The 57671-nt window shown below is 62.5% G+C and carries 50 protein-coding genes (1 of these 50 running past the window's edge); 29 read left to right on the forward strand and 21 right to left on the reverse strand.

What is annotated here, in order from left to right; all coding sequences use genetic code 11:
- Positions 1-722: 722 nt before the first annotated feature.
- The 6 genes from ASD02_RS21290 (at position 723) to ASD02_RS21315 (ending at position 8794) form a co-directional block, all read left to right on the forward strand.
- Complete coding sequence (locus ASD02_RS21290) at positions 723-1949, forward strand: ABC transporter substrate-binding protein (protein ID WP_025425374.1); 1227 nt, start codon at positions 723-725, stop codon at positions 1947-1949.
- A 78-nt stretch (positions 1950-2027) separates the two neighbouring features.
- A complete protein-coding gene (locus tag ASD02_RS21295) occupies positions 2028-3659 on the forward strand; it encodes an ABC transporter permease (RefSeq protein WP_051509141.1) in 1632 nt (543 codons plus the stop codon).
- The gene (locus ASD02_RS21300; protein WP_025425372.1) at positions 3660-4325 is read left to right on the forward strand and encodes an ATP-binding cassette domain-containing protein; all 666 of its coding nucleotides are present in this window, start codon (positions 3660-3662) and stop codon (positions 4323-4325) included.
- Positions 4322-6781 (forward strand): ATP-dependent helicase HrpB, encoded by a 2460-nt coding sequence (gene hrpB, locus ASD02_RS21305; protein WP_057206502.1) that lies wholly within the window; start codon positions 4322-4324, stop codon positions 6779-6781. The genes ASD02_RS21300 and hrpB overlap by 4 nt, the downstream gene beginning before the upstream one ends.
- Before the next feature lie 40 nt (positions 6782-6821).
- The gene (locus tag ASD02_RS21310) at positions 6822-8126 is read left to right on the forward strand and encodes an ActS/PrrB/RegB family redox-sensitive histidine kinase (RefSeq protein WP_025425370.1); all 1305 of its coding nucleotides are present in this window, start codon (positions 6822-6824) and stop codon (positions 8124-8126) included.
- A gap of 83 nt (positions 8127-8209) precedes the next feature.
- Positions 8210-8794, forward strand: coding sequence for an ActR/PrrA/RegA family redox response regulator transcription factor (locus ASD02_RS21315; RefSeq protein WP_025425369.1), 585 nt, complete (start codon positions 8210-8212; stop codon positions 8792-8794).
- Here ASD02_RS21315 and ASD02_RS21320 read toward each other — a convergent pair whose 3' ends face one another.
- A complete protein-coding gene (locus ASD02_RS21320) occupies positions 8795-9334 on the reverse strand; it encodes an MmcB family DNA repair protein (protein WP_025425368.1) in 540 nt (179 codons plus the stop codon). It abuts the gene before it with no gap.
- A 183-nt stretch (positions 9335-9517) separates the two neighbouring features.
- On the opposite strand from ASD02_RS21320, the gene ASD02_RS21325 reads away from it, so the two are divergent.
- Both ASD02_RS21325 and ASD02_RS21330 read left to right on the forward strand, forming a co-directional pair.
- The gene (locus ASD02_RS21325) at positions 9518-10207 is read left to right on the forward strand and encodes a L,D-transpeptidase (protein ID WP_025425367.1); all 690 of its coding nucleotides are present in this window, start codon (positions 9518-9520) and stop codon (positions 10205-10207) included.
- A 269-nt stretch (positions 10208-10476) separates the two neighbouring features.
- Entirely contained in the window at positions 10477-12414 is a 1938-nt protein-coding gene (locus ASD02_RS21330; protein WP_057206497.1) for a methyl-accepting chemotaxis protein, read from the forward strand.
- Positions 12415-12548: 134 nt separating this feature from the next.
- Here ASD02_RS21330 and ASD02_RS21335 read toward each other — a convergent pair whose 3' ends face one another.
- Both ASD02_RS21335 and ASD02_RS21340 read right to left on the reverse strand, forming a co-directional pair.
- Positions 12549-14720, reverse strand: a complete 2172-nt coding sequence (locus tag ASD02_RS21335) for a malate synthase G (RefSeq protein ID WP_025425366.1) — start codon at positions 14718-14720, stop codon at positions 12549-12551.
- A gap of 115 nt (positions 14721-14835) precedes the next feature.
- On the reverse strand, positions 14836-16839 hold the full coding sequence (locus tag ASD02_RS21340; RefSeq protein WP_025425365.1) for a hydantoinase/oxoprolinase family protein: 2004 nt from the start codon (positions 16837-16839) through the stop codon (positions 14836-14838).
- 144 nt (positions 16840-16983) lie between these two features.
- Between ASD02_RS21340 and ASD02_RS21345 the strand changes: the two genes are divergently transcribed.
- Entirely contained in the window at positions 16984-17604 is a 621-nt protein-coding gene (locus ASD02_RS21345) for a hypothetical protein (RefSeq protein WP_025425364.1), read from the forward strand.
- On the opposite strand, the gene ASD02_RS21350 is transcribed toward ASD02_RS21345, so the two are convergent.
- The 5 genes from ASD02_RS21350 to hslV all read right to left on the reverse strand — a co-directional run bounded on the left by ASD02_RS21350 (position 17558) and on the right by hslV (position 22558).
- Positions 17558-18952 carry a cytochrome P450 gene (locus ASD02_RS21350; protein WP_025425363.1) on the reverse strand — a complete coding sequence of 465 codons (1395 nt, stop codon included), beginning with the start codon at positions 18950-18952 and terminating at the stop codon, positions 17558-17560. The genes ASD02_RS21345 and ASD02_RS21350 overlap by 47 nt on opposite strands.
- 74 nt (positions 18953-19026) lie before the next feature.
- Positions 19027-19971, reverse strand: coding sequence for a DUF1402 family protein (locus ASD02_RS21355; RefSeq protein WP_025425362.1), 945 nt, complete (start codon positions 19969-19971; stop codon positions 19027-19029).
- Positions 19972-20188: 217 nt separating this feature from the next.
- Positions 20189-21493 carry an ATP-dependent protease ATPase subunit HslU gene (gene hslU, locus ASD02_RS21360; RefSeq protein WP_025425361.1) on the reverse strand — a complete coding sequence of 435 codons (1305 nt, stop codon included), beginning with the start codon at positions 21491-21493 and terminating at the stop codon, positions 20189-20191.
- Positions 21490-22011 carry a GNAT family N-acetyltransferase gene (locus tag ASD02_RS21365; RefSeq protein ID WP_025425360.1) on the reverse strand — a complete coding sequence of 174 codons (522 nt, stop codon included), beginning with the start codon at positions 22009-22011 and terminating at the stop codon, positions 21490-21492. Before ASD02_RS21365 ends, hslU begins: the two co-directional genes overlap by 4 nt.
- Positions 22001-22558 carry an ATP-dependent protease subunit HslV gene (gene hslV / locus ASD02_RS21370; RefSeq protein ID WP_025425359.1) on the reverse strand — a complete coding sequence of 186 codons (558 nt, stop codon included), beginning with the start codon at positions 22556-22558 and terminating at the stop codon, positions 22001-22003. The genes ASD02_RS21365 and hslV overlap by 11 nt, the downstream gene beginning before the upstream one ends.
- A 223-nt stretch (positions 22559-22781) precedes the next feature.
- Here hslV and hisB point away from each other — a divergent pair, with 223 nt between their 5' ends.
- The 7 genes from hisB to coaA are packed head-to-tail and all read left to right on the forward strand — an operon-like array spanning position 22782 to position 27418.
- Positions 22782-23390, forward strand: a complete 609-nt coding sequence (gene hisB / locus ASD02_RS21375; protein WP_025425358.1) for an imidazoleglycerol-phosphate dehydratase HisB — start codon at positions 22782-22784, stop codon at positions 23388-23390.
- Between the two features lie 24 nt (positions 23391-23414).
- Positions 23415-23885 (forward strand): DUF2628 domain-containing protein, encoded by a 471-nt coding sequence (locus ASD02_RS21380; RefSeq protein WP_025425357.1) that lies wholly within the window; start codon positions 23415-23417, stop codon positions 23883-23885.
- Positions 23885-24535, forward strand: coding sequence for an imidazole glycerol phosphate synthase subunit HisH (gene hisH / locus ASD02_RS21385; RefSeq protein ID WP_025425356.1), 651 nt, complete (start codon positions 23885-23887; stop codon positions 24533-24535). The genes ASD02_RS21380 and hisH overlap by 1 nt, the downstream gene beginning before the upstream one ends.
- A gap of 31 nt (positions 24536-24566) precedes the next feature.
- Positions 24567-25304, forward strand: a complete 738-nt coding sequence (gene hisA, locus ASD02_RS21390; protein ID WP_025425355.1) for a 1-(5-phosphoribosyl)-5-[(5-phosphoribosylamino)methylideneamino]imidazole-4-carboxamide isomerase — start codon at positions 24567-24569, stop codon at positions 25302-25304.
- A gap of 4 nt (positions 25305-25308) precedes the next feature.
- On the forward strand, positions 25309-26085 hold the full coding sequence (gene hisF / locus ASD02_RS21395; protein ID WP_025425354.1) for an imidazole glycerol phosphate synthase subunit HisF: 777 nt from the start codon (positions 25309-25311) through the stop codon (positions 26083-26085).
- A 17-nt stretch (positions 26086-26102) separates the two neighbouring features.
- A complete protein-coding gene (locus ASD02_RS21400; RefSeq protein WP_025425353.1) occupies positions 26103-26426 on the forward strand; it encodes a phosphoribosyl-ATP diphosphatase in 324 nt (107 codons plus the stop codon).
- Positions 26423-27418, forward strand: coding sequence for a type I pantothenate kinase (gene coaA / locus ASD02_RS21405; RefSeq protein ID WP_025425352.1), 996 nt, complete (start codon positions 26423-26425; stop codon positions 27416-27418). The genes ASD02_RS21400 and coaA overlap by 4 nt, the downstream gene beginning before the upstream one ends.
- Positions 27419-27517: 99 nt before the next feature.
- Here coaA and ASD02_RS21410 read toward each other — a convergent pair whose 3' ends face one another.
- The 5 genes from ASD02_RS21410 to ASD02_RS21430 form a co-directional block, all read right to left on the reverse strand.
- On the reverse strand, positions 27518-28129 hold the full coding sequence (locus ASD02_RS21410; RefSeq protein ID WP_057220850.1) for an alpha-ketoglutarate-dependent dioxygenase AlkB: 612 nt from the start codon (positions 28127-28129) through the stop codon (positions 27518-27520).
- Between the two features lie 10 nt (positions 28130-28139).
- The gene (locus ASD02_RS21415; protein WP_025425350.1) at positions 28140-28589 is read right to left on the reverse strand and encodes a hypothetical protein; all 450 of its coding nucleotides are present in this window, start codon (positions 28587-28589) and stop codon (positions 28140-28142) included.
- Positions 28586-29059: a peptidoglycan-binding protein LysM gene (gene lysM, locus ASD02_RS21420; protein WP_025425349.1), complete on the reverse strand. Its 474-nt coding sequence runs from the start codon at positions 29057-29059 to the stop codon at positions 28586-28588. The genes ASD02_RS21415 and lysM overlap by 4 nt, the downstream gene beginning before the upstream one ends.
- Positions 29060-29152: 93 nt before the next feature.
- Complete coding sequence (gene arfB / locus ASD02_RS21425; RefSeq protein WP_025425348.1) at positions 29153-29587, reverse strand: alternative ribosome rescue aminoacyl-tRNA hydrolase ArfB; 435 nt, start codon at positions 29585-29587, stop codon at positions 29153-29155.
- 217 nt (positions 29588-29804) lie between these two features.
- On the reverse strand, positions 29805-31415 hold the full coding sequence (locus tag ASD02_RS21430; protein WP_025425347.1) for a phosphoenolpyruvate carboxykinase: 1611 nt from the start codon (positions 31413-31415) through the stop codon (positions 29805-29807).
- A gap of 329 nt (positions 31416-31744) precedes the next feature.
- Between ASD02_RS21430 and chvI the strand changes: the two genes are divergently transcribed.
- From chvI to trxA, 12 genes are all read left to right on the forward strand, one after another.
- Positions 31745-32473: a two-component system response regulator ChvI gene (gene chvI / locus ASD02_RS21435; protein ID WP_025425346.1), complete on the forward strand. Its 729-nt coding sequence runs from the start codon at positions 31745-31747 to the stop codon at positions 32471-32473.
- Between the two features lie 228 nt (positions 32474-32701).
- Entirely contained in the window at positions 32702-34483 is a 1782-nt protein-coding gene (locus tag ASD02_RS21440) for a sensor histidine kinase (protein WP_025425345.1), read from the forward strand.
- Between the two features lie 29 nt (positions 34484-34512).
- Positions 34513-34935 carry a serine kinase gene (locus tag ASD02_RS21445; protein ID WP_051509138.1) on the forward strand — a complete coding sequence of 141 codons (423 nt, stop codon included), beginning with the start codon at positions 34513-34515 and terminating at the stop codon, positions 34933-34935.
- A gap of 156 nt (positions 34936-35091) precedes the next feature.
- A complete protein-coding gene (locus ASD02_RS21450; RefSeq protein ID WP_025425343.1) occupies positions 35092-35493 on the forward strand; it encodes a PTS sugar transporter subunit IIA in 402 nt (133 codons plus the stop codon).
- Entirely contained in the window at positions 35490-35783 is a 294-nt protein-coding gene (locus ASD02_RS21455; protein WP_025425342.1) for an HPr family phosphocarrier protein, read from the forward strand. Before ASD02_RS21450 ends, ASD02_RS21455 begins: the two co-directional genes overlap by 4 nt.
- Positions 35784-35951: 168 nt before the next feature.
- On the forward strand, positions 35952-37352 hold the full coding sequence (gene ahcY / locus ASD02_RS21460; RefSeq protein WP_025425341.1) for an adenosylhomocysteinase: 1401 nt from the start codon (positions 35952-35954) through the stop codon (positions 37350-37352).
- Between the two features lie 306 nt (positions 37353-37658).
- Complete coding sequence (locus tag ASD02_RS21465) at positions 37659-40139, forward strand: PAS domain-containing sensor histidine kinase (RefSeq protein WP_025425340.1); 2481 nt, start codon at positions 37659-37661, stop codon at positions 40137-40139.
- Positions 40139-41650: a tRNA (adenosine(37)-N6)-threonylcarbamoyltransferase complex ATPase subunit type 1 TsaE gene (tsaE, locus tag ASD02_RS21470; protein ID WP_025425339.1), complete on the forward strand. Its 1512-nt coding sequence runs from the start codon at positions 40139-40141 to the stop codon at positions 41648-41650. The genes ASD02_RS21465 and tsaE overlap by 1 nt, the downstream gene beginning before the upstream one ends.
- A 10-nt stretch (positions 41651-41660) precedes the next feature.
- Positions 41661-42392, forward strand: coding sequence for a nucleotidyltransferase family protein (locus ASD02_RS21475; RefSeq protein WP_025425338.1), 732 nt, complete (start codon positions 41661-41663; stop codon positions 42390-42392).
- Positions 42393-42394: 2 nt separating this feature from the next.
- Positions 42395-45574, forward strand: a complete 3180-nt coding sequence (gene addB, locus ASD02_RS21480; RefSeq protein WP_025425337.1) for a double-strand break repair protein AddB — start codon at positions 42395-42397, stop codon at positions 45572-45574.
- Positions 45564-49133, forward strand: a complete 3570-nt coding sequence (gene addA / locus ASD02_RS21485; protein ID WP_025425336.1) for a double-strand break repair helicase AddA — start codon at positions 45564-45566, stop codon at positions 49131-49133. The genes addB and addA overlap by 11 nt, the downstream gene beginning before the upstream one ends.
- A gap of 86 nt (positions 49134-49219) precedes the next feature.
- A complete protein-coding gene (gene trxA / locus ASD02_RS21490; RefSeq protein WP_025425335.1) occupies positions 49220-49543 on the forward strand; it encodes a thioredoxin in 324 nt (107 codons plus the stop codon).
- 236 nt (positions 49544-49779) lie between these two features.
- On the opposite strand, the gene ASD02_RS21495 is transcribed toward trxA, so the two are convergent.
- The 5 genes from ASD02_RS21495 to ASD02_RS21515 are packed head-to-tail and all read right to left on the reverse strand — an operon-like array spanning position 49780 to position 54855.
- Positions 49780-51123 carry a folylpolyglutamate synthase/dihydrofolate synthase family protein gene (locus tag ASD02_RS21495; protein WP_025425334.1) on the reverse strand — a complete coding sequence of 448 codons (1344 nt, stop codon included), beginning with the start codon at positions 51121-51123 and terminating at the stop codon, positions 49780-49782.
- Between the two features lie 27 nt (positions 51124-51150).
- A complete protein-coding gene (gene accD, locus ASD02_RS21500; protein WP_025425333.1) occupies positions 51151-52068 on the reverse strand; it encodes an acetyl-CoA carboxylase, carboxyltransferase subunit beta in 918 nt (305 codons plus the stop codon).
- A gap of 50 nt (positions 52069-52118) precedes the next feature.
- Positions 52119-52958: a tryptophan synthase subunit alpha gene (trpA, locus tag ASD02_RS21505; protein ID WP_025425332.1), complete on the reverse strand. Its 840-nt coding sequence runs from the start codon at positions 52956-52958 to the stop codon at positions 52119-52121.
- Positions 52959-52963: 5 nt separating this feature from the next.
- On the reverse strand, positions 52964-54184 hold the full coding sequence (gene trpB, locus ASD02_RS21510) for a tryptophan synthase subunit beta (RefSeq protein ID WP_025425331.1): 1221 nt from the start codon (positions 54182-54184) through the stop codon (positions 52964-52966).
- Complete coding sequence (locus ASD02_RS21515) at positions 54181-54855, reverse strand: phosphoribosylanthranilate isomerase (RefSeq protein WP_025425330.1); 675 nt, start codon at positions 54853-54855, stop codon at positions 54181-54183. The genes trpB and ASD02_RS21515 overlap by 4 nt, the downstream gene beginning before the upstream one ends.
- Positions 54856-54986: 131 nt before the next feature.
- Between ASD02_RS21515 and ASD02_RS21520 the strand changes: the two genes are divergently transcribed.
- Positions 54987-55187, forward strand: a complete 201-nt coding sequence (locus tag ASD02_RS21520) for a YqaE/Pmp3 family membrane protein (RefSeq protein ID WP_025425329.1) — start codon at positions 54987-54989, stop codon at positions 55185-55187.
- 12 nt (positions 55188-55199) lie between these two features.
- On the opposite strand, the gene ASD02_RS21525 is transcribed toward ASD02_RS21520, so the two are convergent.
- From ASD02_RS21525 to phaZ, 3 genes are all read right to left on the reverse strand, one after another.
- Positions 55200-55955 (reverse strand): SprT family zinc-dependent metalloprotease, encoded by a 756-nt coding sequence (locus ASD02_RS21525; RefSeq protein ID WP_025425328.1) that lies wholly within the window; start codon positions 55953-55955, stop codon positions 55200-55202.
- Between the two features lie 210 nt (positions 55956-56165).
- A complete protein-coding gene (locus tag ASD02_RS21530; RefSeq protein ID WP_025425327.1) occupies positions 56166-56594 on the reverse strand; it encodes a DUF2852 domain-containing protein in 429 nt (142 codons plus the stop codon).
- Between the two features lie 148 nt (positions 56595-56742).
- A protein-coding gene (gene phaZ, locus ASD02_RS21535; protein ID WP_025425326.1) for a polyhydroxyalkanoate depolymerase crosses the window boundary here: on the reverse strand, positions 56743-57671 show its 3' portion. Its footprint extends 346 nt past the window's final position; the window shows 929 of its 1275 coding nt (coding positions 347-1275); its start codon lies off the right edge, out of view — the gene reads right to left on this strand; it ends in the stop codon at positions 56743-56745.

The raw sequence follows: 57671 nt of genomic DNA on the forward strand, positions 1-57671 counted from the left end.
AGTCTCTTTCACAAAGAACCAGTTAAGGTTCCTCACGAGCTCCGCCGCCCACGTTTCTCTTTCTCTATATKCAACTGTCAAAGAACAGACGGWCWAACCGTCAAAACTTCCCGCCGAAACTCGCGTCCCGACCAATCAGCATCCGCCAATCAAGGAAACCTTAAAACGAAGGACATCGTCGCCAGCAGCGCYGCCGCCCTCGTTCAGTGATCGGGCTTATAGACCCCACTCACCGAACACGTCAACAGGCAATCGCAAAAAATCGACAAGATCGAACAACACTCTGAAAATACAAACGAATTGGAAGCGAGAGTTATCAACAGCCCNTATAGACCCCACTCACCGAACACGTCAACAGGCAATCGCAAAAAATCGACAAGATCGAACAACACTCTGAAAATACAAACGAATTGGAAGCGAGAGTTATCAACAGCCCAGCCGAAACCACCAAACCAGCAAAACCAGAACCAGAATCATTCGCCAATCGGTCGAAAAGCGTTGCCAAGAGCCAGGGAAACGCCGTCGCTCACGCTTACCTCTCCTTAGGAGCTTCGCAAAAAGGCCGCCCACCCGGCGGAAAACGCCCATCTTCACGGCAAACCGTGCTCATCGAGACTGCCGTCGTTTCACCGAAACGTGACGGTCGCCACCATCGGCGCGCATTGACGCCACAGGCGCTTGGCTTACCTTCGCGCCGAAACACGAATGCGGGGGAGTGCAGCATGATCGGATGGGTAAGACGATGGGCAGCGGCGGTCGTCGCCACACTTAGCCTTGCCTGCCCGGCGGCCGCTTTCGACATCGACAACTGGGCTTCGGTCGTTTCCGAGGCCAAGGGCGAGACGGTTTATTTCAACGCCTGGGGCGGTTCAGCCAATATCAATGCCTATATCGCCTGGGCGGGCGAACAGATGAAGGCGCGCTACGGCGTCAACGTCGTGCATGTAAAACTCGATGACACTGCCAAAGCGGTCGCAACCGTGCTTGCGGAGAGATCGGCGGGCAAGGATGCTGCCGGCACCGTCGATCTCATCTGGATCAATGGCGAGAACTTTGCCGCGATGAAGCGGCAGGGCCTGCTCTTCAGCCCCAGCTGGGCAACCCGGCTTCCGAACTGGGCCTATGTCGACCACGAGACGAAGCCGACAATCCTCACCGACTTCACCGTACCGACGGAAGGGCTCGAAAGCCCTTGGGGCGGCGCCAAACTGGTCTTTTTCTATGACAAGGCCCGCACGCCAACCGCGCAGCTGCCCACATCGGCAAAAGACCTGCTTGGCTGGGCAAAGGCCCATCCGGGACGCTTCTCCTATCCGCAGCCGCCGGATTTCGCCGGCTCCTCGTTCTTGAAGCAGGCGCTGATCGAGCTCATCGATAACAGGAGCAAGTTGCTGAAGCCCGTGGACGAGGCAACGTTTCAACAGGATGTGGCGCCGCTCTTTGCCTATCTCGACCAGCTGACGCCGTTGTTATGGCGCAAGGGAAAGGCCTATCCGCAGAACTACCCCGATATGAAGCAGAAGCTGGCCGACGGGGAACTCGACATCATCTTCGCCTTCAATCCCGCCGAAGCTTCGGCGGCTATCGCCAATGGCGAGCTGCCGGACACCGTCCGCTCCTTCGTCTTTTCCGGCGGAACGCTTGGCAACACCCATTTCGTTGCCATTCCCTATAACGCCAATGCTGGTGCGGGCGCGCTGCTGCTTGCGGATTTCCTGCTCTCTCCCGAGGCGCAGTTGCGCAAACAGGACGCCCAATACTGGGGTGACCCGACGGTGCTGGCGATGGTGAAACTACCGGATGCCGACCGTGCCGCCTTTGCAGCCCTCGATCTCGGGGTGGCGACATTGCCGCCCGATCAGCTCGGCCCGGCGCTTGCCGAACCGCATCCCGACTGGATGACGCGGATCGAAACCGAATGGATCCGCCGATATGGCGCCGCCAATTAACGGCGAGTGCCGGCGCCATCGACGGACATCCCTGTGAGGGACGCCCTGCAGCGGGGCATCGGCACAGGTGTGGCGGTCATGCTGTGCCTGCCGGTTTTGGCTGGTCTCGCCGGCACCCTGCTTCCGGCCTTCGGCTACCTGCCCGCACTCGGCGGTACGCAGCTCACGCTCGGGCATTTCGAGGCGCTGGTCGCCCAGCCGCATATCCTGCGCTCGGCTCTGATCAGTCTGGCGGCAGGGTTGATCAGCACGTTTGTCACCCTGATGGTGGTCTGCACCTTTGTCGCGGGTTTCGCCGGAACGCGACCCTTCGCCTTCATCCAGCATCTGCTTTCACCGCTGCTGGCCGTTCCGCACGCCGCATCGGCATTTGCGATCGCCTTCCTGATCGCGCCGTCCGGTTTTCTCATTCGGCTCGCCTCTCCCGAACTCACCGGCTTCGACCGACCGCCGGACTGGCTCGTGCCGAACGATCCGCTCGGGTTGTCGATGATATCCGGTCTTATTGCCAAGGAGATGCCCTTTCTGCTGCTGGTAATGCTGGCGGCACTGCCGCAGCTGCCCGTGGCGAATGCGCGACGTTTGATGTCAGCTCTCGGCTATGGCCGGGTATCGGGCTTTATCATCGCGCTCTGGCCGCTGCTTTATCGGCAGATCCGCCTGCCTGTCTTCGCGGTGCTGGTCTACTCGACCTCGGTGATCGACGTCGCGATGATCCTTGGGCCCCGATTGCCGCCGACATTGCCGGTACGTATCGCCCAATGGCTGGCCGACGACGACATCGGCGCCCGGTTCCTCGCTTCGGCCGGCGCCGTGCTGCAGCTAGCGCTCGGCCTGTTCGCGATCGTGGTCTGGATCGGCGTCGAACGGCTCGGTCGTCTTTGTCACCGGCGCCTGAGCGCTTCGGGAAAACGCCTGAGTGACGACCGACTTCTTCGCCGGACCGCAGCCGTGATCACGACCTTGTCCGCGGCGTTGATCTTTACCGGGCTCGGCCTGCTGGCGCTCTGGTCGATTGCAGGGCTGTGGCCATTCCCTGATAGTCTGCCGACAAGCCTCACCTTCAGAACATGGCAACGCGCCCTTGGAGGGTTCGCCGGACCTCTGGCCAACACTATCATCATCGCCCTGCTGTCATCGCTCCTCGCACTTGCGATCGCCATCGGCCTGCTATCGCGCAGTGCTCACGGCACCGCCGAGCGCTGGTTTCCCGTCTTCCTGCCATTGCTGGTCCCGGAGATCGCCTTCGTGTTTGGATTGCAGATCCTGGCAGCAATGGCGGGGTTTTCGCCGTCGATCGCCACCGTTGCCGCCGTGCATCTGGTCTTCGTTCTGCCCTATGTGCTTCTGTCACTAGCGCCGCCCTGGCGGGCGCTCGACCGGCGCTACGAACAGGTCGCATCGGGACTGGGTAAATCGCCACTCAAGATCCTCATGACCATTCGACTGCCCATGCTGCTTCGCGCCTGCCTGACGGCATTTGCCGTCGGCTTTGCGGTCTCCGTCAGCCTCTACCTGCCGACCGTGCTGATCGGCGCCGGACGGGTGACGACGATCACCACCGAGGCGGTGGCGCTTTCGTCGGGAGGAGATCGGCGCATCATCGGCGTTTATGCGCTGCTTCAGGCACTGTTGCCGTTTCTCGGTTTTCTCATTGCATCGCTCGTGCCGCAGTTGCTATTCCGCCACCGACGGGCAATGAGGATCTGAATGCGAACGCCAGGCAAGACGATGCCTCTGACTTTGTCCGATGTGACGATCCGGCTGGCCGACCGGCTGCTGCTTTCCGTTTCGGCGACGGTCATGCCCGGCGACGTCCTGACGATCATGGGTCCGTCGGGCTCCGGCAAGTCGACGCTGCTCGCCTATATCGGCGGATTTCTCGACCCTGCCTTTACCGCCAGCGGTGCAGTTCTGCTCGGGCAGGACGATCTGATCGCGCTGCGGCCGCAACAGCGCCACACCGGCATTCTCTTCCAGGATCCGCTGCTGTTCCCGCATCTTTCGGTCGGCGGCAACATCGTCTTTGCCATACCCGAGGCGTTCAAGGACCGAGACGTCAGGCGTCGGATGGCAGAAAACGCGCTCGATGAAGGCGGGCTTGGCGGGTTCTTCGACCGCGACCCGGAGACGCTTTCGGGCGGGCAGAAGGCGCGTGTCGCGCTCCAACGCGTGCTTCTCTCCGAGCCGCGCCTGCTGCTGCTCGACGAGCCTTTTTCCAAACTCGACATGGCCTTGCGCCAGCAAACGCGCGAGCTGGTCTTTGCCAAGGCGCGGTCCGCAGGCCTGCCGACAATCCTCGTGACCCATGACCGCGCGGACGCGGACGCCGCCGGCGGTGCGCTCATCCATATCGGAGCGGAGAGACAATCGTGACGCTTACCCTGCCCGCCTTGCCGGTTCGCGAGGTCCTGCCCGAGATCGCCGAAGCTCTCGACAAGGCCCGCTCCGTCGTGCTTTCGGCGCCACCCGGCGCCGGCAAGACGACGCTCGTGCCGCTGTTCCTGCTCGAGCAACCGTGGCTCGACGGCGGCAAGATCGTCCTGCTCGAACCCCGGCGGCTCGCCGCCCGGGCAGCGGCCGGGCGCATGGCGGAGCTACTCGGCGAGAAAGTGGGCGAAACCGTCGGCTATCGCATGCGACTCGACAACCGGATATCGGCCAAGACCCGGATCGAAGTAGTGACCGAAGGCGTTTTTGCCCGCATGATCCTCGACGATCCGGAGCTGGCGGGCGTCTCCGCGGTTCTCTTCGACGAATTTCACGAACGTTCACTCGATGCCGATTTCGGCCTGGCACTGGCGCTCGACGTCCAGTCTGCGCTGCGCGACGATCTCCGGATCATCGTCATGTCGGCAACACTCGACGTCGAGCGCGTTTCAAAACTGCTCGGTGACGCGACCGTCGTCGAAAGCCAGGGGCGTAGTTTCCCCATCGACATCCGCAACCAGGACCGCGGCGGCGAGAGCGTCGAGGACGCAGTCGTGCGCGCCATCGTCGAGGCGCATCGCAGCGAAGAAGGATCGATCCTCGCCTTTCTGCCGGGACAGGCCGAAATCACCCGGACGGCGGCACGGCTTGCCGACCGGTTTACAGCCGATACGACGGTCGTTCCGCTTTACGGAAACCTGACGCAGAAGGAGCAGGATGCGGCGATCCGGCCGGCGCCGAAAGGCACGCGCAAGATCGTTCTTGCCACCTCGATCGCCGAAACCTCGATCACCATCGACGGCGTGCGGATCGTCATCGACAGCGGCTTGCAGAGACTGCCGGTCTTCGAAGCGTCGACCGGCATCACCCGGCTTGAAACCGTGCGCGTCTCGCGTGCGTCGGCCGATCAGCGCGCCGGCCGAGCCGGGCGAACGGAGCCGGGCATTGCCATCCGCCTCTGGCATGCCGGCCAGACTGCAGCGCTTGCGGCCTTCACGCCGCCGCAGATCCTGGCCAGCGATCTTTCCGGACTGCTGCTCGACATGGCGCACTGGGGCGTCACCGATCCCGCAGCGCTTGCCTTCATCGACCCACCGCCGGAAACGACCCTGATGGAAGCGCGAAAGCTGCTGAGCGAGCTTGGCGCGCTCGATGGTTTCGGCGCGCTGACCCCAAGGGGACGCAAGATCCGTGATCTGGCCCTGCCGCCGCGCCTTGCGGCCATGGCGGTTTCGGCGGCCGAGGAGGGCCAGGGCGAGGCGGCCTGTCTGCTCGCGGTCATGCTGACGGAGCAAGGCCTTGGCGGCAACGCCATCGACCTGGAGGACCGGCTGCGCCGCTTTCGCCAGGAGCGCGGCGAGCGCGCCGAAGCCTCGCGCAATCTTGCCCGCCGCATGGCGGCGGAACTCAAAGGGGCGCGAAAGTCGAGCGAACCGGTCCAGCCCGGCGCCTTGCTGATGCACGCCTTCCCGGACCGCATCGCGCTTCAGCGCGGTGGCCGTGGGCGGTTCGTGATGGCAAACGGCCGTGGGGCCGAGATCGCCGAGACCGAGCGCCTCGCTGCGGCAAACATGCTTGTGATCGCCGACCTCACGGGCCGCGCCGGCGGCCAGCGCGTGCTGGCGGCGGCCGAGCTTTCGCGCGCCGACGTCGACGCGCATATGCCCGAAGCGATCGTGCGGGAAGAGCAAAGCGTCTTCGACCGGGCGAGCCGCCAGGTGCGCGCGCGCCGCGTCACCCGGCTGGGTGCGATCATCTTCGAGGAGGCGCCGCTTCCAAGACCGACTGGCGAAAGCGCAGCACGCGCGCTTGCCGATGGCGTTCGCCAGCTTGGACTGGCGGTCCTGCCGTTTTCCAAGGAGGCGATGCAACTGCGCGATCGCATCGGTTTCCTGCATCGCTCGCTCGGCGAACCCTGGCCGGACGTTTCCGACGCAGCCCTGCTTGCGACGCTCGAGGACTGGTTCGTTCCGTTTCAACACGGCGTCACCGCTATCGCCGACATCAAGGCCGGCGCGCTTTCCGAAGGATTGCTGTCGCTGGTCCCGCACGACCGGCAGCGGGAGCTGGCAAAACTGGCACCGACGCATTTCGAGGCGCCGACGGGACAACGGCATCCGATCCACTATGACGGCGACGAACCGCTTCTCTCCATCCGGGTGCAGGAACTCTTCGGGCTCAAAAAACACCCTGCTATCGGCGATGGCCGGCTGCCGCTGCTGCTCGAACTGATTTCGCCCGGCCGGCAGCCGATCCAGACCACGCGTGACCTGCCGGGTTTCTGGGCCGGGTCGTGGCGGGATGTCCGGGCCGACATGCGCGGGCGTTATCCCAAGCACCCCTGGCCGGAGAACCCGGCGGAGGCCGCGCCGACGACACGGGCAAAACCGCGTGGTACATGAGGCAATACCCTTGACGGGGGCCATAGGAACAAGAGCAGGCATGACGGCAGTGGCACTGGAACACAATGATCCGACTTCGAACAGAAGCCTGCGCCTGCAGACGCTCATCCGCCTGCGCTGGCTTGCGGTCGGCGGCCAATCGATCGCCGTCATCATCACAACGCTGTGGCTGCAGTTTCCGCTGCCCTTGCTCTTGTGCCTGGTGCTGATTGCCACATTGGCGCTGGTCAACACCTACCTCACCCTGCGCTTCCCCCCGACGCACCGGTTGCGACCGCCGGCCGCGTTTGCCTTGCTCGGGCTCGATCTCGCGCAGCTGACCGGCCTGCTCTTCATCACCGGCGGGCTTGCCAATCCGTTTGCGCCGCTGCTTTGCGTTCCGGTCATCATTTCCTCGGCCTCGCAGCCGAAGCCGCACAGCATCGTTCTTGCCGGCCTTGCGGTCATCGGTGTGACCGTCCTTGCCTTTTCGCCGTTCCCGCTGCCCTGGTATCCCGGCACGCTTCTCTTGATGCCGCGGGTGCTGACGGCCGGCATCTGGTTCGCGATCGTGTCGATGACGGCCTTTGCCGCGTTCTATACCTACCGCGTCTCGCTCGAAGCGAGCGAACTGTCGGAGGCGTTGACGGCGACCGAGCTCGTGCTCCAGCGTGAAAAACACCTTTCGCAGCTCGACGGCCTGGCGGCGGCCGCTGCCCACGAGCTCGGCACGCCGCTTGCCACGATCAGTGTCGTTGCCAAGGAAATGGAGCGTGAGCTCGGTGACGACCCACGCTTCGGCGAGGACGTGCATCTGCTGCGCAGCCAGAGCGAGCGATGCCGCGACATTCTCAAGCGGCTGACGACGCTGTCCTCCGAAAGCGAAGAGCATATGCGGCTCTTGCCGCTATCCTCGCTGGTCGAGGAAGTGATGGCGCCGCACCGCGAGTTCGGCATTCACATCAATCTTGTCGAAAAGGGTGACAAGGCATCGGAGCCGGTCGGCAACCGCAATGCGGGCATTCTCTACGGGCTCGGCAATCTACTGGAAAATGCGGTCGACTATGCCAAGCAGGAGGTGACCGTGACGGTCGAGCACACCGCCGACCACGTCAAGGTGACGATTGCCGATGACGGCGATGGATTTGCCCCCGATATTCTGATGCGCATCGGCGAACCCTATGTCACGCGCAGGCAGAAGGATGACAGCGCCGGCGGCCTGGGGCTCGGCCTGTTCATTGCCAAGACCCTGCTCGAGCGGTCCGGCGCGCGCCTACGCTTCGAGAACGGCGGCGCCGATCGCCCCGGCGCCAAGGTCAGCGTCGAATGGCCGCGTGCGCTGATGGACACGAAACTGGCGAAATGACGTTTGGCAGTTTATTGAACGGGATGACAGGAAACCTATAATCTCGGTGAAAACGTCCCGTTTTTCGCCCAAGGATTGCGAGAATGACCGAAAAATCGACAGCTTCGCCCAGCACGCACGCCCAGGACGCCGAACTGATCGGACCGGACAGAACGCTGCTGCTCGTCGACGATGACGCGCCGTTCCTTCGACGCCTCGCCCGCGCCATGGAAGCGCGCGGCTTTACCGTCGATATCGCCGAGTCCGTTGCCGAAGGCATCGCCAAGGCGAAGGGCAACCCGCCGAAATACGCCGTCATCGATCTGAGGCTCGGCGACGGCAGCGGCCTCGACGTAATCGAGGCGATCCGCAGCCGCCGTGACGACACCCGCATGATCATGCTTACCGGCTACGGCAATATTGCAACGGCCGTGAATGCGGTGAAGCTCGGCGCGGTCGACTACCTCGCCAAGCCTGCCGACGCCGACGACATCTTCGCAGCACTGGTGCAGCGCCAGGGCGAACGGGTCGAACCACCGGAAAACCCGATGTCGGCCGACCGGGTGCGGTGGGAGCATATCCAGCGCGTCTATGAGATGTGCGAGCGCAACGTGTCGGAGACGGCGCGTCGGCTCAACATGCATCGCCGAACGCTGCAGCGGATCCTGGCAAAACGCGCGCCGAAGTAGTCAACCCTCGGCTGACCCGTCGCGGGAGCCGGAAACGATATCGCGAATGGAGTTGCCGAGTTCGCCATTGCGCTCGGCAGCCCACTCCGCCAGCATCAGCCGTTGTGCGGCGGTGCGGGCAAAGAGCTGCAGCACGGACTTGCGGGTTGCCGGTGCAAGCCGGTGTTCCGGTGCCTCGCGAATGATGTGTCCGTCGTAGCCATCCGACAGCAGCAATCCACAATCATCCGGAAAGATATCGAGCGGGACGTCACCATGGGTGGCGAAGAACAGCCGGTCGCAGTGCTGCCGATAATCAGGCCATTTGCGATCGACGCGGAAATCCTCGATCGACGTCTTGATCTCGACGATCCAGATTTCGCCCTTCGCCGACAGCGAGATGAGATCGGCACGCCGGCCGCTGGCGAGCGTCAATTCCGGCAGCACCGCGTGGCGCAATTCCGTGAAAAGCCGCTGAACCCCGCGGCGCACCATGAGCGCGCGATTCGATTGTCGACCGTCCACGAGAGGGTTGTCGTCATGGATAGAGAGAATTGTCATTCGTCTAGACTCTCGTCTGCCACCGCTTTTGTTGCAAAAAAGCCAGCGTCACGGAATTTACACTTTCCCGCCGCCTTGTTGCCACGCAATCCCTTGCATAGCAGCAACTAATCGAAAATAACCGTTGTCACTGATGGTCGGGCCGACCCAGTTTTTCTTCGCTTCTTATTTTAAGAGACTCCTATGCGCTTCCGCAATGCCTTCCTCCTGTGCAGCCTGGCGGCGACACTCGCCGTAGCCGGCTGCTCGACAACTTCGACCAAGTCCGAGACGGCAAGCGGTGAGCCTGCTCCCGTTGCGGAACAGGTCGCTTCGGATCAGATCTTTTCGGGCAATTATGGCGCAGTTGAGGATCACGGTTACGCGCTCCCTGCAGTTCCGATCAACAAGGTCGATGGCCGCTTCCATCGCCAGATCGTCGATTATTCGACGAGCGAGCGTCCCGGCACCATCGTCGTCAACACCCCGAACCGGTTCCTCTACTACGTGCTGCCCGGCGGCAAGGCCGTTCGCTACGGAATCGGCGTCGGCAAGGCCGGCTTTGCATGGGAAGGCGAAGCCTATATCGCCTGGAAGCAGGAATGGCCGATGTGGCACCCGCCGAAGGAAATGGCGGAACGGAAGCCGGAAGTGGCCAAGTATGTCGAGGCAGGCATGGGCCCGGGCCTGAAGAACCCGCTCGGCGCTCGTGCACTCTATCTCTTCAACGACCAGGGCAAGGACACGCTGTTCCGCCTGCATGGCACGCCGGAATGGTCGTCGATCGGCACGGCCGCTTCGTCGGGCTGCATCCGTCTGATGAACCAGGACATCATCGATCTCTACTCCCGCGTTCGTCCGGGCAAGAACGCACGCGTGGTCGTTCAGCAGTAAAACGCGACCAGGATCATGCAATCAGAAAGCCGCCGGATTCCTCGGCGGCTTTTTTGTTGGCCGAACGTCCACGACGATATTTCCTCGACGTCACTACGCAGAGTTGCCCCGCTTCCGGTGCTTCAAACCAGGGTGGCTGGCTTCCGGTTCCGTTGCGATTATTTGTTCAAAAAACGCGCAAGAAGGCCTGAAATTCAGCGCCTTATTAAGTAAGGATTATCTAATTAATTAAAAAGTGTGGCCGAGAGATACCTAACCAAGGGACCGCCATGCTGATCAAGACCAAGCTCCTGAGTGCGATTGCACTGTTGTCACTCATCGCGATCGGCATTGCCGTCTACAGCCAGCATGCGCTTGCCGAAAACAGCGCGACGATGGATGCGGTCTATGCCGACCGTATCGTTCCCTTGAAAAATCTGAAGGCAACATCGGACGCTTTTGCCGTCTCGATCGTCGATGCGGCGCACAAGGTGCGCAACGGAAACGAGACGATGGAGGCCGGTCTTGCCTCGGTCAACGACGCCCGGCAGGTGATAACCGCCAATTGGGACGCCTATGTCGCGACCTCTATGACACCGGAGGAGCAGAAGCTTGTCGAGAACGCCAAGCAGCAGATGGTGGTCGCGATGGACTCGATCGCAACGCTGACGAAAATCCTGTCTGAGCGTGATTCTGCGGCGCTCGACAGCTTCGTTCGCACCTCGCTTTACGAAACCATCGATCCCTTGACCGAGACCATCTCGGAAATTTCCGACCTTCAGGTGCACTTGTCGGACAAGGTCTTTCAGGAACAGCATCGCGAATTCGAAACGGTGCGAGCTGTCAGCATCGGCATCATCCTGCTCGTTCTCGCGCTGGCTGCTGGAACCTACCTGGTGGTTTCACGTGGCGTCATCGGTCCGCTCGCCAGGCAGATCGGGGCGATGCGCAAGCTGATCGACGGCCATCTCGAAGACGACGGATCGAATGTGACCGGCAAGGACGAAATCGCCGAGATGGCCCGCGCCATCCAGTCGTTCCGGGAAGCGGCCCGATCCAACCTTCGTCTGCAGGCCGAGGCCGAGGAAAGCCGCCGCAATGGCGAAGCGGAACGCACGCGGATGCAGGACGAGGCCGAAGAGGCCGCGCAGCAGAAATTGATCCAGGCGACGTCAGGCCTTGCGACCGGCTTGCAGCGGCTGGCCGACGGCGATCTCGCCGTGCGGCTGGAGGAACCCTTCTCCGCAGAGTTCGAGCAGTTGCGTCACGACCTCAACAAGGCCGCCGCGCAGCTCAACGATGCCATGCTCGCCGTCGCTGACAGCGCCGGCAATATCGGCATGGGCACCCGCGAAATCAGCCAGAGCGCCGACGACCTGTCGAAACGCACGGAGCAACAGGCGGCATCCCTGGAGGAAACGGCAGCGGCCCTCGACCAGATCACCGCCAATGTCAGCAATTCCTCGCGCCGGACGGAGGAAGCCCGCGACGTGGCAGGCGAAGCAAAGACCAGCGCGACGCAGTCGGCCGTCGTCGTGGCCAATGCCGTCGAGGCGATGCGGCGGATCGAAGAATCATCCAGTCAGATTTCCAGCATCATCGGTGTGATCGATGAGATCGCCTTTCAGACCAACCTTTTGGCGCTGAACGCCGGCGTCGAGGCAGCGCGGGCGGGCGACGCCGGCAAGGGATTTGCGGTCGTGGCGCAGGAAGTGCGCGAACTGGCGCAGCGTTCGGCAAAGGCAGCCAAGGAAATCAAGGAACTGATTCGCAGCTCCAGCTCCGAAGTCGAGAGCGGGGTGCGGCTGGTGCGCGACACCGGCGAGGCGCTCAAGACCATCGAGGCGCACGTCATCACCATCAACGAGCATATGGCTGCCATCGCCACCTCGGCCCGGGAACAGTCGGTAGGGCTGGCCGAGGTCAATACCGCCGTCAACCAGATGGATCAGGTGACGCAGCGCAACGCCGCCATGGTCGAGGAGGCGAATGCCGCGTCGGCGACGCTTGCCCAGGAAGGCACGAACCTTCGCGCCCTGATCGGAAGGTTCCAACTTTCCGGGGAAACCCGTGCCGCGGCCAAGCCAGAGGCGCGGCGGACGCCGCCCCGCGCCGTCACGCCCCAACAGCACGCGAACATCGGAAACCGACCGCCTGCGGTACGATCGGCTGGGTATGCGGTGCAGGGCAACGCGGCCTTGTCCACCGAAGGCTGGGCCGAGTTCTGATCTACAGCGTTTCCGCCCCAAACGGAGGCACGGAAACGCCCTATGTCTTTGGTTTTTCGCGTTTCCGGACGGAAAACCGCTTCGCAGTTTTCCTGGAAAGTCTCCGGCGTTGATGAAGCCCGGCGCCGCCTTGATCAGGCGGCCAGCCGGGCCTTCAACTCGCGGCGACGGCGATGCAGGACCGGTTCGGTATAACCGTTCGGCTGCTCGCGGCCCTTGAGCACCAGCTCGAGCGCTGCCTGGAAGGCAATCGAGCCGTCAAAATTGCCGGCCATCGCTGCATACTGTGCATCATCGGCGTTCTGGCCGTCGACGACGGCGGCCATGCGCTCCATCGTCTCGACCACCTGCGCCTCGGTGACGACGCCGTGATGCAACCAGTTCGCCATGTGCTGCGCCGAGATGCGCAGAGTGGCACGATCCTCCATCAGGCCGACATTGTTGATGTCGGGCACCTTGGAGCAACCGACGCCCTGATCGACCCAGCGCACGACGTAGCCGAGAATGCCCTGCGCGTTGTTATCGAGCTCGCGCTGGATTTCCTCTGGCGTCCAGTTCGGACGGGTCGCGACCGGAACCGACAGTATATCGCTGAGCTTGGCCCGTGCCCGGCTCTTCAAGCCGGCCTGAACGTCGGCGACATTGACCCGGTGATAATGCGTAGCGTGCAGGGTCGCAGCCGTCGGCGACGGCACCCAGGCGGTATTGGCACCCGCCTTCGGGTGGGCGACCTTCTGCTCCAGCATCGCCGCCATCAGGTCCGGCATGGCCCACATGCCCTTGCCGATCTGCGCATGGCCGGAAAGCCCGCATTCGAGACCGATGTCGACGTTCCAGTTTTCGTAAGCGCCGATCCAGGCGGCCTGTTTCATGTCGCCCTTGCGGATCATCGGACCGGCTTCCATCGAAGTGTGGATCTCGTCGCCGGTGCGATCGAGGAAACCGGTGTTGATGAAGACGACGCGTTCGCGCGCGGCGCGGATGCACTCCTTGAGATTGACCGTCGTGCGGCGCTCCTCGTCCATGATGCCCATCTTCATGGTGTTGGCGGGCATGCCGAGTGCCGCCTCGACGCGCGAGAAGATCTCGCAGGCGAAAGCGACTTCTTCCGGCCCATGCATCTTCGGCTTGACGACATACATTGAGCCGTCGCGGGAGTTCATGCGGCGGCCGCCCTGGCCGATATCGTGCAGAGCGATCAGCGCGGTTGCCATCGCGTCCATGATGCCTTCCGGCACCTCGTTTCCGTCGCGATCAAGGATAGCCGGATTCGTCATCAGGTGACCGACGTTGCGCACCAGCATCAACGAGCGGCCTGGCAAGGTCAGCGTGCCCCCACTTGGCGCCGTGTAGACGCGATCGGCGTTGAGGCGGCGCATGAAGCTGCGGCCGCCCTTGGCGACTTCCTCCTCGAGATCGCCCTTCATCAGGCCGAGCCAGTTGCGGTATACGACGACCTTGTCTTCGGCATCGACCGCCGCAACCGAATCTTCGCAGTCCATGATGGTGGTGATCGCGGATTCGAGAATGACGTCGGAAATATGAGCCGGGTCATCCTTGCCGATCGGAGTCGTCGCATCGAGAACGACGACGGCATGCAGATTGTTGTGCCGGAGAACGATCTGCGACGGCGCTTCGTGCGAACCCGCAAAGCCGGCAAACTGCTCGGAGTTGCGAAGCGTCGTCTTCGCTCCGCCCGCAAGCGCAACCGAAAGGCTGCCGGAAGCAATCTTCAGCGACGCAACATCCGCCCAGCTGCCGCTTTCCAGCGGCGCGCTTGCATTGAGGAAGTCGCGCGCCCAGGCAATGACCTTGGTGCCGCGCTTGGGATTGTAGCCGCGTCCCTTTTCCGCACCGCCTTCGTCGGAAATGGCATCGGTGCCGTAGAGGGCGTCATAGAGCGAACCCCAGCGTGCGTTGGCGGCGTTGAGGGCATAGCGTGCATTCATGACGGGAACGACGAGCTGCGGACCGGCGATCGTAGCGATTTCAGGATCGACATTATCAGTCGAAACAGAAAACTCGGGGCCCTCAGGCAGGAGATAACCTATCTCCTTCAGAAAGCCCTGGTAGGCTTCGAGGTCGCTCGGCGCGCCATTTTCGCGATACCAGGCATCGATCCTGGCCTGCAGATCGTCGCGCTTGGCAAGCAAGGCGCGGTTCTTCGGCGCGAGGTCATGGACGATCTCCGACAGCGCGGAAAAAAACCGCTCGGCGTCGACGCCGGTGCCCGGCATCGCCTCGTCGACCAGAAAGCCATGCAGACCTGCATCGATCTTCAATCCGTATTTCTCAATGCGGTCCATCTTTTTACTCCTTGAAACAGGCCACTCGCGCGCGTGAAAGGCCGGCAGTTTCTCACCAATTCATTCCCTGTCAATTCAGCAAGGATGCGAAGAATTATTTCCAAAATCGAAAAGATCAGCCATGGGCAATGCGCGGCCTGCCGCTCGCCGACGCGATGAAACGTGCCTCGACCAGCTTGCGGCTTCCTTCGACCTCGGGAGCGTCGATTTCTTCTCGCAGCATCGAAGCCGGCTCGTCGGCACCGTTGGTGCGTGCCGCCTCAAGCGCCATCGTCTCGGCGCGACGGCGGGCCGCTGAAAAGGCCTGGTCCTGATCGAGAAAACGCTCGCTCACCCCTGCTCCGTTGACGATGAAAATGCCCTCTTCCGGCGTGGTGACGAACACGGTGACGGTTGCCCGCACCTGGCCGACAACCGCACCGATGGCATTTGCGACATCGGCCTCATCAGGGATGGATGGCTCGGTGCCAAGCATGTCGGCAATAGCGGGATAATAGACCGGGGCCGAAGCCCCCAAACCGACGAGCGGGCGATCGAGACCGATCGAAAACCGCACGATACCAGGCGCGCGGGTCAGAGCACGATCGACTGCCTGCGAGACCGCCGGGTCGATGGCCCCTGCCCCGTCTTCGCCGAGACAGGCCTGCAGGATGACTTCGCACGATTGGCGCGTGACGCGATCGACGATCATCTCGGCCATCGCCTCGGCAGATGCAGCAATCGGCTGGCCGGAGCCGTCGCGGATGCGCGCTGCCAGTTCGATGCCGAGACGGGCAGCCTCGACGCTCCATTGCGACTGCCTGCCGAGCACATGCATTGCATCGGAGGGCGTCAGGCCGCAGATATGCACCAGGCCGCGTGCCACCAGCCGGTCCAGCGTTGCCCGCTGCGGCGTCGAGGTCAGCAGGTTTTCAAGCGAGATCGGCACTGTGCCGATGCGCTCGTAGAGCGCCTGCTCCTGTGGCTGCAGACCGCTCGCCAGATGGTCGGGTAGACCGGTGCGAACAGCCAGGCGGCCGTTGTTGCGGCCGGCATGTTGCGCCCGCAGTTGTTTTTCCAAAACGGACAGCACCGCATCGCCATGCAGCGCCGCCGCGAGGCTGAGCGGCATCAACCGCCTCGGCCCAAGGTCGATCTTCGCCTTCAGCCCACGATCATTGATGCGGACCTCCGAATCGCCGCCAAGGCCATAGGTGCGCATCGCCACCGCCTCGACCATGGTGCGGAAACCGCCGACCACCGCACCTTCGCCATCGAGCCGCGGACGACCGCGGTCAAGTACCGCGACATCCGTCGTCGTGCCGCCGATATCCGAGACCACGGCATTGTCGAGGCCGGTCAGGTGCCGCGCACCGACAAGGCTGGCGGCAGGGCCGGAAAGGATCGTCTCGATCGGCCGAAGTCTTGCCTCCTCGGCCGAGATCAAGGCGCCATCGCCGCGCACAACCATCATGGGCACATCGATGCCGCGGGACTTCAAAAAGCCCTCGCACGAGCCGATCAGGCGATCGATCATCGAGACGAGCCGGGCGTTCAGCAGTGTCGTCAGCGCCCGGCGCGGGCCGCCGAGCTTGGACGAAAGCTCATGGCTGCAGGTAACCGGCAGATGCGAGACTTCGCGGATGCGGTCGCGCACCCGCTTCTCGTGATCCGGATTGCGGACGGCAAAATAGCCGGCGATCGCAAAGGAGGAAACCTGATTGGCCAAGGTCGGCAGGGCCTCATCGAGCGCGGTCATGTCGAGCGGCGTCTCGCCGCCGTGAACGTTGTGACCGCCCGGCAGGAAGATCACCGGATCGGAGCCGAGCGCATCCTGCAGCCCGTCACGCTTGAGATCGTCTGGCCCGAAGCCGATCATCACCAGGCCGGCACGGCCGCCCTGGCCCTCGACGAGCGCGTTGGTCGCAAGCGTGGTCGACAGGGATACGAGGCCGATGGCGGAAGCCGGGACGCCGGCCTTCTCCAAGACGGATTCCACCGCGCCGGAAATCCCGACGGCCAGATCGTGGCGGGTCGTCAGCGCCTTTGCCTTGGCGACGACACCCGCCGTTTCGCTGAAGAGAACGGCGTCGGTGTAGGTTCCGCCGGTATCGATGCCGAGAAGAAAATGGGACGTCAATTCAAGCCAGTCCAGTGTTTCGGCCCGGGGTAGCGCCGGGTTCAATGGGGATCGATCCGGTGATATGACATATTGGAAGAGAAGGCCATCGTGTCGCGGACATTCGCAGTCAGCAGAGCGACACGATACGAACGGGGGTGCGGCATGACGTTTTCCAGAGCTTCGGCAGTCGCCGGCATTCTTGCGGCAGGTCTGCTCTTCGCCCAGCCGGGCGGCGCGCAGGACGCCGTGGAGGAGGAATACAAGCCGCAACTGCCCGACGTCTCGATCTACAAGGCGATGCTCGACGCCAACAAGCAGACCGGGTGGATCCAGTTTCGCAACTACGACGACCGGCAGCTGATCTATTTTACCGCGCTGCAGACGATGCATTGCCGGCTATCGGAAATCCGCTACTCGATCAACTCGGACGCTCTCGACAAGCGCTTCCCCTTGGCAAAATGCAATCCGCAGATCCCCTTCAACCTGCCCGCCGACGAAACGGCCGAGTATGTCTACATCTCGCTGCCCGCAAACGAGGCCAAGACATTGACGATCCAGGCGGTGTGGGACGACGGTGCCGGCAGCGAGATCGTCGTCTACAAGCCCTGCGACAATGTCGGGGATGCGACCTGCGCCGCGATCAAGACCATCAAGAAGCCATCGAAGCTGTTGCCGCAGCCGATGCCGGCGGATTCGCCGGTGCGTGGCGTGCAATCGGCTATTCCCGGCAAGACCTTCAGCGAGCCGAAACCCGCATCGGCAAGCCGCCCCGCGGTTGAGTAGTCAGCCTCTGCACCGGCCAGGGCCGGGTCTCGTCGGTGACGTCGAAACGGAACCGATGCATCAGGACGGCAAGCGCAATGACCGCCTCCTGCAGCGCGAAGGTCGCGCCGATGCAGATGCGCGGTCCGGCGCCGAAAGGCAGATACTGAAAACGATGCAGCTTCTCGCGGTTTTCCGGCAGGAAACGCTCGGGCATGAAGGCGCGCGGCCGGTCCCAGTAGAGCACGTGACGGTGCAACGTCCACGGCATCACCAGAACCGCGATGCCCTTGGGTATCCTGACGCGCTCGCCGGACGGTGACGTCCATTCGTCCTCCTCGATGGCGGCGCGATTGATCGACGGCGCCGGCGGGTAGAGACGCATCGCCTCCTCGAAGGCCGCCAGCACATGCGGCATTAGGTTCAGCCATTCGACCGGTTCGGCACCGCTCTTGAGCACGGTGTCGATCTCCGCCTCCATCGTCTCGCGGAAAGCCGGCGTGTTGGCGACGCAATAGAGCGTCCAGGCCAACGCCCGGGCAGTGGTCTCATGCCCGGCGCCGATGAAGGTGAGGATATTGTCCTCGATCTCTTGCGTCGAAAGGCCGTTTGCGCCCTCCGTCTGCAGCAGCAATGTGAGGAAATCGTTGGGCGTGCCTGCTGGGTCCGTCGCCATGCGCTGGCGCCTCATCGCCATCGTTTCCGAGACGATCGACCGGAACCGGTTCATGACCTTCTTGCCGCCGATGCGGGTCAATCGCGGCAGCCATTCCGGCGCCAGCAGGATATCCATCGGATCGACGCGCCCCATGCGGTGCAGAAGCTCTTCGACACTCTGGACGAAGCCCTCCCTTTCGACGGCGACCTCACCGGAAAACAGCGTTTCCGCCAGGATATCGAAGGTCAGTTCGGTCATGTCGCTGGCGACATTGGTGGTGAACGGCTTCACCTTCGCGTGCGCGTAGCGTTCGACGAACTCTTCCGACCGGCGCAGCATCTGCCCGGCGAATCCCTTGGCGTGGCGCGGGGTAAAAACCGGCGCAATGGCCTTGCGCGACCGTTTCCAGATCTCGCCTTCGGCCGTCAGAAGACCGTCACGCAGGATCGGGCGGAGGATCAGCCGCCGAACCTTCGACATCTCATAGTTGCTGACGTTTTCGACGAGGATATAGCGGATGAGGCCGGGATCGTTGACGATCAGGGTGCGCTGCGTGATGAACTTGGTCTCGATCCACGGCAGCGTGTAGGACGGCTCGCCCCAGAGTTCGAGCGGATTGCGCAGAACAGTCTTGATGATCTTCAGGTAGGACGGCACGCCGACCCGAGGAATGGGAGCCGGTGGTTCGAAGGGCTCCGGACGCATGTCCATGGTGATAGGCCTTTCTCGATTGCGCCAGGATTTCAGGTTTTTACGGCGCAATCAAGGAAAGTGCTTCACATGAATCACAACAGGCCTTCGAGCTCCACGAGCTTGTCGTTCACCAGCCAGCCGTAATAGTTTTCTTCGGGCCACTGGGTCTCGCCGCCCTGGTTCCTGGCGGCAAGGGCTGCTGCGCGTTGGTCCGGATTGCCGACATTGTAAAGCGTGGCGGTGACGCCGGGATTGCCTGAAATATCGACGCCGGCGATCGACTTGTAGACGTCGATCGAGTGGCGGATCGAGGCGGCCATATAGGCGAGCGAGACATCAGGATCCATGATCGCCTCGTAGACCCCGGCGGCGTTGTTCTCGTCGAGCCGTTCGTAGCCCGACGTCTTCGAGACGATATCGGTCAGCATCAGGGCGGTCAGCGGATTGATCTGCCCGAGGCCAAAGGTCTGGCCGGCAAAGAACGGCTGGAAGAAAACGGCGCTGAAACGGTTGTTCGGGAAGGACTTGCCGTCGACGGACTTGCCGCGGAATTCGCTGTCCCAGACCCGCTCGCGGCAGCTCCACAGCGAATAGGAGCTCTTCTTTCCGGTGCAGTCGGCAAATTGCGGGCGGGCGACGAACTCAGCCACCGTCTCGCCGTCATAGCCGAACTGGAAGCTGTTGCCGGCATAGGCTGCAGCCTTGACGTAGTAGGACTGCAGCCGATCGTAGGCATCGACATTGTAGGTATGTTCGCCGACGATGGCGCCGATCATGTGGATCGGTGCGATGCCATAGGCGCGCGACGTCGACTTGATCTTGCTGATCAGCTGCCGGTCATTGGCGAGCAGATCCCGCACCTTCTCGAATTTGGCATCGAAGGACGTGCGGCCGGCCTTGGTGCGGCGAACGGATGCGCCCGGGATGCCGGGTTGTTCGACGTTCCGGTTGCCCGGCGGAACAACATTGGCCGCCATCGTCTGGCCTGCGGTCAGGCAAAACGTGGCAATAGCGAGCATGCAGGCGGTAAAACGCACGATCTCTTCTTCCTATGAACGGTGGAGACGCCCTATCCGGCGGTGCGGCTCCTACGACAGGATCGTGTCGGAAAGATGCCTCCGGCCACGATCGATTGCGGTTTCCGTGTTAGAAAAAATGAAGGCGCCTGTCGAGAGACAGGCGCCTTGCATCTTCACGGTTGCCTGACGGCAAAGGATTGCCGCCACCTCCGCGTTACAGGATGCAACGCGTGCGTCACAGGATGTAACGCGACAGGTCGGTGTTGGCGGCGAGATCGCCGACGTGCTTGCGCACATATTCGGCATCGATCGTGATAGCCTGGCCAGCGCTATCCGGCGCATTGAACGAGATTTCATCCAGCACGCGCTCCATCACCGTCTGCAGCCGGCGGGCGCCGATGTTCTCGACGCTCGAGTTGAGCTGGACTGCCACGTCGGCAAGCGCATCGATGGCATCGTCGGTGAAGTCGAGTTTCACTTCTTCCGTCTCAAGCAGAGCCTTGTACTGACGGATGAGGCTCGCCTCGGTCTCCGTCAGGATGCGGCGGAAGTCTTCCTTGGTCAGGGCACGCAGCTCGACGCGGATCGGCAGGCGGCCCTGCAGTTCGGGCAGAAGATCGGAAGGCTTCGACACATGGAAGGCGCCCGAGGCGATGAAGAGAATGTGATCGGTCTTTACCGGTCCATACTTGGTCGCAACCGTCGTGCCTTCCACCAGCGGCAGCAGATCGCGCTGAACGCCTTCGCGCGATACGCCGGCACCCATGCCGCCTTCACGCGATGCGATCTTGTCGATCTCGTCGAGGAAGACGATGCCGTCGTCCTCGACCGCCCTCATCGCCTCGCGCTGGATCTGCTCGTTGTCGAGCAGCTTGTCGGACTCGTCGTTGACGAGCACCTCATAGGAAGCCTTGACCGTCGTCTTGACCTTCTTGGTGCGTGCGCCCATCGCCTTGCCGAACATTTCCGACAGGTTGAGTACACCGATATTGGCGCCCGGCATGCCCGGAATTTCGAAGCCGCCCGGCGCGCCGGTCTCGGCGATATCGACCTCGATCTCCTTGTCGTCCAGTTCGTTGGCGCGCAGCTTCTTGCGGAAGGAATCGCGCGTTGCCGGCGAGGCCGTGGCGCCGACCAGCGCGTCAAGCACCCGCTCCTCGGCATTCTGGTGCGCCCTTGCCTTGACCTCCGCCCGGCGCTTTTCGCGCACGAGACCGATGCCGACCTCGACGAGGTCGCGGATGATCTGTTCGACATCGCGGCCGACATAGCCGACTTCGGTGAACTTGGTCGCCTCGACCTTGACGAAGGGTGCACCGGCAAGCTTTGCCAGACGGCGGGAGATTTCCGTCTTGCCGACACCGGTCGGCCCGATCATCAGAATATTCTTCGGCATGACCTCGTCACGCAACTCGTCGCCGAGCTGCTGGCGCCGCCAGCGGTTGCGCAGCGCAATCGCCACCGCGCGCTTGGCGTCGTTCTGGCCGATGATGAACCGGTCGAGTTCCGACACGATTTCCCTAGGTGAAAAAGTACTCATGTATTCCTCTCAAACTCGGTCCGCGTCAGCTCCATCAGGAGTGTGCGGCCGGACGCATCTATCCATTCGCCAAAGGGCACGAAGCCAGCTTTCGCATAGGCCCTCACGGCCCTTCTGTTGCCCGCATCGGGGTCGATCACGATCCGTGGTGCGCCGGCGGCAAAAAGCGTCTGCGCAAAGGCCCTCAAGGCCAGCGACGCCACGCCTTTTCCGGTCATCTCCGGCGGGCCGATGAAGATATCGACGCCGGGGACATCGCCGGGCAGATCCTTCGCCCACGGCTCTTCGTCATATTCGGACGGTGTCCAGGACTGGATGTAGCCGGCGGGCTCGCCGGCTACATGGAAGATGAAGCCATCCACTTCGCCCGTGGCGCAGCCGTCGCGGATCAACACGACTTCCTTGTCCGGATCACCCCACCATTGCCGCACATGCGGCTCGCTCAACCAGGCATGCAGCATCGGCAGGTGGTCATCGGCCACCCGTTCGAAGCTGACATGAACCTGGTCAGTTGCCATCCAGCGTCTCCACCACGATATTGTGGTTGGTATAGACGCAGATGTCGCCTGCGATCTCGAGCGCCCGGCGGGCGATTTCTTCGGCCGACTTGTCGCTGTCCATCAGGGCGCGGGCCGCGGCAAAGGCATAGTTGCCGCCCGAGCCGATGGCGATCGTTCCATGTTCCGGCTCCAGCACGTCGCCATTGCCGGTAATCGCCAGCGTGATCGACTTGTCGGCGACCAGCATCATCGCTTCGAGATTGCGCAAATACTTGTTGGTGCGCCAATCCTTGGCGAGTTCCACTGCCGCGCGCATCAACTGGTCGGGATATTGCTCCAGCTTGGCTTCGAGCCGCTCCAGAAGCGTGAAGGCATCGGCCGTCGCCCCGGCAAAGCCGGCGATAACGTCGCCCTTGGCGAGACGCCGTACCTTGCGGGCATTGCTCTTCATCACCGTCTGGCCAAGGCTGACCTGGCCGTCGCCGGCCATCACCACCTTGCCGTCCTTGCGCACCGTGATGATGGTGGTCGCATGCATCGTTCCGTAGGGATTGTGTTCACTCATTGAAGATACCTGTCGGCCCCAGAACCAGGGGCGTTGGGGGCTCGAACGAGCCTGGTTGCTTGGAGCCTATGTAAGTGCGCCTTACGCGATTGCAAATCCCGGTGAGCCACGCAGTTGACCGTAAATCGGGCGCCTGCCCGAATCGTTCGAATCTCAGCCGCGGTTCTGGATATTTTCCGCCTCCCCTGATAAGGAGCGGCTCCAGCGCATACAGGAGAGCCTGATGGCAGAAGCCACGTCCAGCCGCACCGGCCAAGTTTCGCGAAAGACGAATGAAACGGCCGTGTCCGTATCCGTCAATATCGATGGAACCGGAACGTCGAAGATTGCGACCGGAGTCGGCTTCTTCGACCACATGCTGGACCAGCTTTCCCGACATTCGCTGATCGACATGGACATCAAGACCGATGGCGACCTCCATGTCGACGATCACCACACTGTCGAAGACACTGGCATTGCCATCGGCCAGGCCATTGCCAAGGCGCTTGGCGACCGGCGCGGCATTACCCGCTACGCCTCGCTCGACCTTGCCATGGACGAGACGATGACGCGCGCGGCGGTGGATGTGTCCGGCCGGCCGTTCCTTGTCTGGAACGTCGCCTTTACCTCACCGAAGATCGGCACGTTCGACACCGAACTGGTGCGCGAATTCTTCCAGGCGCTCGCCCAGAATGCCGGGATCACGCTGCATATCCAAAATATCTACGGCGCCAACAACCATCATATCGCCGAGACCTGCTTCAAGTCCGTCGCCCGCGTGCTTCGCACGGCAACCGAAATCGACCCGCGCCAGGCCGGACGCGTTCCCTCGACCAAGGGTACGCTTGCCTGAGCGGTCATTATCTGGCTGATGACCATGGCCTCTTACATGATCCTGACCCCGCCGGGCGCCCGCGCCGACGATGACCGAGCGCGTTTCGTCGCCGACGGCTTCTCGTGGGGCGCCTTTCTGTTTCCGGCGCTCTGGCTTTTCGCCAAGCGCATGTGGCTCTTCGGAATCGCAGTTGCTGTTCTGCAGATTTTGTTAATCTCTCTGTCGGTGATCGGTGGCGGCCTCCTGGCAGCGCTGCTGTTGCATCTGGCGCTCGGCCTCATGGTCTCGCTGGAAGGCCCTGTTTTCATCGCCCGCCGCCTGATCGCCCGCAACTGGACGGTGCGCTCGATCGTGCCGGCGCGCGATCTTGAGACCGCCGAGGAAATCTACTTCGCAAACGTGGCCCCGGCCGACCGAAAGGCAGCGGAGCGGCCATCTGTCGACTGGCCGAGACAGGCGCCGGCAAACACCGGCCCGGGTCTTGGGCTTTTTGAATCCTACGGAGAACGCTGATGCGCGTCGCCATTATCGACTATGGATCGGGCAATCTGCGCTCGGCAACGAAGGCTTTCGAACGGGCAGCGCGGGAAGCCGGCATCGACGCAGAGATCGACCTGACGGACAGGCCCGAGCGGGTGGCGACCGCCGACCGCATCGTCCTGCCGGGCGTGGGCGCCTATGCCGATTGCCGTCGCGGCCTTACGGCCGTCGACGGCATGGAGCAGGCACTGACCGAGGTCGTCGAAGAGGCCGGTCGCCCGTTTCTCGGCATCTGCGTCGGCATGCAGCTGATGTCGTCGCGCGGCCTGGAAAAGACCACGACCCACGGCTTCGGCTGGATCCCCGGCGACGTCGTAGAAATGAGGCCGGCGGATCCGTCGCTGAAAATCCCACAGATCGGCTGGAACACGCTGCGGCTTGCCCGCACGCACCCGCTGTTTGACGGCATCCGCACCGGCGACGACGGCCTGCACGCCTACTTCGTGCACTCCTACCATCTGGCCGCGGAAAATGCCGGCGATGTTGTGGCCGAGGCGGATTACGGCGGCGCCGTCACCGCCTTCGTCGCCAATGGCAACAAGGCCGGCTCGCAGTTCCATCCGGAAAAGAGCCAGGCGCTTGGCCTTGCCCTCATCTCGAATTTCCTGCGTTGGAAGCCCTGAAGGCTCCGGCGACCTCTGATCGGATAGATACATGATCCTTTTTCCCGCTATCGACCTGAAAGACGGGCAATGCGTGCGCCTGAAGCTCGGCGACATGGAGCAGGCAACGGTCTACAACCCGGATCCGGGCGCCCAGGCGCGCGCCTTCGAGGAGCAGGGTTTCGAGTGGTTGCATGTGGTCGACCTCAACGGTGCCTTTGCCGGCGAGACCGTTAATGGTGCTGCCGTCGACGCGATCCTCAAGTCGACCAAGAACCCGGTCCAACTCGGCGGCGGCATCCGTACGCTTGACCATATCGACAACTGGCTGTCGCGCGGGCTTGCCCGCGTCATCCTCGGCACCGTCGCGGTGCGCGACCCGGCACTGGTGATCGAAGCCTGCCGAAAATTCCCGGGCAAGGTCGCCGTCGGCATCGACGCTAAGGGCGGCAAGGTTGCGGTCGAGGGCTGGGCCGAGGCGTCGGAACTCGGCGTCATCGAGCTTGCGAAGAAATTCGAGGGTGCCGGCGTATCGGCGATCATCTACACCGACATCGATCGCGACGGCATTCTCACGGGCATCAACTGGCCTTCGACGCTGGAGCTTGCCGATGCGGTTTCGATCCCGGTGATCGCTTCGGGCGGTCTCGCTTCGATGGATGATATCCGGCGAATGATCGCCCCGGATGCGGCAAAACTTGAAGGCGCGATCTCCGGCCGTGCGCTCTATGATGGCCGCATCGACCCGCAGGAAGCCCTGGCGCTGATCCGCGCCACGAGAAAGGCATGAGCCGATGACCCTCAAAGCCCGCGTTATCCCCTGCCTCGACGTCAAGGACGGTCGGGTCGTCAAAGGGGTCAACTTCGTCGACCTGATCGATGCCGGCGACCCGGTGGAGGCAGCCCGCGCCTATGATGCGGCCGGAGCGGACGAGCTCTGCTTCCTCGACATCACCGCCTCGTCGGACAACCGCGAAACCATCTTCGATGTGGTGGCGCGCACGGCCGAGCAGTGTTTCATGCCACTGACCGTCGGCGGTGGCGTGCGTCAGGTGGCCGATATCCGCAAGCTGCTTTTGGCAGGCGCCGACAAGGTGTCGATCAACACGGCGGCGGTGAAGAACCCGGAGTTCGTCGCCGAAGCCGCCGACAAGTTCGGCAACCAGTGCATCGTCGTTGCGATCGACGCCAAGAAAGTCTCGAAGGACGGCGAAGAGAACCGCTGGGAAATCTTCACCCATGGCGGCCGCCAGACGACGGGCATCGATGCGGTGGACTTTGCCCGGCGCGTCGTCGATCTCGGTGCCGGCGAAATCCTTTTGACCTCGATGGATCGTGACGGAACGAAGAGCGGCTACGATATCGCGCTCACCCGGGCGGTTGCCGATGCGGTGCGTGCGCCGGTCATTGCGTCCGGAGGCGTCGGCACGCTCGACCATATGGTTGCCGGCATCCGCGACGGCCATGCGACGGCGGTTCTGGCCGCTTCGATCTTCCACTTCGGCACCTATAGCATTGGCGAAACCAAGCGCTATATGGCCGAACATGGCATCGCCATGCGTCTCGATTGAGTTTCAGGGTTTCGTTCATGAGTGATTTCTCCCTTTCCGACCTCGAGACCATCGTCGCCGCGCGCGCCAAAGCGTCACCGGACGAATCCTGGACGGCGAAACTGGTCGCAAGCGGCCAGCAGAAAGCGGCCAAGAAGCTGGGCGAGGAAGCGGTCGAAACCGTGATCGCAGCGATCCGCAACGACCGCCAGAATCTCGTCGATGAGAGCGCCGATCTGCTCTATCATCTCATGGTCGTATTGAAAATTGCAGACATTCCGTTGCAGGATGTGCTCGACGAACTTGCACGGCGGACAAGCCAATCCGGTCTGCAGGAAAAGGCTAATCGGCAGGATCCATGACCCTAGCTGCGCAAGACATCGAAACGGTCGATCTCCCGGACAATCTCCAGAACCGGGACTATTCGCCCTATCATCTGTTTTCTGCCGAAGAGTGGTCCCGCTTTCGCGCGGACACGCCCCTGACGTTGACGGCAGACGAAGTGCAGCGTCTGCGCTCGCTGAACGACCCGGTGGACCTCGGCGAGGTCAGGCAGATTTACCTGTCGCTGTCGCGGCTTCTGTCCGCGCATGTGGAATCGTCCCAGCTTTTGTTCGAGCAGCGCAAGCGCTTCCTCAGCATGTCCGGCGAGACGAAGACGCCCTTCGTCATCGGCATTGCCGGATCGGTCGCCGTCGGCAAGTCGACGGCCGCACGTATCCTTGCCCAGCTCCTGTCGCGCTGGCCGTCGAGCCCGAAGGTCGATCTGGTGACGACGGACGGCTTCCTCTATCCGAACGCCGTCCTGCAGCGCGAAAACATGATGGATCGCAAGGGCTTCCCGGAAAGCTACGACCTCGGCGCGCTGCTGCGGTTCCTCTCGGCGATCAAGGCCGGCCAGCCCAATGTCAAGGCACCGAGCTATTCGCACATGACCTATGACGTGCTGCCGGACCAGTACACGGTCATCGACCGGCCCGACATTCTGATCTTCGAAGGCATCAACGTCCTGCAATCGCGCAACCTGCCCGCCGACGGCAAGATCGTGCCGATGGTCTCGGACTTCTTCGACTTCTCGATCTACATCGACGCCGAGGAGAGCCTGATCCACAGCTGGTATGTCAGCCGCTTCATGCGCCTCAGGGAAACGGCCTTCAAGAATCCCGAATCCTACTTCCACCGCTATGCGACCATCAGCGAGGATGCGGCGCGCGCGATCGCCGAAGGACTTTGGCACAACATCAACCTGAAGAACCTGCACCAGAACATTCTGCCGACGCGGCCGCGCGCCGACCTCATCCTGCAGAAAGGCCCCAACCACCTCACCGAGAAGGTGGCGCTGCGCAAGCTTTGAGCGTGCAACATGCGTGCGACCCGAGAATACGCAGCGATGGCTTCGCGGAAAATGTGGGCGTGACGCGAAGGCTGCCGCTCTATTTTGACGCGACATGCCTTAGGGGTTCACCCGGCGCAGCGTCAGATTGAGTCGGCCACCGTTCTTGAGCAGCGTCGATGTGTTCGGATAGATCCGGTCGACGCCGTGGAAGGCCAGACGCCCCTCGCCGCCGAGCACGACGATATCGCCGCTTTCGAGCCTGAAGGATATGGTCTGGCTGCCGCGCTCTCTGCCGCCGACCCGAAACAGGCAGCTATCGCCAAGGGAAATCGAGACGACTGATGTTTCCAGATCGCGCTCGTCCCTGTCTTGGTGCAGACCCATGCGGGCCTCGTCGGAATAGAAATTCACCAGGCATGCTTCCGGCCGTTTGTCGCTGGCCGAAACCGCATTCCAGATTTCAAGGAGAACATCCGGCATCGGCGGCCACGGCCTGCCCGTCCCCGGATGCTGCGGCTGATAACGGTAGCCCTTCTCGCGGTCGGTCACCCAGCCGAGCGGGCCGCAATTGGTCATGCGCACCGACATCGGCTTACCGGTCTTCGGCATCGCCGGCACGAACAGCGGCGCTTCGTGCACCACGCCCCTGAGCGCTTCAACGATCTGCTCCTGACGGGCCCGGTCGAGAAAGCCAGGGATGTGTTTTATTCCTTTCGGGAGAACCTGCATGAGGTTGCCCTCACTCCTCAAGCCCGAGCAGTTTTGCCGGGACGCCGTAGCGCTCAGACCAGCCGGCATAGGCGACATCCGTCGGACCAACGACGTGATCCACCAGATTCCATCGACCGCCCTGGAAGCTGACGAGCGCGAACACCGTCAAGCCATCCATCATGTCGGCCTCGTCGCGAAACCCGGTCTGCGCGAGATCGATGCTGCCGCCGCCCGGACGTTGCGGCTCGACCTGGACGAAGGCCCAGTTCGGCGCCGCTCGCATCGTCGTGACGACGAATTCAACCGAACCGCGCATCTCCGCCTCGACGGCAGGCCGCAAGGCATCAAGGATCGCTGCACGCTCCGAACTACCCTTAGCCGGCTCACGCAGCGATTGCGCGGTGCCGGCGGAGGCAAGTCCAAGACTTGCGACCACCAGAACGACGCTCGAAAATGCACGCATCGACAAGGCTGTCACGCGGCATCCAGATCCGGAATGCGCAGCACCTGACCGGGGTAAATTTTGTCGGGATGGGTCAGCATCGGTTTGTTTGCCTCGAAGATGACCGTGTGCTTGGCGCCCTTGCCCTTGCCGTACTGCGCCTCGGCGATCTTCCAGAGGTTGTCGCCCTTCTTGACGGTATAGAAGACGGGGGCCTTGGCGGGCGCGGGCGCTGCACCGGCATCCGCCACCTTCAGCTCAGACGCTTCGACCGAAGACACGCCGAGCGTGTTGCCGACGGCGACGACCGCCTTCTCGAACGCCGTCTGATCCTTGACGACACCCTTCAGCACCACCTTGTCGTTGACGACTTCGACCTGGACGTCCTTGGTGCCGAGATCGTGCGAAGCGAGTTCCTTCTGGACGCTGTCGGCATCAGGCGCATCGTCGTCACCGCCAATGCCCAACTTCTTGCCGGCGTTCTTGATAAAACTGAAAAGGCCCATGGATTTCTCCTTCTGCAAAAGTTCCTGCGCGATAAGAGAGGGCGCTTGGCGACAAAAGACAAGGGACAGCCGAAAAGAATCCGCAACCGCAAGTCACTCGCCAGTCGGGCGGCCGCGCAACTTCTTGGTCTCGCCGCGACCGGTTTTTTCCTTCAGTCGGCGCTCGATCGAGCCGCGTGTCGGCTTGGTCTTCCTGCGCGGTGGCGGCGGCGGCTCCGCGGCCTTCAGGATCATCTCCTTCAGCCGTTCACGGGCATCCTCGCGGTTGCGCTCCTGGCTGCGAAAGCGACTGGCCTCGATCATCAACACGCCGTCTTTCGAGGCGCGGCGACCGGCGAGCTTCAGGGTGTTGGCCTTGATGCGATCGGTGAGCGCGGGCGAGGCCTGGACATTGAAGAACAACTGAACGGCCGTCGACACCTTGTTGACGTTCTGTCCACCCGGCCCGCCAGCCAGCACGAATTGCTCGCTGAGTTCCCACCCGGCGATAACGATCTGTTCGTTGATGTATAAAGGGTCGCTGGCCATGATCGCTCCTGGCGCTTTCTACTGCATAATTCCTAAAACCGGAATCGATTTACGGAGAAAATTATGCAGCAGATCTCGAGCCTTACAGCGTCCTTTGCGCGTCACATTTGACGCGTGCGCTGCAGCGCACAGAGCGAACCGCTTGAAAACAAGCAACCACAAAAAGTGAAACCCGGCCATTGAGGCCGGGTTTCACGTGAATCATAGCCAGCAATGCTTATTCGGCGGCAATCTTCGTGCCGGGAGCTGCATCGCGGACGCTGCCATCGACATGGTCTTCGAACTTGGCGAAGTTGGCGACGAACATATCGACGAGGCGACGGGCCTGAGCGTCATAGGCGTTACCATCAGCCCAGGTCGAGCGCGGATCAAGAATGCCGTCGTCGACGCCCGGTACCGAAACCGGCACGGCGAAGCCGAAGTTCGCGTCAGTGCGCAGTTCGCTAGCGTTCAGCGAACCGTCGAGGGCTGCCGCGAGCAGGGCGCGGGTCACCTTGATCGGCATGCGGCTGCCGGCGCCATAGGCACCGCCGGTCCAGCCGGTGTTGACCAGCCAGCAGGTGACGCCGTTGTTGGCGATCAGATCCTTCAGCAGGTTGCCGTATTCCGACGGGTGACGCGGCATGAACGGCGCGCCGAAGCAGGTCGAGAACGTTGCTTCCGGCTCGGTGACGCCCTTCTCGGTGCCGGCGACCTTGGCGGTGTAGCCAGACAGGAAGTGATACATCGCCTGTTCCGGCGTCAGCTTGGCGATCGGCGGCATCACGCCGAAGGCATCGGCGGTCAGCATGATGATCGTGCGCGGCTGCGGCGCGGTACCGGTTTCGCTGGCATTCGGGATGAAATCGAGCGGATAGGCGCAGCGGGTGTTTTCGGTCAGCGAACCGTCGTCGAAATCGGGAACCCGGCGTTCGTCGAGAACGACGTTCTCCATGACGGTGCCGAAGCGGCGGGTCGTCGCGAAGATTTCCGGCTCGGCCGCTTCGGAGAGACGGATGGCCTTGGCATAGCAACCGCCTTCGAAATTGAAGACGCCCTGCTCTCCCCAGCCATGCTCATCGTCACCGATCAGCGTGCGGGTCGGATCGGCCGAAAGCGTGGTCTTGCCGGTGCCCGACAGGCCGAAGAAGATGGCGGTATCGCCTTCAGGGCCGACATTGGCCGAGCAGTGCATCGGCATGACGCCCTTCTTCGGCAGCAGGTAGTTCAGAACGGTAAATACCGACTTCTTCATCTCGCCGGCATAGGACGTACCGCCGATGAGAATGAGACCGTTGGTCAGATCGCAGGCAATGACCGTTTCCGTGCGGCAGCCGTGCCGCTCGGGATCAGCCTTGAAGCTCGGCAGGTCGATGATCGTCAGCTTCGGCAGGAAGGAAGCCAGCGCACCACGCTCCGGACGGATCAGCAGGTTGCGAATGAACAGCGAATGCCAGGCAAATTCCGTGACGACGCGGGTCGGCAGGGCATTGTCCTTGTCGGCGCCGCCAACGAGATCCTGGACATAGAGCGACATGCCCTTGGCATGATCAAGCATATCCTGGCGCAGCACGGCGAAATGCTCCGGCGACAGCGGCTTGTTGTTGTCCCACCAGATCTGATCGTCGGTGGACGCATCACGAACGACGAACTTGTCCTTCGGGGAGCGGCCGGTGTGCTGACCGGTGCGCGCAACGATCGCGCCGTGCGCCGTCAGCTGAGCCTCGCCGCGGCGAATGGCTTCTTCATAAAGCTCTGGGGCTTCGAGGTTGTAGCGGACCACATCGAGATCCGTAAAGCCGAGTTTTTCCAAGCCGTTCGCTGCATTGCGAGTGCCGAGTTGCTCCATGGTCAAGCTTCCTTCGTGTTTGGCCATTGGCGTTAAATCTGGCCGGAACATACTTGCATGCTCGCTCAAAAACAAGGCGACGTCAAAAAAAGAATAATGATTTCAGTATATTAATCGATTTAAAGAAAATTATCGTTTTTTTAATCGGTTGAATCCGAGTTCCCTGCGCCATATCTGCCTCTGGGCGACGGAGTGTACGCTTGAGCGCATTTTGGGCTTCGCCACAATTTGTTCCACCTTTATACTCAAGTAACGCACCCGTGACTCGCGGTTGCCGCAGATTCGGAGACGAAACCGGCGATCGGCCTCAAATGACGGAGTTGAACACGATGCAGACCATCGCGCTTGTCGATGATGACCGGAATATCCTGACGTCCGTATCCATCGCGCTTGAAGCTGAAGGCTACAAGGTCGAGACCTATACCGACGGCGCCTCGGCGCTCGAAGGCCTGTTGGCCCGACCGCCGCAGCTTGCGATCTTCGACATCAAGATGCCGCGCATGGACGGCATGGAGCTGTTGCGGCGCCTGCGTCAGAAGTCGGATTTGCCGGTGATCTTCCTGACCTCCAAGGACGAGGAAATCGACGAGCTCTTCGGCCTGAAGATGGGTGCGGACGATTTCATCACCAAGCCGTTCTCCCAGCGCCTGCTGGTCGAGCGCGTCAAGGCGATCCTGCGCCGGGCGGCCAACCGCGAAGCGGCTGCAGCCGGCGGCACCGCCGGAACACCCAAGACTTCCGACACGCCCTCGCGCTCGCTCGAGCGTGGGCAGCTGGCCATGGACCAGGAGCGCCACACCTGCACCTGGAAGAACGAGCCGGTCACGCTTACGGTGACCGAGTTTCTCATTCTTCACTCCCTCGCCCAGCGCCCGGGCGTGGTGAAGAGCCGCGACGCGCTGATGGACGCCGCCTATGACGAGCAGGTCTATGTCGACGACCGCACCATCGACAGCCACATCAAACGGCTGCGCAAGAAGTTCAAGATGGTCGACAATGACTTCGACATGATCGAGACGCTTTACGGCGTCGGCTACCGCTTCCGCGAGATGGCCTGAAGCGACGCGGGGTCTCAGCACTTGCCATCGCGTCGTTTGTGGAGCATTCAGAACCGACGCGATGGCGGCAGGCTTTGACCCGCCTCTTGGCTTGGCCGGTGGCATCGGATCCACGAGACCGAAGACCAGAAAGAACATCCGCGGATCTGCGAAACCCGACATCCGGGTGACGCCTGGTCGCAATCAGAAGATACGGCGGGGATACTCCCGCTGCGGGAGCGGAAAGACTTGGTGGAAGTCTTGCAAGGCGATGTCGATGAACTTGACGGACGGACATCGGCGAAAGGCCGGCGCTGGGCCTATTCGTTCACGCTGATTCGCCGCCTGTTCGGCAACGCCGTCTTTTCGAGCCTGACGCGACGGATCGTCTTCTTCAATCTCGTTGCGCTCGTGGTTCTGGTCGGCGGGATCATGTATCTCAACCAGTTTCGCGAAGGGCTGATCGACGCCCGCGTCGAAAGCCTGCTGACCCAGGGCGAAATCATCGCCGGCGCCATTTCGGCTTCCGCCTCCGTCGACACCAATTCGATCACCATCGATCCTGAAAAACTGCTGGAGCTGCAGGCCGGCCAGAGCATCACGCCGCTGCCGAGCGACGAAGACCTCGATTTCCCCATCATCCAGGAACGGGTGGCTCCGGTGCTCAGGCGGCTGATCTCGCCGACCCGCACCCGCGCGCGCCTGTTCGACGCCGATGCGGATCTGCTGCTCGATTCGCGCCACCTTTATAGCGGCGGCCAGGTGCTGCGCTTCGACCTGCCGCCCGTCGATCCCGAAGCCACCGGTATCGAGGAAAAGTTCGGAAGCTGGATCAACCGCCTGCTGCAGTCGGGCGACCTGCCGCTCTACAAGGAGCCGCCGGGCGGCAACGGATCGATCTATCCGGAAGTGATGAACGCGCTGACCGGCGTGCGTGGTGCGGTGCGCCGCGTGACCGAAAAGGGCGAGCTCATCGTCTCGGTCGCCGTGCCAGTGCAGCGGTCCCGCGCCGTTCTCGGCGTGCTGCTCTTGTCCACCCAGGCCGGCGATATCGACAAGATCGTGCATGCCGAACGCCTCGCCATCATCCGCGTGTTCGGGGTAGCCGCCCTCGTCAACGTCATTCTGTCGCTGCTCTTGTCGTCGACGATCGCCAATCCGTTGCGGCGCCTTTCGGCCGCCGCCATCCGGGTGCGTCGCGGCGGTGCCAAGGAGCGCGAGGAAATTCCTGATTTCTCGTCGCGCCAGGACGAGATCGGCAATCTCTCCGTCGCGTTGCGCGAGATGACGACCGCACTCTACGACAGAATCGCGGCGATCGAGAATTTCGCCGCCGACGTCAGCCATGAGTTGAAGAATCCGCTGACGTCGCTGCGCAGCGCAGTCGAAACGCTTCCGCTCGCCCGCACCGACGAATCGAAGAAGCGGCTGATGGACGTCATCCAGCATGACGTTCGTCGCCTCGACCGCCTGATCAGCGATATCTCCGACGCCTCGCGTCTTGACGCCGAGCTTGCGCGTAGCGACGCCAAGGTGATCGACCTCGAAAAACTGCTGGGCGACCTCGTCGATATCTCGCGCCAGATCCGCAGCAAGAAGAAGCCGGTGCTGCTCGATTTCGTCATCGACCGCAAGGACAGCCCCAAGGCGCGCTTCGCCATCAACGGCTACGAACTGCGCATCGGCCAGATCATCACCAATCTGATCGAAAACGCCCGCTCCTTCGTACCCGAACAGGGCGGCCGCATCGTCGTGCGCCTGACGCGCTCCCGGTCGCGCTGCCTCGTCTATATCGAGGACAATGGTCCCGGCATCCAGGCAGAAGACATCGACCGGATCTTCGAACGCTTCTATACCGACAGGCCGGAAGGCGAAGACTTCGGCCAGAACTCCGGTCTTGGCCTGTCCATCTCCCGGCAGATTGCCGAAGCGCACGGCGGCACGCTGAAGGCCGAGAACATCATGGGTCCGGATCGGCGGATCGTCGGCGCCCGCTTCGTGCTTTCCCTGCCCGCCGAGCCGCACGCGTGACGCCGCGGCACAACATTCACGGCACGGCAATGGTTCTCGGCACGACCGGCTTTCTGGTAACCGGACCTTCCGGCATCGGCAAATCGCGGCTGGCGCTCGCCTGTATTTCGGCGGCACAGCAGATGGGACACTTTGCGGCACTGGTCGCCGACGATCGTGTCGACCTGTCAATGGAGCAGGGCCGAATAATCGCCCGTTGCCCCGCGTCGATCGAAGGCCTGATAGAGATCCGCGGCGCCGGCATTGCCAGGCTCGAGACGGTGCATGCAGCGGTAATGGATTGGGCAATCCTGCCCGTCAACGCGCCATTCGATCCGCGCATGCCGCCGGAAAACGAGGAACTTCCCCTACCCGGCGGTGGCAGCCTGCCAATTGTTCGCGTCCCCATTGAAAACGGCGTACACGTGCTTGCTGTTCTGCGTGTGCTGCTACCCGAAAAATTAGGATTTTAGCTATAGTTGCAGGCAACTGGGCTGGTTTTTCGGCATTTTTGGCTTGCACTTCGCCTTTTCCTTGCCAAGATGGCCGCCCCAACAGGTGGACGAAATTGCTGCATTGCGATATCTGACCATCAGTGAATTGCGCGTGCAGTCGGAGAAAAGATACCCATGATCGGACTTGTGCTTGTCACCCATGGCAAGCTGGCTGAGGAATTCCGGCACGCGCTCGAGCATGTTGTCGGTCCGCAAAAAGCTATCGAGACCGTTTGCATCGGCCCCGAGGACGACATGGATCAGCGTCGGCAGGATATCCTCGACGCCGTGACCAATGTCGACGAGGGCCACGGTGTCATCATTCTCACCGATATGTTCGGCGGCACGCCTTCCAATCTTGCCATCTCGGTCATGCGCAGCGGCACGGTCGAAGTCATCGCCGGCGTCAACCTGCCGATGCTGATCAAGCTGGCCGGCGTGCGTGGCGAAAGCGACATGGACAAGGCCCTGCTGGAGGCTTCCGAGGCGGGACGCAAATACATCAACGTCGCCAGCCGCGTCCTGAGTGGAAAATGATGGACCATCGCACCGACATGTTGCTGACGCGCGAGCTCCTCATCGTCAACAAACGCGGCCTCCACGCCCGCGCTTCGGCGAAGTTCGTACAAACGGTCGAGGCCTACGATGCCGAAATCACGGTGTCGAAGGACGGCAGCACCGTCGGGGGCACCTCGATCATGGGCCTGATGATGCTGGCCGCCAGCACCGGCTCAAGCGTTTGCGTCACCGCCAGCGGTGCGCAGGCCGAAGAAGCGCTGAATGCGCTCGACGCGCTTGTGCGCGACAAGTTCGGCGAAGAAATGTGACCGACAATATAAAGATATAAAGACTTCTTTATATCGAGGTTGCCCTGCCCCAGGATTCCTGATAGATCGATCGCACTCTCACCGCGATGACATGCGCGGGAGGCATAGTCGTGCCGCCGGATGGCCAGAGGGCCAGAGCGGCTTGAAGAGATCAGCCTGGAGAATTTCATGACCACCACTCAGGATTACATCGTCGCCGACATCGGTCTTGCCGATTTCGGACGCAAGGAAATCACGATCGCCGAAACCGAGATGCCGGGCCTGATCGCCTGCCGCGAAGAGTTCGGCGCCTCCAAGCCGCTGAAGGGCGCGCGGATCACCGGTTCGCTGCACATGACCATCCAGACGGCCGTGCTGATCGAGACGCTCGCGGCTCTCGGCGCTGACATCCGTTGGGCCTCGTGCAACATCTTCTCGACCCAGGACCACGCAGCCGCAGCAATTGCTGCCAGCGGCATCCCGGTCTTCGCCGTCAAGGGCGAAACGCTTGAAGAATACTGGACCTACACCGACAAGATCTTCCAGTGGACCGACGGCGGCGTCTCCAACATGATCCTGGACGACGGTGGCGACGCGACCATGTACATCCTGCTCGGCGCCCGCGCCGAAGCCGGCGAGGACGTTCTCTCCAACCCGGGTTCGGAAGAAGAAGAGATCCTGTTCGCGCAGATCAAGAAGCGCCTCCAGGCTTCGCCGGGCTGGTTCACCAAGCAGCGTGACGCCATCAAGGGCGTGACCGAGGAAACGACGACAGGCGTCAACCGTCTGTACCAGCTCCAGGCCAAGGGCCTGCTGCCCTTCCCGGCAATCAACGTCAACGATTCCGTCACCAAGTCGAAGTTCGACAACAAGTACGGCTGCAAGGAATCGCTGGTTGACGGCATCCGCCGCGGCACCGACGTGATGATGGCCGGCAAGGTTGCCGTTGTCTGCGGCTACGGCGACGTCGGCAAGGGCTCGGCTGCTTCGCTCAGCGGCGCTGGCGCCCGCGTAAAGGTCACGGAAGTCGACCCGATCTGCGCCCTGCAGGCAGCCATGGACGGTTTCGAAGTCGTCCAGCTCGAAGATGTTGTTTCGTCTGCCGACATCTTCATCACCACGACCGGCAACAAGGACGTCATCCGCATGGACCACATGCGCGAGATGAAGGACATGGCGATCGTCGGCAACATCGGCCACTTCGACAACGAAATTCAGGTCTCCGCGCTGCGTAACCTGAAGTGGACGAACATCAAGCCGCAGGTCGACATGATCGAGTTCCCGAAGGGCAACCGCATGATCCTTCTGTCGGAAGGTCGCCTGCTCAACCTCGGCAACGCCACCGGTCACCCGTCCTTCGTGATGTCCGCTTCGTTCTCCAACCAGGTGCTGGCTCAGATCGAGCTTTTCACCAAGGGTGAGAACTACAAGAACGAAGTCTACGTTCTGCCGAAGGCGCTCGACGAGAAGGTTGCCCGCCTGCACCTGAACAAGCTGGGCGCGAAGCTCTCCGAGCTGTCGCGCGAACAGGCCGACTATATCGGCGTCGGCCAGCAGGGTCCGTTCAAGCCGGAACACTACCGGTACTAATCGTTACCCGGGCAATCCACAACATGTTGTGGCCGCGTTCTTGACAAGAGAGCGCGGCCTCTTTTTTGGGCAGCTCCCTTCCCGGCGATTCGTCAACGAAGTATGCTCTAACCCATTGATTCGTGATGCCGGTGCGGACCTTCGGGCATTGCGAGTGGGATGTCTTGTCGGCAAGCGGCAAACAGACGGAGACAGACCGGGGATGCAATCAGAACTGACGCGAACCCTTCAACCGGGTATCGCCGGAACTGCGCATGGCACTACAGGGCCGGCAGCACCCTTCGGGCAGACGGGGACGGCAGCGCCATGACAACAGCACAACAAACCTCATCGGGCGGTCGCCGCAAAGGTCCGGTATATCTCCGCCGCCTGATTTCTTGCACGGCGCTTTTCGCTGCGACCGATGCGGTCGCCCAGGTCTCGGCGCAGAAGGCGAATATCTTCGGTTCGTCGGAGGTCATCACCTTCTCCGTCCTCATCGGCGTCATTTCCGCGGCGATGATCTCGGCAATCTGGCTGATCCGCCAGCGCGGCAATATCGAGGCTGAAAACCGCGAGCTGCGATCCGACCTTTCGGACGCCAATCAGCGCCTCTCGCGCTTCCAGGCGCTCATTGCCGACAAGAACCGCCGCATCGTCATCTGGGATGGGCTTGCCGAGCGGGCCGAGTTGCTCGGCCAGTTGCCGGCAGAAACCGGCGCGCCTGCAGACGATCGCGAGTTCCTGGCCTTTGGGCGCTGGATTAAGGCGAATTCCGCCAGCGAGCTCGAAAAGGCGATCGACGCCTTGCGCACGCAGGCACGCAGCTTCGATCTGGTGCTCGAAACGACGCGCAACGAAGTCCTGGAGGCACAAGGCCGCGTTTCCGGCGGACGCGCTTTTGTGCGCTTCATCGCGCTTAACAACATGCGGGCTGAACTGGCTGAACTGAAGCTCGAACGCGATCGCCTCAACAACTCGCTGACGTCCTTCCGCACCCTGCTCGACGCGATCGACCTGCCGGTCTGGCAGCGCGGCACCGATGGAGCGCTGAGCTGGGTCAACGAGGCCTATGCCGACGCCGTGGAAGCCCCCAACGTCGCTGCAGCCATCGCCGAGGGCCGTGAACTGCTGGCGACCGTGGCACGCGAAAAAATACGCGCCGTCTCGACCTTCGACACGCCATTCCGAGACAAGCTGTCGACCGTGGTCAAGGGCAACCGCACATTCTTCGACGTCGTCGACGCACGCAGCCCGGCCGGAACGACCGGCATTGCCATCGACGTCTCCGGCGTCGAGGCTGTGCGGGAAGAACTCAATCGCACGCTCAAGAGCCACGCGGAAACGCTTGACCATCTCGCAACGCCGGTCGCAATCTTCGACGGCAATCAGCGCCTGCAATTCTACAACCAGGCCTTCCAGCGCCTCTGGAACCTGGACATGGGCTTCCTCGAGCGCAAGCCGGACAATGGCGAAGTGCTCGACCGTCTGCGCTCGGGCGGACAGCTGCCCGAACAGCTCAACTGGAAACAGTGGAAGGCGAACGCGCTCTCCGTCTACCAGGCGCTCGATACGCAATCCGACCTCTGGCACCTGCCGAACGGCCAGACGCTACGGGTATTCGCAACGGCACGGCCGCAAGGCGGCGTCACGTGGGTATTCGAGAACCTAACCGAGAAGGTCGATCTGGAAACCCGCTACAACACGCTGGTCCAGGTCCAGGGCGAAACGATCGACCATCTGGCCGAAGGCGTTGCGGTGTTCGGTCCCGATGGCCGCATCCGGCTTTCCAACCCGGCCTTTCGCGCGACCTGGGGCATCAACGAGACCGAGGCGAAGCCAGGCACGCATATCCGCGCGATCGAGCAGGCCTGCCTCATGTCCTACGACCAGCCGGACGGCTGGAAGCGGTTCTCCCATATCATCACCAGTTTCGACGACGAACGGCCCTCGAGTCGAGGCATTCTTGAACTTCGAACCGGGCTGATCCTCGACTACGCCGTCATTCCGCTGCCAAACGCCCAGACGATGCTGACCTTCGTCAACATCACCGACAGCGTGCGGGTCGAACGGGCACTGACCGAGAAGAACGATGCGCTGCGCAAGGCGGATGCGCTGAAGAACGACTTCGTTCATCACGTGTCCTACGAGCTGCGCTCGCCGCTTACCAACATCATCGGTTTTGCCGATTTGCTGAAGACGCCTGCCTTTGGTGACCTCAACGATCGGCAGGCGGAATATGTCGATCACATCGCCACGTCCTCGTCGCTGCTTTTGACCATCGTCAACGACATTCTCGATCTTGCGACCGTCGACGCCGGCATCGTCGAGCTCGACATGTCGGAAATCAATCTTACCGACTTCCTCGACGACATCGCCCATCAGATGGCTGACCGACTGGTCGAGGGCGGCGTCACACTGCGCGTTGCGGCACCCGACAACCTCGGACGCATGGTCGCCGACCAGCAGCGGCTGAAGCAGATTTTCGTCAAGCTGCTCACCAACGCCGCCAACTTTGCTCCTGACGGTAGTGTCATCGAGCTTTCGTGCCGGCGCGACGGTGGAGACTTCGTCTTTTCCGTTTCGGACAGCGGACCGGGCATTCCCCAGGACGTGCTCGATACGGTGTTCAACCGCTTCGAAAGCCACGGTCAGCGCGGCGGCGCCGGCCTTGGCCTGTCGATCGTCGAGAGCTTCGTCAGCCTTCACCACGGCACCGTGTCGATCCGCAGCCGTGAGGGCGAAGGCACCGAGGTCAGCTGCCGTATCCCTTCGGCAGAGGTCCCGAAGATCGTCGCGGCGGAATAATGAAGCCGATCGAACGCTTCCTGAAGGACGAGGCAGCCACGATCCAGCTTGGCGAAGACCTGGCTCTGGCGCTGAAAGTCGGCGACTGCCTGGCTCTCTCGGGTGATCTTGGGGCCGGAAAGTCGACCTTGGCACGCGCCTTCCTGCGCGCCGTCGCCGATGACGACGGGCTGGAAGTCCCGAGCCCGACATTTACGCTGGTGCAGAGCTACGACCTGCGCATTCCCGTGGCGCATTTCGATCTCTATCGGCTGGCAGATGCCAGCGAACTCGATGAGCTGGGCTTCGACGAGGCGCTGTCTCTGGGCGTCTGCCTGGTCGAATGGCCGGAGAGGGCCGACGGGGCGTTGCCTTCCGACAGGATCGTGCTGCAGATCACCCATGAGGCGGCCGGACGAACCGCCAGCATCGCCGGCCCCGAAGATGCCCTGCAGCGCATTACCCGCTCGCTGGCGATCCGCGATTTCCTCGCAGGTAACGGATTTGCGGACGCGCGCCGACGTCACCTGAGCGGCGATGCCTCGGTGCGAGCATACGAACGGGTCGACGGCCGAGACGGCCTTCCGAGCCGGATCCTGATGGATGCCGCGCGGCATAAGCCCGGTCCGATCCTCCAGGATGGCAGGTACTACCAGCAACTCGCGCATATCGCCGAAGATGTGATCCCCTTCGTCGCCATCGACGAGCTCCTCAGAGAACGGGGCTTTGCAGCACCTGTGATCTACGCACGCGATCTCGACCAGGGAATTCTGCTGATCGAGGACCTCGGCTCCGAAGGAGTACTCGACGAGGCCGGGAAGCCGATCGAGGCACGCTACGTCGAAAGCGCGCGCTTGCTCGCCCGACTTCACGCCACCCCGGCAAGGCGTGACATCGCGCTCTCCGGCGGCGTAGAGCACCATATCCCTGATTTCGACCGGAGGGCGATGAAGATAGAGACCCGGCTGCTCACCGACTGGTACCTGCCGTGGAAACGCGGCGAGCCGGCGACGGAACAGGAAAAGCAGGAATACGCGGCGATCTGGGACGACCTCATCGACCTCATCGCGACGTCGGAGAAGAACCTGCTCCTGCGCGACTTTCACTCGCCGAACATCATCTGGCGTCCCGAGCACGAGGGTCTCCAGCGTGTCGGCCTGATCGACTTCCAGGATGCGATGATTGGCCCGACGGCCTATGACGTGGCGTCACTGGTGCAGGACGCTCGGGTGACGATCGAACCGGCACTGGCAAGCCGCATGATGGATGCCTATCTCGGCGACCGCCGCGCTGCCGGTTCGTTCGACGAGGCCCTGTTCCTTCGCGACTGGCATCTGATGTCGGCGCAGCGCAACTGCAAGCTCGTCGGCATCTGGGTGCGGCTGATGCAGCGCGACGGCAAACCCGGCTATATGAAGCATATGCCGCGCACTTTCGCCTATCTCGAAGTCGCTCTCATGCACGAAGCGCTGAAACCCTTGCGCGACTGGTGTATGAAGACGGGAATCATCGTGCCCGAATCAGCGAACTGACAGAGAAGCAATGTCGATCAGCAATGCGATGGTGCTCGCGGCGGGCCTCGGTACCCGTCTACGCCCGATCACCAACTCCATCCCGAAGCCACTGGTGAAGATCGCCGGCAAGCCGATGATCGACTATGTTCTGGATCTGCTGGTGAACGCCGGCGTCACCAGGGCAGCCGTCAACGTCCACCACTTCGCCGACCAGATGGAAGCACATCTGGCGCAGCGCCCGGCGCCCGAAATCGTGATTTCCGACGAACGCGATGCGCTGATGAATTCGGGCGGTGGCCTGGTCAAGGGGCTGAAGCTGCTTGCCGATGGCCCCGTTCTGGTGATGAACGCCGATCTCTTCTGGGTTGGCGAGGAAGCGGGCAAGCCCAGCAATCTCGAGCGGCTCGCCGGCTTCTTCGATCCGCAGCGCATGGACATGGCACTGCTTTGCGTGCGCGACGAGGATACGACCGGGCACAACGGCAAGAGGGACTTTTCGCTCGGCACCGACGGCCGTCTGGTCCGCTATGCCGAGGGCATGGACAATCCCGTGGTCTATGCCGGCGCGATCGCGCTCGACAAGAAACTGTTTGCCGACGCGCCGGATGATGCGTTCAACCTGAACATCTATTTCGATCGGGCGATCGCCGAAGGCCGATTGTTCGGCATCGTGCTCGACGGCCACTGGATGACTGTGGGCACGCCAGAGGCGATCGAAGACGCTGAAGCCGCGATCCGCCGCTACCAGCCGGAAGGATGAGCATGTCCTATCGCGGAACCAACGTCTTTACGATTCCGCCGGGCCTGCCCTTCCTGAAGACACTTGCGCGCAAACTCTGCGACGGGACGCTGACGCCGGATTTTCGCTACGATCCCGCGGATCCGCTGCCGCTTGCCGGCGTGACGATTTTCGTCCCGACGCGTCGGTCCGCCCGCGTGCTGCGCTCCGAATTCGTCGATCTGCTCGGCGGCCGTTCGGCAATCCTGCCGACGATCCGGGCACTCGGCGAAACCGATGACGACAGCGGCTTCTTCGATGCGGAAGTGCCGGCGATCTTGGACCTGGCGCCGCCCCTTCCCGGCACCGCCCGCCTGATCGAACTTGGCCGGCTTATCCTTGCCTGGCGAAACCGCCTGCCGAAGGTGGTGCTCGACATTCACGCGGAAAGCCCACTGATCGCCCCCGCAAGCCCGGCGGACGCCATCTGGCTGGCGCGCAATCTGGCCGAACTCATCGATGCGATGGAGACGGAAGAACTCGACTGGGAGCAGCTCGACAGTCTCGATGCCGGCGAACATGCGCTGTGGTGGCAGCTGACGCTCGAGTTCCTGAAAATCGCCCGCACCTATTGGCCGGAGCGGCTGGAAGAACTCAAACAATCCTCGCCGGCACGACATCGCAACGCCATCCTGCAGGCCGAGACCCAGCGCATTGCCGCGGGCGCGCTTCAAGGGCCGATCGTCATTGCCGGTTCAACCGGCTCCATCCCGGCGACGGCCGCCCTGATTGCCGCGGTTCAGAAGCTGTCCAACGGCACGATCGTGCTGCCGGGGCTCGACCAGACGATGACCGACGCCGAATGGGGCATGATCGTCGGCGAGACCGTCACCGGCGGCAGATCCGATCCGGCCAGCCGCAGCCACCCGCAATACGGCTTTCACCGCCTGCTGCAACGCATGCAGGTGGAACGCCGCGATATCCCGACCCTCGACCAGGCCGATGCAGGGCTCATCGATCGCAGCGAAATCCTGTCGCATGCGCTTTTGCCCGCCAAGGCGACGAATGGCTGGACTGAAACCCGCAACGAACTTAAGCCCGAAACATTGCAACGGGCCTTTGGCGACGTCGCCCTGATCGAAACCGCCAATGAGCGCGAGGAGGCGACGGCGATCGCGATCGCACTGCGGCTGGCGCTTGAGGGAAGCGACGACAGCCAGGCGGCCCTGATCACCCCCGACCGCAATCTTGCGCGCCGTGTCGGCGCGGAGCTGGCACGTTTCGATATCGAGGCCGACGATTCCGCCGGCACGCCGCTCGCCTCTACGCCTGCCGGCACGCTGATGCGGCTTCTGCTGGAGGCAAGTCTCAGGCCCGGCGATCCGGTACCGTTGGTCGCTTTGTTCAAGCATCCCCTAGCCCGCTTCGGCCTGCCGCAGGCGGAGATGCGCCGCAGCGCCGATGTGCTGGAGCGCTTGGCGCTGCGCAGCGGCACCGATATCGCCGACATTTCGCTTCTGGTGCCGCTGCTCGAACAGGCAGCCGGCCATCACAGGACGGACCGCCATCCCCCGGAATGGCGGATCGGCATTACCGAGGACGACATTCTCGCCGCGAGGGGCCTCGCAGCGCGGGTAAAGGTGGCAACGGACCCACTCGCCGGCGCGCTGGTGCGGCGCAGCCATGGCCGCCGCCCCTTCTCCGAGATATTTACCTTTGCCGAATGGGCGACACGAACCGGCCAGGCGCTGGAGGCCGTCTGCGGCGACGAGCGCGCCGACCTCAGCGGTCTATGGTCCGGCGAGGCAGGCGAAGCCTTGGCGACGCTGCTGCGCGGCATCATCGAGACCGAAGGCCAGATGGATGCCGACGGACCGCAATGGTGCGACATCATGGAGGCGCTTGCCGCCAGTGAGGCGGTCAAGCCGCGCTCGATGCGCCACCCCCGCGTCTTCATCTTCGGCGCGCTGGAATCGCGCCTGCAGAGCATGGATCTCGTGGTGCTTGGCGGCATGAACGAAGGCAACTGGCCGGGGCAAACCGCCAATGATCCCTTCCTTTCCCGAACGATGAAAACCGGGATCGGCCTCGAGCCGCCCGAACGCCGCATCGGCCAGCTCGCCCACGACTTCCAGATGGCGTGCGGCACCCGCAAGCTGATCTTCACCCGCTCGATGCGCCAGGGATCGGCGCCGACCGTCGCATCGCGATGGCTGCAGCGGCTGCTGGCGCTGGGCGGCAAGCGGCTGGCAGAGAACCTGCGATCGAACGGCAGCGACTATCTCCTGTGGGCGCGGATGCTCGACAAGGGTGGGCGTCAGGCCTTGGCCGAGCGCCCGGCACCCAAGCCGCCGGTCGACCTGCAGCCACGCAAATATTCGTTCAGCGAAGTCTCGCGGCTTCGCCGCGATCCCTATTCGATCTACGCGCGCCGGATCCTGCGTCTGCATCCGCTCGACCCGTTCAATCGCGATCCGGGCGCGTCAGAACGCGGCACGCTCTATCACCGCATCGTCGATCGTTTCGTGCGCGGCGGCTTCGACATCCTGTCCGCGGCTGCAGAAGAGGCGATGGGCCGCCTGCTCAATGAAGCCTTCGACGAAGAACGGCTGCCCGCCCATATCGACACCATATGGCGGCCACGCTTTGCAGCGGTCGGCAAGGCGTTCGTCGCCTGGGAACGGGAGCGTGCGCGGTTTATCCGCAAGCCGTTGACCGAAGTTGCGGCATCGATGGAGATCGGGGTGGTGGATATTCGCCTGACGGGGATCGCCGACCGGCTCGACACGATGACCGACGGGACGGTGGAAATCATCGATTACAAGACCGGCTCCAGCCCGTCGATCAAGGAAGCCCGCGTGCTGCTCGATCCGCAGCTGGCGCTGGAAGCGGCAGCGCTGAAAGCCGGTGCGTTCAAGGGCATGGGTCCCGGCCACCCGCAATCGCTGCTCTATGTCCGGTTGAAGCCCGGCTCCCGCTTCAAGGTCGAGACCGTCAACAACGAAAACAGCCGCGCCAAGGAAACGAAATCGGCCGATCAGCTGGCGGACGACGCCCTGACTGAGCTTAGAAAGCTGCTGACCGCCCTGATGTCGGGCAGACATGGCTTTGCCTCACGACTGATCGTGCAGAAGGAACGCGACTACGGCGGTGAATACGACCATCTGGCCCGGGTTGCGGAATGGTCGACAGCCGACAGCGAGGATGACAGCGATGAGGGATGAAAGCGCCGGCCCCGACGAAAGGACGCCCGAAGCCTGGCTCGACTGGACGTCGCGCCGGCAGTCGCTCGCCTCCGATCCCGCTCGCTCCGCCTGGGTTTCAGCCAATGCCGGGTCGGGCAAGACCCACGTTCTGACGCAGCGCGTCATCCGGCTGCTGCTTGCGGGCTGCAGGCCTTCGGCCATTCTGTGCCTGACCTATACCAAGGCGGCGGCTTCGGAAATGTCGAACCGCGTGTTCGAACGCCTTGCCGAATGGGTGACGCTCGACGACGAGGCGCTGGAAAAGCGGATCGAAACCATCGAGGGCGAGTTGCCCTCGCGGCTGAAGCTCCAGGAGGCGCGGCGGCTGTTTGCGCGCGCGCTCGAAACGCCGGGTGGCCTGAAGATCCAGACCATCCACGCCTTCTGCGAGGCGCTGTTGCACCAGTTTCCGCTCGAGGCAAACGTTGCCGGGCATTTCTCGGTTCTCGACGACCGGGCGGCGGCCGTGCTGCTGGCAGACGCGCGCCGCGCCCTCTTGACCGCGACAACGGCTGACAGCGATGCACCGCTTGCCGATGCCTTTGCCACCGTGCTCGAGCTTGCCGACGACACCGGGCTTGAAAAACTGCTGGGTGCGATCGTCTCCAACCGCACGGCGATACAGGCATTTCTCGACCATGCTGACCTCCATGGCGGCGTCGCCGTGCAACTGCACGCGGCACTCAGGCTTGAACCTGAAGACAGCGTCGAGCGCATCCTCGAAAGCGTCTGGCCGCTTCCCGGCCTTAACGGCCCGGCCCTCGAACGCTACCTTGGATTGGCTGCCAGCGCCGGCGGCGCCAAGGTGCTCGATTTCGCCGAGGGGCTTCGCGCAACGGCCAAGCTTGTCGATCCGATGGCCCGATACGAGGGGCTGCAGGAGCTGTTCTTTACCGGCACCGGCAAGCCGCGCGCCGAATCGGCCTTCGTAAACAAGGCCATGCTCCAGGCCGCGCCGGATCTGATTGAGCTGGTCGAAGCCGCCCGCGATCATGTCATCGCCTGCGCCGACCGGCTGAGCATCATCCAGATGTACGAGGCGACACTCTCGGCGCTGACGCTCGCCGATCGGCTCAACAACGACTATGAAGCGCTGAAGCGCACCCGCAGCCAGCTCGACTTCGAGGACCTGATCAATCGCACCGCAAGCCTGTTTGCGCGCGGCGACGTCAGCGCCTGGGTTCACTACAAGCTGGACCAGGGCATCGACCATATCCTTGTCGACGAAGCCCAGGATACGAGCCCGACGCAATGGACGATCATCCAGGCGCTGGCGGCGGAATTCTTCTCGGGCGACAGTGCGCGCGGCAACGAGCGCACCATGTTTGCCGTCGGTGACGAGAAGCAATCGATCTACTCGTTCCAGGGCGCACGCCCCGAGCGTTTCTCGCGCGAAAGCATCGAGACCGAGCGGCGCGTGCGAGACGGCGGCAAGGCGTTCAGTCCGATCCGCCTGCAGCTCTCCTTCCGCTCCACCGTCGACGTGCTCTCCGCCGTCGATACCGTCTTTGCCAACCCGGCGCATGCGCGTGGGCTGAGCGCCCGGAACGAAGCGGTCGTGCACGCCTCGAACCGCATCGGCCATCCCGGCGCCGTCGACATCTGGGATGTGATCGCGGCCGAGCCGACGGCGACCGACGACGAATGGACGGCCCCCTTCGATGCCACGCCGGAAACGGCACCGGTCAACATTTTGGCACGGCGCATTGCCGCCGTACTCGATAGCTGGATCGGGCGCGAGACCATCATCGAAAAGGGCGTGCGCCGCGCCATGCGCCCGGGCGATGTCATCGTGCTCGTCCGGAAGCGCGACGCCTTTGTCAATGCGCTGACCCGCGCCCTGAAGCGGCGCAGCGACATCCCCGTCGCCGGTGCCGACCGGCTGGTTCTGACGAGCCATATCGCCATCCAGGACCTGCTGGCGCTCGGGCGCTTCATGCTGCTGCCGGAGGACGACCTGTCGCTCGCGGCGCTGTTAAAGAGCCCGCTGTTTAACCTCGACGAAGACATGCTTTTCGAACTCGCTGCCCGACGGGACGAAGGCGCTAGCCTCTGGCAGAGGCTGCAGGAATCCGGCGCCATCGAAGGCTCCCCACATGAGGGAACCGTCAAGGCGCTTCTTCGTTATGCCGCCCTTTCTCAACAATTGGCCCCGCATGATTTCTATGCCCGCGTGCTTGGCGTTCATGGTGGGCGCGCGGCGTTTCTCGCCCGGCTCGGCAGCGAAGTGAGCGACATTCTCGACGAGTTCCTGACCTTTGCGCTCGAACACGAAAGAAGCGGCCTGCCCGGCCTGCAGGCTTTCGTCTCGACGCTCGAAATCGAGGCGCCGACCGTCAAGCGCGAGCAGGACAAGGAGCGCGACGAAGTCCGGATCATGACGGTGCATGCGGCCAAGGGGCTGGAGGCGCCGGTGGTGTTTCTGGTCGACGGCGGCGGCAAGCCTTTCAACTCCCAGCACGTGCCCGATCTTCGCTTCCTCGAGATGCCACTCGCCGATGGCTCGAGCTACCCGCTGCCCGTCTGGCGGGCGCCCGGTTCGGCTTCGAATTCACTCATCGCCGCCGACAGCGACCGGCTGAAGACGCTGGCCGAGGAAGAATACCGCCGGCTGCTTTATGTGGGCATGACCCGGGCTGCCGACCGGCTGGTCGTCTGCGGGTATCGCGGGCAGCGGCCAAGTGCGGACACTTGGCACGCCATCGTGCAGGCGAGCCTTTCGCAGGACGAGAATGGTCGCTGCACCCCTGTCACCTTCAAGGCGGGTGACGAAGAATGGCCAGGGCACTCCTGGCGGGAAACGCATGTGCCGCGCGAAGTGCCGTCAGGTGACGAGCTATCGGACCTCATGGCCCCCGCGAAGACCGGCCTGCCGATTGCTCTTTCGACGCCGCTGCCGCCGCCACGGCGGTTGCCGCGGCCGCTGAGCCCATCGGGCGTCGGCATTGCGGTCGATGAGGACGACGGCGACATGATCGTCAGCTCGGCGCTGTTTTCCGTGAAAACGCCAGCAAATTTCTCGATGCTGCGCGGCGCCATCCTGCACCGGCTGCTGCAGGTGCTGCCGTCGATCGCCCCGTCCGAGCGCCTGGCGGCGGCCGACCGATATCTCGCCCGCTCGGTGCCGCGTTGGCCCGAAACGCAACGCAAGCGCCTGCGTGATGCCGTCCTGCAGGTCCTCGATCATGGTGACCTGCGCGCGCTCTTTTCCGGCGCCAGCCGCGCAGAAGTCTCGGTCATGGGCACATTGAAGCTCGCAAACCGCGAATTTGCCGTTTCCGGCCGGATCGACCGGCTGTCGGTGGCGGATGGCGTCGTCACCATTGCCGACTTCAAGACCAATCGCAGCGTGCCCGCGTCAGCCGACAACGTCCCCGCCGCCTATAAAACCCAGCTTGCGATCTATCGCGAGCTGCTGCGGCCACTTTATCCCGCGCACCGCTTCCAGTGTGCGTTGATCTTCACCGAAGGCCCCGTCATCCACGTGCTCGAGGATGCGGCACTGGACAGGAGCCTTGAAGACCTCGCGACAAAGTGAGATACCCGATATTGAAAATCCAGTGGGACAGCCTCACATGAGACACAACATCTGGACACCGACATTTCGAACGCAAGGAGCAGCCGATGGCTACTGTAAAAGTCGATACATCCAATTTTCAGCAGGAAGTGCTGAACGCCGCCGAGCCGGTGGTTGTCGATTTCTGGGCTGAATGGTGCGGCCCGTGCAAGATGATCGCGCCGAGCCTTGAGGAAATCTCCAACGAGCTCGCCGGCAAGGTCAAGGTCGTGAAGCTGAACATCGACGAGAACCCGGAGCTGGCCGCGCAATACGGCGTGCGCTCGATCCCGACGCTTGCGATGTTCAAGGCCGGTGAAGTTGCCGACATCAAGGTTGGCGCTGCTCCGAAGACGGCCCTGACGTCCTGGATTTCGACTGCGGCCGCTTAAGGCCACCACATCGAAGTGACTTCAAAGCCCGGCTTGCCGGGCTTTTTTCTTGTCAAGAGCGTTTCCGATTTATGCGGAACCGCACAAACGCTCTATCTCTTTGTTTTTACGCATTTCCTGACGGAAAACCGCTTCGCACTTTTCCTGGAAATGCTCTAGAGGAAATTGCCCGGCTGCCAATTTTCGGGCGCCAGCGCAAATGGCGGCCTGTTGCGATCCTTGTCGCAGGCAACCGATCACTTCGGTGGCGTACCGTTATCGGCAAGCACGTCGCCGACGAGATAGAGCGAACCGCCGATCAGGATGCGTGGCGGCATCGGGTCTTCGTCGACGAGATTGGCGATGACGGTCAACGCTTCGGCCACCGATGACACGGCGGACGCCTCGAAGCCGACCGAGGCCGCGTCCTGCGCCAGGGCCACCGGATCCAGACCGGCATCGGAGCCACGAATCGGCACCGTGAAGACCTGTTCGGCCAGATCAAGGAAGGCGCGGAAGTAACCGAGCTGATCCTTGGTGCTGATCATGCCGATGATCAGGAACAGCGGGCGGGACTCCCGCTCCTCGAAATTCGCCATGGCTTCGGCGATCACCTGGCCGGCACCGGGATTGTGCCCGCCATCGACCCAGATTTCCGCATCCTGCGGGCCGTAGTGACCAAGCTTGCCACCGGCAAGACGCTGCAAGCGTCCGGGCCACTCGACGCCGGCGACACCGCGCTCGATGGCCGCATCCGGCACGTCGAAACCGGCGGCGCGGACGGCGCGGATGGCCGCGGCTGCATTGGCATACTGGTGACGGCCGGGCAGCTTCGGCAGGGGAAGGTCAGACAGACCCCGCTCGTCCTGATAGACAAGGCGGCCGAATTCCTCATGCGCCATGAAGTCCTGCCCGTAGACGGACATCGGGCAGCCGAGACGCTCGGCGGTCGAGGTCAGGACGTCGCGGACGCCTTCTTCTTCCTGCTGGCCGATGACGACGGAGCAGCCACGCTTCATGATGCCGGCTTTTTCCGCTGCGATCAGTTCGACCCGGTCGCCGAGATAGGCCTGGTGATCGAGCGAGATCGGCATGATCACGGAGACCGCAGGGCGGGTTATGACATTGGTCGCGTCGAAGCGGCCACCGAGACCGACCTCGATGATCGCGACATCTGCCGGGTGTTCGGCGAAAAGAACGAAGGTAACGGCGGTCAGGATTTCGAAGACGGTGATCTTCTCGCCGCCATTGGCTTCCGCGACGCGCCGAACCGCATCGGCAAGCACGGGATCGCTGACGAGCCTGCCCTTGCCACCCTTGACGCCAAGCCGATAGCGCTCGTGCCAGTTGACCAGATGCGGCGAGGTGTGGACGTGAACGCTCAAGCCCGCGGCTTCAAGCACCGCCCGCGAGAATGCGGTGACGGAGCCCTTGCCGTTAGTGCCGGCCACGTGAATGATCGGCGGCAGCCGATCCTGCGGATTGCCGAGCGCGGCCAGAAGCCGGGTTATCCTGTCCAACGACAGGTCGAAGCCTTTCGGATGCAAGGCAAGGAGTTTTTCGATCTCATAGCCTGCTTCGCTGGCTTCCACCGCTGTCATCTCGCCCTGCCCCGATAGGATCGTATGCTATGCGCTTGCCGCAACCGGCAAAGCCGCTGGTTCTGCACCGCCGCCGTTGAGTTTTACCGCATCGGCCGGCTTCTTCATCAGGATCTTCAGCACACGGGCCAGCGTCGAGGGAATGTCATGACGCTTGACCACCATGTCGACCATGCCGTGCTCCAGCAGGTATTCCGCGGTCTGGAAGCCTTCCGGCAGCTTTTCGCGCAGGGTCTGCTCGATCACGCGCTTGCCGGCAAAGCCGATTTCGGCGCCGGGTTCGGCCAGATGGACATCGCCAAGCATGGCGTAGGAGGCGGTTACACCACCGGTGGTCGGGTTCGTCAAAACGACGATATAGGGAAGGCCCGCTTCCTTGAGCATGTTGACCGCAACGGTCGTGCGCGGCAGCTGCATCAGCGACAGGATGCCTTCCTGCATGCGGGCGCCACCGGAGGCCGGGAAGATGACCAGCGGGCACTTCTCCGCAATCGCCTTCTCGAAGGCCTTCACGATCGCTTCGCCTGCGGCCATGCCGAGCGAACCGCCGATGAAGTTGAACTCATGCACGACGCCGACGAGCTTGACGCCCTGGACGCGGCCGACACCGGCCACGATCGTATCTTCCAGCTCGGTCTTGGCGCGACTGTCACGAAGGCGATCGGAGTATTTCTTGGAGTCGCGGAACTTCAACGGATCCTGCGCCACCTTGGGCTGCGGCAGGGCTTCATAGATGCCACCGTCGAACAGATCCTTCAGTCGCGCCTTGGCCGGCATCTTCATATGGAAGCCGGATTGCGGGATGACCCATTTGTTTTCCTCGAGATCGCGGTGATACACCATCTCGCCGGTTTCCGGGCACTTGATCCAGAGATTTTCCGGAACTTCCCTGCGGCCCAGCATCGAATTGATCTTCGGCCGAACGTAGTTTGTGATCCAGTTCACTTATAGACTCCTGAAGATTTTCTTCGGGTTGTGCGCGCTAATATAGGCAATTATTCGGCTGCTGCGAGCCGTGCGGACCGCACGCCAGCCGAAAGGCCCCTTACCAACGCTTCGACACCCGGTACCGTCGCGTCCGTTGCCCTGCCCTCTTCGGTCAGGCTCGACGCGATCTGATTGACGATCGCCGTACCGACGACGACGCCATCGGCGGAAGCACCAATGGCTCTTGCATGTTCCGCCGTCTTGACGCCGAAACCGACGCAAACGGGCAGTTTCGTATGGGCCTTGATGCGCTGAACGGCACCGGCAATCAACGACGGATCCGGCAGTGCCGAGCCGGTGATGCCGTTCATCGAGACGTAGTACACGAAGCCCGAGGTATTTTCGAGAACCTTCGGCAGACGACGGTCATCCGTCGTCGGCGTCGCCAGGCGAATGAAACTGATGCCCTTCTGCAAGGCGGGGATGCAGAGTTCATCGTCCATCTCCGGTGGCAGATCGACAACGATCAGGCCATCGATGCCTGCGTCCAAAGCATCCGTCAGGAAGCGATCGACGCCGTAGATGTAGATCGGATTGTAGTAGCCCATCAGCACGATCGGCGTGCGCTGGTCTTCCTCGCGGAAACGGCGAGCGATCTCCAGCGTCTTTGCCAGCGTCTGGCCGCCCTTCAGCGCGCGCTGGCCGGCAAGCTGGATCGCCGGTCCGTCGGCCATCGGGTCCGAAAACGGCATGCCGAGTTCAATGACGTCGGCACCGGCCTTCGGCAGCGCCTTCATGATGGAAAGGGACGTTTCGAAATCGGGGTCGCCACCCATGAAATAGGTGACAAGGACCGGACGTCCTTCCGACGCCACATCGGCGAACTTTCTGTCCATGCGTGCGGTCATGATCGTTATAGCCCCATACCCAGAATCTTGCCGACGGTGAAGATGTCCTTGTCGCCGCGACCGGAGAGATTCATCAGGATGATCTCGTCCTTGCCCATCTTCGGCGCACGCTTGATGACCTCGGCCAAGGCGTGCGAGGGCTCCAGCGCCGGGATGATGCCTTCAAGGCGGGTCAGCATCTGGAATGCCTCCAGCGCCTCGTGGTCCATGATCGGCACATATTCGACGCGGCCGACATCGTTGAGCCAGGAGTGTTCCGGGCCGATGCCGGGGTAGTCGAGGCCGGCCGAAATCGAGTGGCCTTCCTTGATCTGTCCGTCGCCGTCCTGCAGCAGATAGGTGCGGTTGCCGTGGAGCACGCCCGGCGAACCGGCCGTGATCGACGCGCAATGCTCGTCGCCGTCGAGCCCCTTGCCGCCAGCCTCGACGCCGACGATCTTCACGCCTTCGTCGTCAAGGAACGAGTGGAAGATGCCGATCGCATTGGAACCGCCGCCGACGGCAGCAATGACGAGATCGGGCAGCCGGCCTTCGGCCGCAAGCATCTGTTCCTTCGCCTCCTGGCCGATGACGGCCTGAAAGTCGCGGACCATTTCCGGATAGGGATGCGGACCGGCAGCCGTGCCGATCAGGTAATAGGTGTTGTCGACATTGGTAACCCAATCGCGCAGCGCCTCGTTCATCGCATCCTTGAGCGTGCCGTTGCCGGCGGTCACCGGCTTCACCTCGGCACCCAAAAGCTTCATGCGGAAGACGTTCGGCGCCTGACGCTCGACGTCGGTCGCGCCCATGTAGACGACGCAAGGCAGGCCGAAGCGGGCGGCGACGGTGGCCGAGGCCACGCCGTGCTGACCGGCGCCGGTTTCGGCGATGATGCGCGTCTTGCCCATGCGCTTGGCAAGCAGGATCTGGCCAATGCAATTGTTGATCTTGTGCGAACCGGTGTGGTTCAACTCTTCGCGCTTGAAGTAGATCTTGGCGCCGCCGAGTTCTGCGGTCAGCCGTTCGGCGAAATAGAGCGGGCTCGGGCGACCGATATAATGCGCGCCGAGATTGTCGAGTTCGGCCTTGAAGGCCGGATCGTTCTTTGCCTTGTCCCACTCGGCCTGCAGATCGAGGATCAACGGCATCAGGGTTTCAGCAACGAAGCGGCCACCGAAAATGCCGAAACGGCCGTCTTCGTCAGGGCCCGCCCGGAAGGAATTCAGTTTTGGCGCCTCGTTCACGTCTTGCTCCCTGACCGTGCCGTAACCGCCTCCGCCTGGCGAACGGCATCGAAAAACGATTCCATGAGCTTCAGATCCTTGACGCCCGGCGCGCTCTCGACGCCGGAGGAGGTATCGATGGCGCGGGCGCGCGTCTGCGCCAGGGCCTCACCGATGTTGTTCACGTTCAAACCACCGGAAAGCATGTAATCGACGCTGCCGTCAAGCGCATCGAGCAGCTTCCAGTCGAAGGAAACACCGTTGCCGCCGGGCAATTCCGATCCTGCTGGGGGCTTTGCATCGAAGAGAAAGCGGTCGGCGATCCCGATATAGGGCTCGACCTTTTTCAGATCGTCGGCGTCGCGGATCGACAGGGCCTTCATCACCGGAAGGCCGTAGACCGCCTTGACGGTGAGCACCCTGTCGGGCGTCTCGCTGCCATGCAGCTGCAGAATGTCCGGATTAAGCGCGGCGACGATTTCATCGAGATCGTCATTGTCGGCATTGACGGTCACGGCGACGATTTTCGCCTTGCCTCGGATTCTGTCCGCCAGGCGGCCAGCGTCATCGGGTTCCAGGTTGCGCGGGCTCTTGGCGAAAAAGATGAACCCCGTGTGCGTTGCGCCGAGCGCAACTGCGCGATCCACCGCTTCCGCGGTCTTCAGCCCGCATATCTTCACTTCGGTTTTCATGAGAAGCGACCTTGCATGAAATGTCGCTGGAGTCGAGCCAAAAACCACCCTGCACACCGTCGTCCAGAGGGTGCGGCATTGCGGTGTCGGCGTGCGCTCACCATATGCATTCTATCACAACGGAGAGACGAATGCGTCTGCTGCTTGCCCTCATTCTTCCCTGGCTTCAGTTCTTCACCATCGGCCGTCCCTTTGCAGGCATCATCTGCCTCATTCTGCAGATTACCCTGATCGGCTGGGTACCGGCAGCGATCTGGTCGGTCTATGCGCTTAGCCAGTACAAGACAGACGAGAAAATTCAGGCGGCACTCGCCGGCCCCAGCCGCGGCTAATTCCAAAGCAAATCAGTCGAAGTCGATGGCGTGCAGCATCGTGCCGTTGCGCCTTAGCCAGCGCTTGGCATCGTTGGTGTCGGGGCAAAGCTTTTCGCACAGCGCCCAGAATTGAGGGCCGTGGTTCATCTCCTGGAGATGCGCGACTTCGTGTGCTGCGAGATAGGCGATGACCTTCGGCGGCGCCATGACGATGCGCCATGAGAAGCTCAGGGCGCCATCGGCCGAACAGGAGCCCCAGCGGCTGCGCGTGTCCTTCAGGCTCAGCGATTTGGGCCGCCGGCCGATCCGGCCGGCATAGACCGCGACCAGGCGATCGAGATCGTGCCGCGCTTCCTTCTTGAGAAAGTCGACGATGCGGCGGCGCAGATGTTCCTCGCCGCCGCTGACACGCAATATCGCGTCTTCGCCGACGATGATTGCCTCGGTCAAACCTCTGATTTTTCCTGACCTTTCGATCCGATGCGCGATACCGCGGATCAGGATCGAGCCGCCCTCTTCCAGTTGGCTTTCGCCGGAAAACCGCGCCAGCTTTGTCATCAACCAGCCCTGATGGCGGTTGAGGAAGGCGTTTACCTCCCGATCGGCCAGCCCTTGCGGAACCGTCAGCTTCAGCGCCCGACCGCCGGGCTCGATGCGCAGCGTCATTCGTGTGGCGCGCGAATTCTGGCGGATGGTTAGCGGAAGCATCTTGCCCGCGACTTCGATTTCTCGGGTCGTGTCGACAGGAGCCGGGGGAATGCGCCGCCGCGTGAAAGAAGGGAACATGACGGCTTTCTATCCGATTCGCGGTCTTTTCGGCTAATGCATAATTCCCTAAGGCATCAACGATCCAGGGAATTGCCAGTGCCTGATGATCGAAGCGCCTGATGATCGATAAGGATCGGCCCGTTTTCTCATCGAGAGAGACACGTGGCCCGCATGGCTGATCGCGACATCCGGCGTTTCATGTGAAACACCGGATGTCTTTTTCGTCACTCAGTTTGCCTCGAACGGGGCTACCGGTCCGGAACCGCCGTTGCGGCGTTCGCGCATGAAGCGGTCGAACTCTTCCTGGTCCTTGGCGCGGCGAAGCTCGCGCACGTAGGAATCGAATTCCTCGCGCATTTCATCGAGCTTGCGACGCTCTTCATCGAGGCGGGTAAGCTCGGCTTGGCGCCAGTCATCGAAGGCGACGTTGCCGGTGCGATGATGCTGCGTCCAGTTGGCGCGATTGCCGCGCTTGAAGGCGGAGCACATGCCATCGACCGTGCTGTTGGCGTCCTTCTTGAACGTTTTCAGTTTCTCGCCGAAGAGGATGTAGGCGAGCATGGCCAGGCCGAGAGGCCAGAAGACCACGAAACCGAGCACCATCAATGCAATGGTCGCGGGCGTCCAATCCGGACGGATCAATGCAGATTGGTTCATCTTCAGGATTCCTCGCAATCACCCGGGCCACCCATTGCGGCCCGGTGAAAACGATGTGGGAAGGCGGGCTTTCGACTACAAGACGCCCTTCCCCGGAATCGGACAAACCCTTGACTCTAAGCGGGCAAAAGCCCGCATTTTACGGGGATCAGGCGGTTTTGCCGCCCTTGATCAGCTGCTTTACCGGCTTTGCGTGGCGTGCGTGCTCGCGCTGGAAGGCGACGATGCGCGGCGCGATCTCGCGACGGAAACGCGAACCGTTGAAGACGCCGTAGTGGCCGACGTCCGGCTGCATGTAGTGCATCCGCATGTGCTCGGGGATGTTGGTGCAGATCGTCTGCGCCGCCTTCGTCTGGCCGAGACCGGAAATGTCGTCATTCTCACCTTCGACCGTCAGCAGGGCCACCTTCTTGATCGCCGTGGTATCAACCCGGCGACCGCGATGCATCATCTCGCCCTTGGGCAAGGCATGCTGCATGAAGACGACCTGAACGGTCTGCAGGTAAAACTCTGCCGTCAGATCCATCACCGCAAGATATTCATCGTAGAAATCCCGGTGCTTCTCGGCCGCATCGCCGTCGTTCTTCACCAGGTGGGCGAAGAATTCCTTATGGGCGATCAGATGCCGGTCGAGGTTCATCGACATGAAGCCGGAGAGTTGCAGGAAGCCGGGATAGACCATGCGCATGAAGCCCGGCTGCGGCCACGGCACCGGCATGATCACGTTGTCGCGGAACCACTCGATCGGCCGTTCCTTGGCCAGCAGATTGACGGCTGTCGGGTTGATGCGCGTATCGATCGGCCCACCCATCAGCGTCATCGACGCCGGCGACAGCGGATCATCAGCCGCTTCCATCAGGGCGACGGCGGCAAGCACCGGAACGGCGGGCTGACAGACGCCGATGACATGGGTGTCGGGTCCGAGGAAGTGCAGCATCTGGATGACGTAGTCGATGTAGTCGTCGAGATCGAAGGTGCCCTCGCTCAAGGGAACCATGCGCGCGTCTATCCAGTCGGTGATGTAGATGTCGGAATGGGGAAGCAGGGCCTCAACGGTTCCACGCAAGAGCGTGGCAT

The organism is Ensifer sp. Root1252 (assembly GCF_001425885.1).
In the GTDB taxonomy this organism is placed as follows: Bacteria; Pseudomonadota; Alphaproteobacteria; order Rhizobiales; family Rhizobiaceae; genus Ensifer; species Ensifer canadensis.

Coding starts and splice junctions, on each gene's coding strand:
- ASD02_RS21290 (WP_025425374.1), top strand. CDS start 723: ATGATCGGATGGGTAAGACGATGGGCAGCGGCGGTCGTCGCCACACTT.
- ASD02_RS21295 (WP_051509141.1), top strand. CDS start 2,028: ATGCTGTGCCTGCCGGTTTTGGCTGGTCTCGCCGGCACCCTGCTTCCG.
- ASD02_RS21300 (WP_025425372.1), top strand. CDS start 3,660: ATGCGAACGCCAGGCAAGACGATGCCTCTGACTTTGTCCGATGTGACG.
- ASD02_RS21310 (WP_025425370.1), top strand. CDS start 6,822: ATGACGGCAGTGGCACTGGAACACAATGATCCGACTTCGAACAGAAGC.
- ASD02_RS21315 (WP_025425369.1), top strand. CDS start 8,210: ATGACCGAAAAATCGACAGCTTCGCCCAGCACGCACGCCCAGGACGCC.
- ASD02_RS21320 (WP_025425368.1), bottom strand. CDS start 9,334: ATGACAATTCTCTCTATCCATGACGACAACCCTCTCGTGGACGGTCGA.
- ASD02_RS21325 (WP_025425367.1), top strand. CDS start 9,518: ATGCGCTTCCGCAATGCCTTCCTCCTGTGCAGCCTGGCGGCGACACTC.
- ASD02_RS21330 (WP_057206497.1), top strand. CDS start 10,477: ATGCTGATCAAGACCAAGCTCCTGAGTGCGATTGCACTGTTGTCACTC.
- ASD02_RS21335 (WP_025425366.1), bottom strand. CDS start 14,720: ATGGACCGCATTGAGAAATACGGATTGAAGATCGATGCAGGTCTGCAT.
- ASD02_RS21345 (WP_025425364.1), top strand. CDS start 16,984: ATGACGTTTTCCAGAGCTTCGGCAGTCGCCGGCATTCTTGCGGCAGGT.
- ASD02_RS21350 (WP_025425363.1), bottom strand. CDS start 18,952: ATGGACATGCGTCCGGAGCCCTTCGAACCACCGGCTCCCATTCCTCGG.
- hslU (WP_025425361.1), bottom strand. CDS start 21,493: ATGAGTACTTTTTCACCTAGGGAAATCGTGTCGGAACTCGACCGGTTC.
- ASD02_RS21365 (WP_025425360.1), bottom strand. CDS start 22,011: ATGGCAACTGACCAGGTTCATGTCAGCTTCGAACGGGTGGCCGATGAC.
- hslV (WP_025425359.1), bottom strand. CDS start 22,558: ATGAGTGAACACAATCCCTACGGAACGATGCATGCGACCACCATCATC.
- hisB (WP_025425358.1), top strand. CDS start 22,782: ATGGCAGAAGCCACGTCCAGCCGCACCGGCCAAGTTTCGCGAAAGACG.
- ASD02_RS21380 (WP_025425357.1), top strand. CDS start 23,415: ATGGCCTCTTACATGATCCTGACCCCGCCGGGCGCCCGCGCCGACGAT.
- hisH (WP_025425356.1), top strand. CDS start 23,885: ATGCGCGTCGCCATTATCGACTATGGATCGGGCAATCTGCGCTCGGCA.
- hisA (WP_025425355.1), top strand. CDS start 24,567: ATGATCCTTTTTCCCGCTATCGACCTGAAAGACGGGCAATGCGTGCGC.
- hisF (WP_025425354.1), top strand. CDS start 25,309: ATGACCCTCAAAGCCCGCGTTATCCCCTGCCTCGACGTCAAGGACGGT.
- ASD02_RS21400 (WP_025425353.1), top strand. CDS start 26,103: ATGAGTGATTTCTCCCTTTCCGACCTCGAGACCATCGTCGCCGCGCGC.
- coaA (WP_025425352.1), top strand. CDS start 26,423: ATGACCCTAGCTGCGCAAGACATCGAAACGGTCGATCTCCCGGACAAT.
- ASD02_RS21410 (WP_057220850.1), bottom strand. CDS start 28,129: ATGCAGGTTCTCCCGAAAGGAATAAAACACATCCCTGGCTTTCTCGAC.
- lysM (WP_025425349.1), bottom strand. CDS start 29,059: ATGGGCCTTTTCAGTTTTATCAAGAACGCCGGCAAGAAGTTGGGCATT.
- arfB (WP_025425348.1), bottom strand. CDS start 29,587: ATGGCCAGCGACCCTTTATACATCAACGAACAGATCGTTATCGCCGGG.
- ASD02_RS21430 (WP_025425347.1), bottom strand. CDS start 31,415: ATGGAGCAACTCGGCACTCGCAATGCAGCGAACGGCTTGGAAAAACTC.
- chvI (WP_025425346.1), top strand. CDS start 31,745: ATGCAGACCATCGCGCTTGTCGATGATGACCGGAATATCCTGACGTCC.
- ASD02_RS21445 (WP_051509138.1), top strand. CDS start 34,513: ATGGTTCTCGGCACGACCGGCTTTCTGGTAACCGGACCTTCCGGCATC.
- ASD02_RS21450 (WP_025425343.1), top strand. CDS start 35,092: ATGATCGGACTTGTGCTTGTCACCCATGGCAAGCTGGCTGAGGAATTC.
- ASD02_RS21455 (WP_025425342.1), top strand. CDS start 35,490: ATGATGGACCATCGCACCGACATGTTGCTGACGCGCGAGCTCCTCATC.
- ahcY (WP_025425341.1), top strand. CDS start 35,952: ATGACCACCACTCAGGATTACATCGTCGCCGACATCGGTCTTGCCGAT.
- ASD02_RS21465 (WP_025425340.1), top strand. CDS start 37,659: ATGACAACAGCACAACAAACCTCATCGGGCGGTCGCCGCAAAGGTCCG.
- tsaE (WP_025425339.1), top strand. CDS start 40,139: ATGAAGCCGATCGAACGCTTCCTGAAGGACGAGGCAGCCACGATCCAG.
- ASD02_RS21475 (WP_025425338.1), top strand. CDS start 41,661: ATGTCGATCAGCAATGCGATGGTGCTCGCGGCGGGCCTCGGTACCCGT.
- addB (WP_025425337.1), top strand. CDS start 42,395: ATGTCCTATCGCGGAACCAACGTCTTTACGATTCCGCCGGGCCTGCCC.
- addA (WP_025425336.1), top strand. CDS start 45,564: ATGAGGGATGAAAGCGCCGGCCCCGACGAAAGGACGCCCGAAGCCTGG.
- trxA (WP_025425335.1), top strand. CDS start 49,220: ATGGCTACTGTAAAAGTCGATACATCCAATTTTCAGCAGGAAGTGCTG.
- ASD02_RS21495 (WP_025425334.1), bottom strand. CDS start 51,123: ATGACAGCGGTGGAAGCCAGCGAAGCAGGCTATGAGATCGAAAAACTC.
- trpA (WP_025425332.1), bottom strand. CDS start 52,958: ATGACCGCACGCATGGACAGAAAGTTCGCCGATGTGGCGTCGGAAGGA.
- ASD02_RS21515 (WP_025425330.1), bottom strand. CDS start 54,855: ATGAAAACCGAAGTGAAGATATGCGGGCTGAAGACCGCGGAAGCGGTG.
- ASD02_RS21520 (WP_025425329.1), top strand. CDS start 54,987: ATGCGTCTGCTGCTTGCCCTCATTCTTCCCTGGCTTCAGTTCTTCACC.
- ASD02_RS21525 (WP_025425328.1), bottom strand. CDS start 55,955: ATGTTCCCTTCTTTCACGCGGCGGCGCATTCCCCCGGCTCCTGTCGAC.
- ASD02_RS21530 (WP_025425327.1), bottom strand. CDS start 56,594: ATGAACCAATCTGCATTGATCCGTCCGGATTGGACGCCCGCGACCATT.